This window comes from Bacillus cereus group sp. MG1, from assembly GCF_040460035.1.
In the GTDB taxonomy this organism is placed as follows: domain Bacteria; phylum Bacillota; class Bacilli; order Bacillales; family Bacillaceae_G; genus Bacillus_A; species Bacillus_A cereus.
The window spans coordinates 1-46,416 of record NZ_JARVGY010000008.1 but is presented as its reverse complement, the minus strand read 5'-3'; the positions used below and the strand labels follow the sequence as shown (position 1 = coordinate 46,416).

Genomic DNA, 46,416 nt, shown 5'->3' with positions numbered 1-46,416 from the left:
CTCCAATCTCTCTAATGCAGCAACACATTCATTGGCAGCTTCAGTTACTTCCTTCATTTGTTTTAACGCTTCTGTCGTATCGACATCAATGTTAATCTTTAATTTGTTATTAGCCATCTACAATTCCCTCCGCAGCTTTCTTTAACTTCTCTATCTTTTCTTGCGCATCTTTAGGAAGAACGCTCATTTTAGTGCTTAATTCCTTTTTTAAATGATCAATCGTGTTGACTACACCTTCAATTCTCATACATAAGTCGTTAATTACTTTTTGTTGATCTCGATTTACACTATCTAAATCATTAACTAATTTTTCTAATCGATCGATTCTTTCCGCAAGATATTGATTATCCATCCTTCATCCTCCTTTTTAAGTGTCTAATTTGTCTACTATAGCTGTATACATTCGTTATCCATCTAACATAGTTAAACGATCTTTAATGTGTAATTTTTATATAACAAAGAAAAGCACCCATTATGGATGCTATAGTTCACTCTTTAAATAAGGAATACTAATGATTTTATTGTTGCTTAATGGTATGGTGACTGTTCTTAATTCCTTAACAGCTGCTCCATCACTTAAAGTGCTATTTCTTAATTGTTTCTCTAACAATTCGTTGTTCGCTATAATTGTTATTTCTACATTTTCTTTATTACTCATATCCTCATCCTTTCTTTAAAAAAGAAACCGCCACTATTAAAATGACGGTTCTTTTACGGCTTATAAAAATATTAAAGGGGATGGGAGAAATTCACGTTCGAACATAAGGGGATATGTCTATGTGAATCGAATGCCAAGATCACTCTTAACATTCTCTCAGCCACTGCATTCCCGTATTCTTAGCTACGCACTTTACGTTCAGTGACTGAGAGAAGACTAAGAATAGTCCTCCCTCTGAATAGGTATAGTCAATACTTCGGCTGTCGCATAGCCTTCGTTGACCGATATCGAATTATAAAGGATTCATATCAAGACGTTTGTATTTCTTCCGACGTCTTTTTAAATAGGTGGTGTACTTGTTTTAATTTTTACTACATGAGAATCAACCCCTTTATTAAATGATTTGCAGCAATGAGACTCGCAATATCCCATCGCTTATTGTGTATTGAAAAAAACATCCCTATAGAATCTATATACGAGCAAACACTTGGTCACCCAAAACAGATACCATCGGAACAGGTCTCGGTAACCTTTCATATATAGGGGGCATTTGTACCACAAATTTCGACATTTTTCGCAACTAAAATCAAAACATGCAGAAGAGACTTTCATTTATTCTTTTTCCAATCTTCTTATCTGCTCTTTCTAAATGGTTTTGAATAGTAGTTTTTTTCACCCCTAAATAATTAGATATTTTTTCCATCGTTAAACCATGACCTCTAGACATTACATATATTTCCTTTTCTCTATCCGTTAAAGTTGATAATGCATCTTCTAACTGCATACGGTCCCATTCAGAGATAACACTTTCTTTTGCTGCTGTATCCCATTCATATACTGGCATTACAGTACTACGCACATATCTTTGCATTAATAATGGGTCACATGGTTTCTCACGTTCATATGCCGCCCTACGTTCAATTCCTCTTTTTTTCCCTGGCTGTTTAGCAGTACGCATCCATTCTAGAGCGTAATTAATATCACTGATCATTCCATTGATAATACTTATATCCTTTTCTGTTGCGCCTACCTTAGAATTTTCTAATTCTTTTCTTGTTTCTATATACTGCTGCATTAATTTTTTCATCAGCCAGGTTCCTCCTTTTATATAAAAAGAGGACGCTGAATTGTATACAGGAAAAATTGCTTTCCTACACACAAACGCCCTCTGAATGCGGACTATTACTTTCATTGTTTTTTTATTTATCATTTTAATACGGTAAGTGAAATTTTAATTTAATCCTCTTTTTTTTAGCTGCTCCGATACATTTTTACCATCTGCAATACCAAAGTATCTAGCAATAGCTGTATACGTCATTCCGTCTTCTCTCATAGCTGCAGCTTTCACACAAATTCTATCCCATTCTTCTTTCGTTTTCCTTTTTCGCTTTTGCACTTCTTCTTTGCCACCTAGAAATGCGCCTAGTTTTATTATTTCTTTCCCTATGGTGCAATTTGAACTACAATGATCCAATTGCTGATATCTATACTCACAATTTTTACAATACTTATCCTGCATATTTAGAACTTTGATACGCGCCTCTTTAGCATTCATATCTTCACCCTCTATTACTTTAACTAATACTTGGCCATTCTAACTTATCAACATAATATAGGTAATCTACTAACGCACGATTAGTTGGTGTTACTAAATATGCTCTCTCATCAAATACTTCTCTTTTTATTGATTTTGGACCACCATTTTCTGCTGCTTTCATATACTCTTTAATTAGCGCAAATGGAACTAAGAATATAGAATGTTCTTTACTAAACTCCAATAAAATGAAACAAATTGCTCCCATCTGCTCAGCTTGTAGTAACCATTTGTATTGGTGAGGCTTTATATTACTTAAATCAAAGCGTTTTTCTTTTATAGTAGCCTTGGCCTCAAATGCAATAAATCGACCTTTATATATCCCATCATAATCCACTGTAGATTTTTTCTCGTAATATCCTTCTTTAATTCTTCCATCCCTATATTTTTTCGTAACTACAACGGGTGTAGCTCGTTTTTCAATTAATGCAATTTCATTATTTCTATACATATCGTTTGACCAATTAATTAGATTTTCAAATGCAGGTCCATGTGCTCCGCTATATGCCATTTATATCAGTCTCACTTTCTATTAAAAGGATTATTTTATTAAGTTATGTTTTTTTAACTGAAACCAAGTCTCCATGCCTCTTACGTCTTTCTCATAAATTGGCATTACATATATCTCTTCGTTTATTAACAGTTGGAATTCTACACATTGTTTTTCTCTGTTCCATCCGTAAGATGCCATAGGAACCATTTTAGGCTCCGCTTTTTCTGTCATTTTCTCTTCCCCCCCTGAATAAAACTCAATATTCCGTCAATACTGTAGACAACCCATTAAGTTACTTTCTCCCAGTTCCCCCTTGGAGAACCAGCCGGGCAGTTAGCTTTTGCTAGCTGCTCTTTTAGTTATTTGTATCTTCGAATTTCGCTTTTAAACGTTCATAATCTCGTCTTTCTTGTTCTTCTTGTCTTTTCTTATATTCTTCTTGTTGTTTTTGATGCGCTAAGCGTATTTCATTCTCGTATTCTTCAATTTCTTCGTGAGAGATTATCCCTTTTTCATGCAATGTTTTTCTTAACCAATTATGCTTTAACACATATGCTCTTGCGTTGTATTTACCGTACATACTGATTTCACTGCTACCATCATCTTGGAATTGTTCAACTACTAATATTCCCTTATCTTTTGTAACGATCGTAATAGCCTTAGCAAATTGTGCCATGTGTGTAAAAGCTATTTCTTTCCCAACTAAATCCTCTTCTTTTTCCATAAAGTACATTTAACATTCCCCTTTTCTACAAAATGAAATTTTTGTTCAAATTACGAATACCATCTACTAAACTCAATATTGAATACTTCCAAGGCCCTACCCGCCAAATAAACAGGATTTTCAGCTCCACTTGTTATTCCTACAAGAACATCACGTAACAATTTATCTTGTTCTACATGTGCTTTTTCGCTATTGCACCATTCAGCTTCTGCTATGCTACGGATATAATCTAATCGTTCGTTTAGTTGCTTCTTTGTTCTAATTGGTTTTGCCATTGATTATCCTACCTTTCTGATAAAATGAAGTTTTTGTTTAGTTGTATAAATATCTACCTAGCCACATAAAATAACCAAAAATCAGGAGTTAAGTAATGAAAACATCACTCAAAATTCTTAAATGTTTTTTATTTATACTTTTAGTTGTATTCTCACTTTTTTTAGGGTACGTATGGTATTTTTAATGTCCAACCAAATAGCGTTTTTGTTGAATTTTTATTGAGTTTACATTGACCTTTTGTTGATTTTTTCTTCACATTTAAAAGAAACAAACATATGGATATTGTATGTAGTCTCTGCGCTCATAGAGATCTACCTTTCTTATTAAAGAGCATGCTTATATGTGTGCTCCTTTTCGCTTATTATGAAATATCGTTTGGGTTAAAACTCCAACTCGTATCGTTTCTTTAATGACAGGCTCCATAAATTCACATAAGGAATACAATATTAAAAATTTACTCATGAAAATCTGATTACAACTTTTGGGATTTTTCTGTTTCATGAGACATTCATCTACCTTATTGAGAGCACATATACAAGTGTGCTCTTTTTATTAATAAAACTAATTCAAATAACTATTTTGTATTGTCTGCTTTAATCTTTTGTTTAGTCCACTCTACAACTACTCTTCTAGATTGAAACCAGTGTACATTACACGTAGAACAAATATATTTAGTGCAAGTTTCAACATAATTAACCGTCTCTAACTTATTCCCACAATTTAAACAGTGTTGGGCCAATGTATTCATCTCCTTTTCTCTCAAATAACGCTTTTAATAAAAATTAGTTGAAACAACAACTGTCGGCTCTACAGATACTTTTATTAACTTTCTATAGTATCTTTCTCCATTGATTTCAATCGATGTTTTTCTTGCTCCCTTATATAGCGTGTCTAAACGCTTAAAATCACTTTCAGAAATTAACTTCCAAACAAACACATCATCCATCGATTCTTCAACATTTCTAGTATCATAACGCTCCCATTGCCAAAACATTTCCGATAGCCAATCATCTAAGTCAGAATGCGTTGTAAAAATGTACGCTTCATCACCGCAGTCGTCTTCTCTGAATACAAAATAGTACTCCGTTAATATGCTAGTGCCTTTTCCTTCTCTTTGAACGAACTCTTTAAAAGCTTCCCAATTACTTTTCAATCCGCCCCAATCTAAACTTCTCACCATTCTATTCCCCTCCGTTTTTGTACAAAATTCAAATTTTGTTTAGTTTGTTCTTGCTGTTTTATATTCAAAAAAACTGGAAGACTTTTTATGTTTATCGCAAGCGTATACATCTGTAGGAAGATGCTTCCTGCCTTGTGGATCTCTAGCGAATATAAAACCCTTGGTTGTTGCATCATTTTTACATCCAACATAATTGCATTTCTCCACTTTCATTCCCCTCCAAAATAGCTATTTTTTTGACTGTTCAAATGCTTGTTTCTCACAATCTATACACGCTACAATGTCACCAGACTTATCGAATTGATAAATAGACTTTTCTTCAATATCCTTATTTAAAAAGCAAATATCACAATTAAATTGCTTTTTCTTATCTACTAATTCGTCATTGATTTTCTTAGTTAGTTTTACAGTTCCAATTTCTTCATACGGTTCAACAGAATACCCTTTCTCTTGTAACACTTTCGCAATATCTTGCATATCCTTCCAAGCTGCTGTACCTTGTCCAAATTTAATAATAATTGTATTCATTTTTTATTCCCCTTTAATTTTTCTATTTATTTTTTCTAATAATCCTGTTATTAAGCCTATAATCCAGCCTAATAAAAATATGAACGTATATCCCACTACACCACCTACTTAATAACAAATATTTATATATAATTTACAATCTAATCCAACAAGAATTTTCTTTTAGTCTCCGCATACGTTCTTTTGTTGATAAAGCAGGTGTTGTTAACGCTTCTTCTATATTCCATTTCAATTTCTTAATCCGATCGTAAACTGTGCTATATCTTAAGCCATTTTCCTTTGCCTTTTGTATTTGTTCATCCGTCAATACACGATTACATTCATTCGCACGCTTCAAAGTTTCCTCTCGACTCAATGGAGGTTTAGTTATTGAATCTATTAAACTCCAACCTCTTTTTCTTCTTCCCTTAAATGTGGTTCTTCCTATATTATTTTTCAAAGCAATCTCTTTCACTTTAGACCATTCTGAAGCTTTTCGAGGTGATTCAGTCATTGCAAAATCTTTATCCCAACCCAAATTTCTAATCCTATGTTCTAATAATTTACGACTAACCCCATGCTTAGCTGCTACTTCATAATCTTCTGGAGTGACATAATATTCATATGACGATTTCATAAAACCCATCCTCCTCTTTACTCAATATCCACTTGCTTGACGTTCAAAGTTCTCCTTATTTTTATCTTTGTAGGCTTGTACAATATCTTCAAATTTGTACCCATACAAGTAACAAAGACGGAAGAAAATACCAAAAGCCTTATGCAAATGTGTTAGAGTTACGTTTAAATCTCTATATTGGCACCACGCACGTTTAGCGGTTAAAATATCCTGCATATACCATTCAAATAGCATATTGACGCTTAATATATTTTTCTTCATAATGTATTGTTCGCGGAACATTGCTGCTATTCTACGCTTTAATGTATGGCGATCTAATTCAATTACAATGTTCATGAGAAAATGAAACCCATCAACTAATTCAACCAACAGCCCTTCTTTAGGAGTCCCAAACCCTACACTCCACATTTTAAATGCTCTCGTTTCATTCCAAGCCTCGCCAATCTCCACTAATAATGCACGAAACAGCATGTCTAATTTGTCATTACCCTTATAACCAATGCGTCTATCAAGTTCTTTTTGCATTTCCATTAATTCACTAATATCAAATGTTTGGCTTGTTTCTTCTTTAGTAATGATATGCAAGTTAGTTGTATGTCTCATTGTGCATACACTCCTTTACGATAATCTTTAATAATGGCACCATTCTCATTAAAATATGCAATTTCCCAATACGGATTAAATCTAAACTTATGCGGATTTCCATCTAAAATAACGTACAAATCATTTTTGCAATTCCCGACAATCGTCCCTTGTCTTCCCTGTACTTCGACACGCATCCCGCGTTTAGCAAATGGTATTCTTCTGTAGTTACACATTTTTCGAAATGGTGCTTCTTGTCCAAAAAGTGTACTAATATCTACTACTCCCAGATACTTGCAACTAATGAACCTTTCAAATTGTTCGAATGGCATATCTATAAAGTGCTGCTTTTTAAATTGTTTATAATAGTGGTATTTTGCTTTCTCTTCACTTTCCTTAAACACAATATGGTCACATCTCCACTGCGGAAAAACCGTTGAAATATGATACTTGTATGTAGGAGTATCCATTAGTTTCCCTCCTGTCCAACAAAGGAGACTTTTGACCAATCCATTTCTGCTATTTTTTCTTGATTAATCATCTCCAAAGGTACTTCTAGCAAAAAGCGCGCCGTTTTGTTGCAATTCGTGCATTTCACATGAATAGTTTTTTCTTCTGCGCTTACCATGATTCCGCCAATCCCGTTATCCTCCGTTGTAATAATTGGCAATACAGATGTAACTGGACCTTCATTTTCAAATTCCTTTTCAACCAAACTAGCCAGTATATTCATTCCACATAAGCAAGTAATTTCAAATTTCATATTATTTATCCCCTTTAATTGTTTTATATTTGTAACTATTAGTAAGACCGTCAATTCTAGCTCGTCCAATTCCCACAATTGACGGTCTCTGAGCCTATAACACTTCAAATCTATTAATCGATTTATTATCCTTTGTTTCTCCAATTGCTTTGTTCACCTGCTGTTTACTTTTGAATCTTATCGAATACCCTAATTGCTATAGCTATAATAAGACTGAATATTACAAAAACAATTAATGTATCCTTATCCATAACGGATTAACCTGCCATATCTTCTGCGAAAAAGTAGATTTCTAGTTCTTTAGGATCTATTTGGAACCTTTCATCTGAATTATTGACCAGTACTGCTACAAGTCCCGTTTCAGAATCTTGATGTTGTACAGTTAAAACACGTTTATCGTTACTAACGAAGTCGCCAGGATGGAATTCGTTGTTTTTTCTACCTTTAGCAGCGAATACTCTGCGGCGTTCTTCCCAATACTGCTCATCTTCTGTTGCTTTTCGGCACTGATCAGCAAACTGCCATCCCTTATCTCCTACACTCATAACCGATTCGTTACCCCACGTTCCATATAATGCAATACCGCCATTCTGATCGATAAAAGCAATATCTTCTACTGCTGCAAACATTGTGTAGTCTTTGCCTTCAAACGCTACCCATTCCCCTTTTGCAATAAACGGTGCAATGATTTCCGTCATATTTATATTCACTAAAGTCACTTTCATATTTAATTCCTCCTTAATTTGTACTAAACCCAAAAATTAACGATGTATGCTCCGTTCATTTGAATTTCTTTTCTTGCATAAGTCGTTTTTCCATTTTTAAACTTGACTGGTTTATAGAACCCGTTTTTACTAACATCAGATGCTCTGTTAGCATGTTGATATTGATATATTTTAAATTCATTTGCATATACAACCGGATCATGTCCTGCTCCCCAACTGTCCCAACGACCTTCGACAAACTTAGCTGGATCATCACAAATTGCATAAATACTATCTTCTTCATTAATTACGAGGTATATATCATCCCAATCTTGCATTGTTTTCAATCCATTCTTAATAGCTCTCATTGCATCTAACGCACCAATAAAATCAGCTTCCATAGTAATTAACATCCTTTCGTTATTTAAGATATTTAGTTACATATTGCGGTCTAAATCCACTATCTAAATAGATTCTTAGCTGCTGTGGCTCTTGCGATTCCCTAGCCGCGCAGCAAATCCTCTCTGCGGAATCCCAATGAAAACTTTTGTCTTCACTTCTCTTATAACGCCATATAGCTTTGACATAATCCATGAACATGTCAAAGTGATTATCCTGTTTTGTAGAGCGAGGCAGTTCGTCCGCGCTCCAGACGTCGCATGGAATAATAGCCATGACATCTACAAAGCTCGCCAATCCTCGCCTTTGTTTTACATGCGCCTTCTTTATATCAAAAGGAGCACTTTGTACTATATCTGGTTGTTTTATAGAATCATTCAGTAACAGTGTCAGTTGTTCCGTCATGGTGCTCACCTTCTAACTGCATTTGCAGTGTTGCAGTGAATCCGCGTTCTAATATTGATCCGATAACTGCATTCATCCATAAATGAGTTCCGATCTTCCTTTGTAAAAGTGTTATAATCGTTAGTATTTCTTTTGTAGAGAGTGAGACAAATTCACCTGATTTTTCTTGGTTAAATTGCCCACCACGCTTTTCTATGTTTAAAGTAATGTTATTTTCTTTCACATATTGTTCTGCCTTAATTAGATCAAACTGACGAACCTTATCGCGTCCATATTTGGTAATTAACGCTTTTAACATGTCTACTAAAACATTGACATCTATCACTTTTAATTTGGTTTCCATCTCACCACGGCAAGATTTGCATAACGTTTTTTCGCATCCCTCAATGTGCATATTTGTTACATCGGATTCTGGTATTACATCACCGCAAATATCGCACCATTCACTATTGTCAAACAACGCACTGAACATAAATTTCAACTCCCAACCTTTAATTTTTTATCGTTTATATTTAATGCACTTATTGCATGGCCGCTAGTGCGTTTATGTGTACTAATGTGTTATAATTGCAAATGTAAATTCTTTCTTAACTACCCATCTCGCAAATGGGTATTTTTTATACACTTTTTTTGATTTCTTCTACTATCTTCGAACTTCCACTAACTTCTTCTAGATGCTTAGCAACTTTCAAAACTTCATTTCTTTCTTTATTTCTATTTTGTTGATCACTCTTCTGCTTTTGCATGTACAGGTCCATAAGTTCCGATTCAATCGCAACTGCTTCACTAGATTGTTTGTCGCATAGTGTTTTTAATTCTTGAGCAGCTGTAAACTCACCAGAATTCATTGCTCTTTCACATTGAGAAAGTAATAACTTACGATTCATCATATATTCTCGAAGCTTTCCCTCTAAAAGTTCAGCTCTTTGTACATGCTCAGGAAGCACTCTGTCTCTTATTCCCAATTACATTCACTTCCCGTTCTTGTTTACGGTCATCTTCATCGAGTTTTCGCTCGATGAAGCTACCGCCTTTGTATGCTGCTAATGCTAGTAATCCAAGTCCTAAACCAAAGATACACACGGCATTGGTACTCTCAACTAAGACAATGTCCATTACGCAATAATAAATACCTTTTTAGATTCAATTTCCTCTGCTAATTCAGCAGTTAAATACTCTTTAATGTTGTCAATTGCTTCTAGTTTCCATGCGCCACCGTCCGCTTCAAATAATGCACATTCTGGACCTTTACGCATTCGGAATATAAAATTACTTTCTGGTTGTTCAACTTCAACAAATGTTCTGTATGGCTTTAATAAAACCGGATTAGGTACTTTCACATTCCCTACAGTAGCAACGCCCATTTTTGCTACGACACTTTGAGAAACACCATCGTCACCAATTGTATTTACAGCCTCTTCCTTGACATTTCCAACAAGCTTGAGCATTAAATCACGATCTGAATTCGGTACAAATGCAGACTGTAAACTAATATTAAAATTCTCTACATCATGGTATCTTTCAAATGAAAAACGCGGTAATAATGCTTCTACTTGAATAAAATTACTACGATTATAGTCATTGTTAATTTGCGTGAAGCAAGAAACACTTGTTGGACTTTCAATATGAACCATTAATGGATGATCTCCATCAAACTGCGATTTAATATAGGCAACTAAACCAGAAAGATTATTTACAGTGATTGTTTTTGCTGTCGGTTTCTTAATAACATGCATAGGTTGTGTTGATAACTTTTGTCCATTAATCTCCTCAATACGTGTATTTCCCAATCCAACTACATATTCAATTGCTGCTTTAATCATTTTTCATTTCCCCTTTTCTTTTTTTAGTTAGTTGATTGTTGACGTAAATCTACAACTTTATCGCCTACATCATTTTTTATTACTTCTTCACCTGGATCATAAAAGGTTTGTCCAATTACTCCAGAAACAAGTTCTTGTCCTACTAAATTACCTTCATTGTCATAATCCATAACAATTTTAGATTCAACTTCTGTTGCAGGAACTAACGTTGTTTTAGCTTGTACCTTACAATTCAGTACATCTCGTTGCTGATCACCTGCTACTGCAATCGTAATATTAATTTTCCTTACCTTTTTAGGGTCGGTATTTGGGTCTGCAATGTTCTCCAAAACCTTCTTTAATTCAATATTTACTCTTTCAAATAAGGCCCCATCTGCAAAACTATTTAAGTCAATCATCTTTCTACCTCCTAAGCGGTTTTACTACCGTTAAATAACGGGCGCCATCCTTCTATAAAACTGAGAGCTTCCCCAAAATCCTTTTGAAGTATATTAGGATAAGCATTCACTTGGTAAGCATCTTTTAGGTTCTTCCATAAAGCGGAGTACACTTTTCTTGTTGTAGCGTACAATTCCTTATCTATCTTGTTTTCATTCCATAGATTATGTACTCGTTTATTTACAGCGTTTCTAATTACTTGCTGCTGTCCATAATCAAGCGTGATACGTTTATCTATATCACTTCTCATTTTCTCTACATCTTTTTTCAGACTATCGACTTCTCCATTTAACTCAATAGTCATTTTCATATTGGCCAGGATACTTTCTTTTGCGTTCATCGCTTTAGGTTTGCTGCGAATATATTCTTGCATCCTTTTAAACTCTTGAATAAACTTAATCTTCATTTGAACAGCTTCTCTTGTGTTGTAACTCATAACAACTAATGTAAAGGCTTCTTCTGTCATATCAATTTTCGGATAATAACGTCCTCTGCTCTCATAAGTTCGCTCCGCAAAATTGCTTAGTGAAAATTCGTAACCTGCATATTCCATTTGTTTTCTAATATCTCTTAGTACGTCAGCGTGATTTTTACAAAACACCTCAGCAATCGTTAAACTATTTGTTACTGCCTTTCCATTAACTTCAAATACTAACTCAGCATGTACTGGCGTTTCATTTACTGCTGCTAATTGATCCATTTTACTCTCCTCATCATTCGTTTTTTGAGACGTCTCATTTAGAGACCTGAAAGGCAAAAAAATATACTACTTCATCAATTCATCGATGGTTACTTCATACAGATTAGCTAACAAAGACAATCTATGTAAGTTAGGTTCACGTTTTCCTGTTTCTACTTGAGAATATGAATTCCTATTTGTGTAACCTATTGTTTCAGCTACTTCAATCTGTGTGAAACCTTTAGAAAGTCTAAGTTCTCTGATCTTTTCAGTGTTTAATTTCATTCGGTATCACCCTTTGTTCGTTTCGTTAAATTGAGTATATCACAAGAGGTCTCTTTTTGAGAACCCCAAAATTATAAAAAATAAAAGTTTTTAAAAGTGTTGTCATTTCGAGAACATATTTGTTAAATTTAAGATATAGGAAATGTATTTATATAATTATTTTTAGTGTTAGTAAATAAAAATTACTAATAAATATTAAGGGGAATATAAAGTATGGATTACAAATTAATTAGTAGACGTGTGAAAGATATAAGAACTGACATACTGCGAATTAGTCAAAGGGAATTTGCTGAAGCTTTAGGGATACAGAGTAGATCAGCTGTTTCGATGTGGGAAAATGAAGAGAGTACAAAATGCCCATCTAAAAAGATGAGCTTAGAAATTGCAAAACTTGCTAATGTATCTGTTTCTTATGTACTAGGCGAATCAGATGAGAAGAACCCTGACGTCGCTGCAAAAGACGAATGGGAAAGACTTATGATGCAAGTTAAAACAAAATCACCTGAGAAGCAAAAAGAACTTTTAGATCTTATTACTAACTTAGTTAAGATATCCGGCGATTGATAGCTTTAGTTGCTACCAACCGCTTTTTTTATTTCTGCTAGTATATCAAAAGATACTGAATCCCCTTTCTCAGCACTGTTCATTACTTCTTTTAGTACGTCCCCGAATTTATCTACTACAGTTTTATTCTCTAATTTCTCCATCCCTAAATCCTCCAATGTAATCTTTATAGTTTGTGAATCATTCACATACTTTCGAAGTTAGCTTTTCACAATAAACTTCGAACGCCCTCTAAAATCAAGAAATGCGATTACCCCTTTTGGATAATCGCAACTCTACATTTTATATTAAATTTTACCAGCCTCCGCCACCTGGTTCGGACATCATAGCAACTTTAGGCTCAGACATTGTATATTCTTTTTGATCTATCTTGTAATTAATATTAAAAGTAATCATACCCACAAAAGCTAATATTGGGAGAATCATTAAGTATTTCTTCAATCAATTCACCTCTTTCACATAAGATTATTATACCATTTTTTGAATATTAACCCAAGTATATTTTAGGGAGATTTGCGTAAAAAAGGCTCTTTTTTTCGATAAACATTCTATGTGAGATTTCGATTAATTCTCGGTCATTTCTTGCTAAACCTAAGAAGAGTGTCTGAAACTCATTAAGATAACCTTTTGTTTCTTTCATTTTCAGTAAAATAGACTCTGACGCTTGATAGTTACCTCTCTTAAATTCTAAATAAGCTTGATCATCATCATCCAAAATATCAGGCAATGTATCTAAGTCTCGGTAATGATGAATCTTCAAGAAAATGATTGTGCTTTTTATTCTTTTCTTCTTTCTTTCTATGTCTTTATCACCTTCAGAGAAATTTGTTTCCAGAATTAAAAGTGATTGTTCAAGGTGAAATTTCGCTCGTGAATAACTTTCAAATAAAAAAGACTCTCCGATATTATATAAAGAATTGGCTTTTTGAATTATAAAGGCAGGATTTTTGTCGCAAATTTCTAATAGATCATTACAAATAGCACGTGCCAAATCAACTTTATTTTGCATCATATAAGTTACAATTAAACCCTCTTTAATTCTTGCTAAGTAACTATCACGTTTGTAATTGTTAAATATTTTTTTAACTTTAGTTTCGACAGGAGTTATACGCTTGAATAACCTTTTATATTCTTTCATTTGGTATAAAGCTTGGCACATCAAAATACTAGTTAGGATTTTCATCTCATTTGTTGTAATTTCATTTTTACACGATTCAAGATCATCATAAAAATCTGCCGGTTCATATTTTTCATTAACTTTAAAATGTGTATATATAATATCATAAACCTTCGCGCACTCTTTGTTAGCGATTGTTGGAGAATTTTTTTCTGACTCTATAAGTTCTTTCAAAGAATCGAATTGTCTTTGAAATGCAGCATATTCAAAAGCTTCCCGTTTATTTTCCGGTTTTGCAAATGCTAAATAGTCGGATATCATCTGTTCTTCCATTGATACAAAAGATTTATCATACAGTTTCATAATGATCTTTACTAGATAAATAAAACTAATTTCTGTTTTTCCATTTAGTATGCTTGATAAGGTACTTTGAGCTATTCCTAAATACAAAGCTAACTCACAGTTAGTAATTTTAGATGCGAATAAATCATCATTGATTTTTTTTAATAAGTTCTTCATAGTTTGCTCTTTTGTTTTTACTATTGTACTTTCTTGCATCCCTTTTGCTCCTCCCATTGGAACAAAGACTTCGCTCGTTTTCTCAACTTTTTTAAAGGAAAAATAATACCACAGTAATGATTTAGTAATATCGGCATGTTATAATGTAAATGTTACTCGTGTAGTGACCGAAAAGAGACTTATGGCAGATGTTCCCCTCGTGAGTCGGGCGAACGGTGTAAGAGTGGGCCAAATCACTCTTACACACGCTGTGAGTCTTTTTTTCGTTCCGTTTTTTATTGTTATCATAATACCACAAATTTCCCAAAATTCTGTCGTATAATAGTCTGAAAACTATTGAGAAAATTGAAAAACCGCTTTGTATCAACGTTTTATGTATTACATGGAATAAAAAATGCAATTATGCATTTCATCGTTTTTTGAACCTGTATGAATATTTTACCACAAATACGAACTCTCGTTCCTTTTATTTCTACACAGACTCATAATGAATCTTCACATAACATAAAGGTCACATAATTAATCATACCATTCGAATATATACCATTATTACCACTCGTTCGCTTATAATTGTCGAAGATTATAAAGGGCGGTGAATAGTCATTGCTTAGCGAACGACTAGTATACTTTCGCAAGAAAAACAAATTAACACAAAATGATGTCGCTTACCGTTTGAATGTTGTCCGTTCAACATATACAAACTGGGAAGCAGGACGGTCTGAACCAGATGTATCAACTCTCATTAAACTTAGTGATATATACAATGTCAGCCTCGATAACCTAGTTGGCAGGACATATCGAATGCCTCCACAGTTCGAAGTCATTTTAGATCAAATATCCGATTTAGATACAGAACCTAAAAAGAAAGCGCTCAATCTTTTAGTCGAATATACTTACTTAATTAAAAAGTATTTCATGTAGCTATCACACCTTTCATTTTCGCTTGTAAGCAATTTTAAATTCAGAAATGATTAAGTCCATAGAGATAATGTAACGACAAAATTTACAGCCTTTTAAACTCTTATATTTAAAATCCGAAGCATTGACACCTTAGAGAACATTACGCTCTCTTTTTACATATAACCCAAAAATGTAACTATTTGGATTGTTGCATTTGAGTATATAGTACATTTGGATTTTAATATAGACTAGCGGTAAAATATTCTTGTAAAGTCAGAAATTAGTGAATTTTTGACTATTTCCATTGATTTTATGCGGTTATTCGGAAATATGCAATATTACATATCCATTAATTGTAATGTAAACCATGTTTTACTCGTATCAACCAACTCAAGGAAATGCTATAATCCGCTTTGACTAACTGCTACGAAAGCTCATGCCATTGCTAACGTTTGCAGTTTATCATCCACAACTAGGGCGACTCCCTAGATTGCGGTACCATTCCGCAGCCCTTAACAATTTGTTAGGGGCTTTTTTCATTTCTGTTCGACAAAATATGACAATATTATAATTAAATGTTTGCTATGATAAGCTCGGAAATCTTACATTTTACATAACTGGAGGTAATAACATGTATAAGAAACTTGGTACCTTAGCTTTAACAGGCACATTAGCTTTAAGCTTAGCTGCATGTAGCGAAACTGAGGAAACTGCAAAAAAAGTATCTAGCGACCAAAAAACTGAGCAAACAGATACTAAAAAAGAAGATAGCAAAGAGTTTAAAGTTGGTGAAACGATTCAACTAGGAGACTATAAATTAACAGTTTCTAATGTTGAAAAATCCCAAGGTGGCGAATTCGACAAACCTAAAGAAGGACAAGAGTTTATAATTGCTAACTTAACCATAGAGAATGGCGGAAAGAAAGAAATCAGTTACAACCCATTCGATTTTAACCTGCAAAATAGCGAAGGTAACATTGTAGACCAAGCGTTTACAATGGTTAATGAAGAGACTCAATTGAATTCTGGTAAATTAGCTCCAAACGGAAAAATCACTGGAACTATTGCTTTCGAAACAAAGAAAGATGACCCGAAGCTCCAATTAATCTTCAAACCCAATTTTTTATCTAAAAAAGAAGTGAGAATTAATCTACAATAATTAAATAGGAGTGTTTATTTTGAAACGAACAACTGAATTTGTATTAGGACTTATTGGTGGTATTTTTGGAGTATTAGGTGCTGTTTTAGCTTTAATGATAGGTGGAATGGGAGCAGCATTTGAAGCTGAAGGAGCTGATTCTATTATCGGGTTAGGTTGGGCTGCGGTAGGTCTATCTATTTTAGGAATTGTTGGATCTATAGTCGTGAGAAATAAAGCCAAAGCTGGCGGTATCATGATGACAATCGCAGCAATCGGAGGATTTATTTGTATCTTCGTATTCTATATCTTACCAGGTATTTTATTATTAATCGGTGGATTAATGGGAATCTTCCGTAAAGATAAGGCTTCTGCATCTGCATAAAATGAGCACTCGAAAGAGTGCTTTTATTATTTCTCAATGAATAATATAGATAAATATGGTAAAATAGGAATTGGGTAGTATTCTATTAACTCTCTCGTTATTAAAATTAAAGTGGTTATCAAGTCGAAGGAAGGCACCTTAGGGTGTCTTTTCTTTAGGGAATTTATAAATGCTTCATTACGATATAAAGACTCAAATCAATACCTTTAGGTGTGAAATAATAAATTCAACTTGTGGATATCCTTACTTATCCACAAAGAAGACCGTCATTTATTTGACGGTCTTCTCTTTTACTCTTCTTTTTTCAACAAAGTTCTGCTATCATAAAAAGAGTAGATATATAAATTGCAAATGTAAATTTTTCATATAAATTAAAAAAACAAATAGAAAAACCCCGACGAAATTTTCAAAGGTTGATGTAAGTTTGTCCGCCTACTAAACCGATGAAAATTGGAAACTGGAGATCGAGGTTTGTATGAACATATTTAAAGTTGTATCGCTACGTCTATGATAGCATATACTTTAAAAAATGTGAACTACAATCCTCTATTTTCCTATACCCATTTTTGGGCGGGGTGGAAATTGGAGGATTTTTTATTATGTCAAAAAGCAAACGTGACCGTCGTATTGATGGTGAAAAAGCAAGTAAAGATTTATATTTTCAATTGTTTCAGTACTTATTCTATGAACCAAAATATAGAAAGCTAGATAACAATGCTCGTGTCTTATATTCTATTTTACGTGATCGTTACAAACTATCTGTTCAAACTTCACAAAGTAAAGATACATACGTGGATAACGAAGGATATATTTATTGCATCGCTGATAACACTGAGCTAAGTTATATGCTTATGGTATCAGAGCCAATAGCTATCAAAGCTAAAAAGCAGCTTCATGATGTGGGCTTATTGGACGAAGAACCTGTAAAAGATGGCGCCAATCGTTTGTATGTATTAGAACCAGAATTAACAACTGATAATTGGATGTATAAAGCTGAAATAGAGGATCTACGAAAAAAGAAAAAGGCAAAAAAAGAGGAAGAAAGAAAAAAACGAAAAGAGAAAAAAGCATCTGAGAAAGCAAAAAAAGAGGAAGAAAAAACTCCACAACCAGTTGGTGACTTAAAAAACTTAAGTCACCAGGAAAATAGGGGTTCATCCGAAAACGGTGACTTAAGAAATTTAAGTCACGTGACTAAAGAATCTTTAGCGTATACAAAAGTATTTAATATACAGAACGATTTTAATTACTTTAGTAAGTATGTAGGTAAGAGTATCCCTAATCTCATTATTAATTTTTATAATCAATATTTCAAAACAACTAAGTACGCAAAAATTGAATTAACTAAAATGTGTGAAGAAGAAAATGCAGTATTAGTATTCGAATCAATTAAACGTGCTATTGATGGAGAAGCAGATAAACCTATTGCATACATAAAGAAAACTATCGCTAATTGGAATGCTGATAATTGCGAGACATTAGAAGATATTCAAAAATACGAAGAAAAACATCGTAATAAGAAAAATCAAAATAAAACTAAGGGCAGCTATACTCCTAAAAAGAAAACTGTACGTAAAGAAATGGTTCCAGAATGGGTTGGCGAGGAAGATACTGGATCATCAACTATGGAAGACAATGGACAAGCTTCTGAAGAAGAGCGTAAACGTTTAGAAGACGTATTAAAGAAATACAAAAAAGATTAATGTCATATAGGGGATGAATACGTATGCCGAGAAAGTTCAAATTTACTGAAGAAGAACAATTACGATTTGATCACTTTGTTACAACAGATGAATTTGCAGAAGTATTAGCTATCGCATGGAGATACGGTTCCAAACGAAATGACAGTTTCTCAATAAGAAGTCAAAGAAAATGGATTGTTGCTCGTTTTTCAGAGTTGGTTGAAAGAAGTTGGTCTATAAGATATTGCGAATATGGAGGCGATGAACCTTATTGGGAAGGAGCAGTATGTTTAAATCACCCTTTAGTGAACATGCTAGTTGAAATGGGATGGTCCCAAGTTACTAAAGAGGAGCGTTCTTTTCCGATAGGCGATTTTAATGAACTAGTGTTCGTAAAGACTTTTATTCTATTATTACACGATTTAGGAACAATTCGAGAAAAAAGAAAAGGTAGAATGATAGTCCGTCCACGATTACGAATTCATGGATCAGTTGATGTATTAAACAATATTGGTCGGGTCCTCAACAATGAATTAAATGTTGGATTTAAAAAATTGCAAAGTGATCAAAAGGTTCCAAGAGCAAAGACAGTTTATTTTCAATCTAAATTTGAAATACCCAAGATTTTAGAATTTGTTGGAGCTGTAGAATCCTTAGATAAATTTAATTCGCTTGATCTAGGATCTAGGGAATTAATGAGAGTGTGAAATTTCACACACCGTACTATTTTTATATCTTCTAAAACTCAGTATATAGGGGATTTTAAGGAATATTAGGGAGGACAAGCTTATGGCTTCCCTACCTTTCTACACGCATTTTATAAATTTAGCGAAGCCATTGCGAAGACTAACGACCTCGCAAAAAGTACAAACCAATGGTTAATCAATTGTATTTTGTTGTTTTTGGCATATTTTATTGAAACCTAGCGTAAATATCTGTTAGAATCAAAATACCAATGATTAATCAATGGTTATGAAAGGGGAATGTATATGTTATTAGGAAATCCATACGCGATTGACTTAGGAAATGGCTTTACAAAACGCGCTTCAAAGAAAAATAAATCACTAGAGGCAGATGTTATTACAGAATTATCTGTGTTGGCTCCTGTAGACGACTACTACAATGAAGCTAGTTTCACGAAAATTGAACTAACAAACACTGACTTCCCATACTACATAGGAGAAGAAGCTAGAAAATCCAAACTACCATTAATCCGTGCCCTTGGCGAGAATAAAGCGAAGCGCTATGAGGATCCAACATTTAAGAAGCAATTATTTGGATTCATTGCAAAAGACTTTAAAAAGAACGTTACAATTCCGTTACTTGTTACAGGTCTTCCAGTATCACACTTTGGTAATCAACGTGAATCGATTCAAAAAGTAGCTATGGAAGAAACAGCAGTAAAAGTAAATGGCCAGTTAATCACAATTAAAGTGAAACAATGCTTAGTTATTCCGCAACCCGTCGGCACTCAGTATTACTTAGTGAAGAAAGAAATTATTAATAAAGAAGATCGTATTCTTATTATCGATGGTGGGTTTGGCACATTTGATGTTACTGATATGTCTGGTAATGCTGTTATTGATCGTTTAGGAACTGAATTAGGCTGTGAGAAAGCATTTATGGCTATTGAACAAATCGTTCGCGATAACATTGGTGAAACACCTGATTTAAGCGTGTCGAACATGCACTATATTCTTGAGAATGGCTATAAGTACAACGGCTCTCTATACGATTTATACACTCATAAAGACGTAGCTGAGAAGGTTGATGAAGAGTTACAACGTCATTTTGATGCAGCATTACGTGAAGTTTCTCAAAAGTTCAACTTAGCTGTATACGATAAAATCGTCTGGACTGGTGGAATGGCTGCTCTTCATAAAAAGCGTATTGAGAAGAAAAAAGAGCAATTCCCAACATTTGCGGTTCTAGAAAACGGTCAAGAAGCTAACCTATTAGGATACTACTATTTAGGATGTGATGTCTTTGACAAACTTACAAAAGAAAAAGCTTCAAATTGAGCTAAATCCAAACAATGACAAGGTTCTGTATAACTTCGTAACTCGATTAGAGGAACAAGGTAAAGGACAAAAAGGGTATGTAAATAAACAAATTAAAAAGAGATTAGAAATGTACCAGGTACTTGCTGAAGTTGCAGGAGAAGAAGATCCACTTCAATTAGTTAAGAAGTTACTAATCAATATAAATACTCATGGCATACAGAATGATGCAGGAGTAGATGAAAAGCCTTCTGAAGAAGTCGTTGATAATGCTATGGATTTACTAGCTAATTTAGATAAAAGCTTTATGTAAGAAAAATTTTACTCCTTCCTCCCTCCTCTCAAAAACAGCAGGAACGATAGCATGTTGGAATTATGTCCCTGAGAATACAGAGGGGGGAGGAGGTTGAATTTGAAAGGGGAGAGCATCATGAGCAATGTTAACCCTATGTTTAGTTTTTCTAGAAAATCTACTACAATAACAAATCAACAACCTCGTAAAACTCGTTCTGACAAAAAGAAAGATGTAAAAATCCCCGTAAATGAAATACAAAGACAATTAATAAGATCTTCAGCGTTCCAACAAAATATAACTACTACACAATACATGTCTAAATTGATCACAGAACATCTCGGAATTGATTATATTAGTGAAATACATGCGTATGAATATAAGGACACCAAAAAGTACATTCACGCAAAATTGGAGCAAGGAGCGCACTCTAAGCTTGTCCAATTAGCGATTGAATGGGGAGTTTCGCAAAGAGCAGCTGCAACACGTATTTTATGCTTTGCATTACGCACCATGTAGGGAGTGAGCGCATGTATAGTAAATACGACGTTATGACGAAAGAAATACAGCTTATGAGTGCTAGTAATTGGTGGGAGCGAACGAAAATTGAATGGAAGTTAAAAGAGAAGTACCGTTTTGAAGTGAAGATGCTCAAAATTTACTTATTTCGAATGAATATTATTATCGAAGATATGGAAGAGGAAGATTACGAGTGTAATGCTAGTGATCTAGCTGAGATACTTGTTGAGGACTTTCTTGAACATATACGCTCTAAAAATAGTATGGAGCAGCTGTATCAAATCCTAGAGAGCAAGAAACATTATACGGATTTTAATTTGGAGTTTAATGAAAATGACGATCGATACGGTACAATTTCTGTAAAAATTGATAGACGGATATTAAGACGAATTGAAGTGTTTTTTTCGGATATGGCTCATAGTTTCCCTATGCACGGTTTTACAGCTGAAAAATTAATCAATATTCTGATGTGTGACTACATGCGGTTTTATGCTGAAGAACCAGGGAAGAAACTATCTTTGTTGAAGCGAAGATTTTCATAGTGTTTAAATTTCCTATTTTTGAGATGTTTAAAAAATGAAATCTTTGACCACTCTTGTACTAAGAATTTAAAACAGGAGTGATAAAATGGGATGGCTTATTTCTGGTAAAGGGAGAAAATCGAAGCTCTCCAATTTTCTGGAGAAAAACAAAATTACTCAACAGGAATTAGCGGAAAGAAGCGGGGTAAGTAAATCGACTATTAGTCGTGTATGCCAAGGAGATAAATTTTCGCCAACCATGAAAAATGCACAAAAGATTATAAAAGCATTGAAGAAATTAACTAACAAAGATGTACATTATGATGACTTTTGGATGTAGCTCCGTTAAAAACGGGGCTATTTATTATTAGAAGTAATTATTTTGTTTTTGGACATTTTTTTACTATAAAAAAATGTTAGGGTAAAAGTGTCAGTCCGTCCTAACAAATTTTTAAAAATTAAAACCCCTTAAATACAGGTTATAAATGAGCAAAAAAGTAAGAGTTTGGACCCCAACTTCAGCGTACATATTTTACTATCATAATTAATATAATTCATCTCTTTATTTTTGTTAGGATGGCCTAACAAAAGTCCCCTCAAAAAAAGGGGGAATGTTCGTTTTCCTACTGTATGTTATGATGGATTTGCGGTTCTTATTTGTTCAACAAGCCAAGTAGAATTACCTAAATCGCACACTTTCTGAATGTAGCACATCCTTACTACTCATAAGGTGTGCTCCGCCTTTGTATAAAGATAAATAGGAGGAGATAAACGATGCGTGATGTATATCCGGTCAAATATTATAGCAAAGAAGGATTTGTAGAACGAAAAATAGAGATTAACGAAGAAGATTTACAGAAAATCATTGAAGATTATTTAGATAGGCATGCAGACTTTGATTTTGATGAACTTGAGGTTGTAAATAACCGTCCTATGAATATTTGGTTATACGCAAAGTGTAGAAAGTATGTAGATGAAGAAAATCCTGAAGATGATCAAGCTGTACATGAAGCAGAATTGGAAATCACAGGAGATTATGACGGAAATGGTATATTTTAAAGGGGTACGGAAACGCTTCCTTTTTTGGGGGTCACTCACAAAGTATGAATATATTTAAGCATTGTATTGGGTCATTGCTATACATACCTCGTATTTTATAAGAAAAAGGATACGTTATTTGATTAACGTACCCTTTTTTATTTTTTTCTATATTTTTCTTGCTCATAGATACTGGCTGCCATTCCAGCTCGGAATAAAATAAATGCTCCATGAACTACTAATGGGACTACGCCACCATTTGTTTTAACTTACTTTACATACACATAGGCTTCACTTGCTGTTACATAGTATGTTTTATTTTTCAAACTTCACATATTCACCAGAAACCCATTGGTCGCCGCCAACATTATACCAACCGTCTCTATATCCCCAAGATTGATATCTTTCACTTTGGTACACATTTTTTACGACACCATAGTTAGTTCCTGGACCAGTACGAACACGTAATACATCAGCTGTAATAGTTACTACACCAATGCCATCATTTGAAGGTTTAGAAGGAGCTGGTGCATTTTCTCCTGTATAACGAATATATGATGAATCATTATATACCCACTGATCGCCACCCAAGTTTAGCCAACCATTTGACTCACCCCATACTTGGTAGCATTCTCCTTTACCTAACTTACGAATAACTGCATATCCAGTTCCAGGTCCTTTTCGTAAATTCACGTTATCGCCATTAATGTAAGCAACTTTTGTACCATCGTTTGAAGGTGGAATAGGAGTTGGCATTACTGGACTACCTCCACCGTTATATGCATTTTGGACTCTTTCAATAAAACTATTCCAACGTCCTTCTGCTAACATACGATGAGGACAATACTTTCCACTCCATGATTGATGTGTGCGAACTTTACTAATTGGAATATTGTACTGTTTCATGAGCCCAGCTACGACGATAGCTGCATTATCCTCCGCTTTATAATATCGATCTCCACCACTTAGAGAGTAACAGATTTCAACTCCAATAGATTTACGATTTCCGTTACCGCCACCATCACCGCAATGCCAAGCGTTACGCTCTAAAGGAATACCTTGTACAGCTTCTTTATCGTCTACCGCAATATGAAACGATACTTGGTTATCATTACGAATCATATAAGCCACTTCGTTATTTGCTGTAGCATCGTTATAAGTATTGTGGACAGTAATGAATTCTGGATTCATTGTATAAGGGCACTTAGTACCATATTTGCTTGCATCAACTAAATTTTTTCTGATTTCCATTATTAAACATCTCCTTTTAGTGTAAGTCATTTTTTTCTAATACATTTTTTTGTTGTAATCCTTTGTTGCTCAAATAGTTGTTCTTCCACGCCATATACAAAGTGAATGCTCCTGTAATTACAGCAACTAAATCATTTGTCATTTTGTCATCAATCGTTTGGTATCCCACAAGATTTAAGACACTATTAATCACAGCAATCACTAATACGACATAGCGACTAATTGAAGCTGCATCAAAGTTCCTCATACTCTCACCTCCTCCAAATAAAAAAAGTGACCGTATATACGATCACTTCCCTGCGAATTTAAAAAGAGCCATTATCCCACCGGTGATAATAGCCCCAACTACTGTAGTACCAATCCAAAACACTAACTTATCTAATCGATCAATTCTTAAATGAGCACTTTTCGCTGACTGCTGCGCTTCAATTGCAACATCCTTAACATTACCAAGTGTATCTAGTTTGGTTTCCACTCTGGTTAATCCAACTAATAATTCTTTAAAGTCATCATTTTTTTGTTCTGACATTTATTCAGCCTCCTTTTATGCTGCGAAATAACTTGGGTCCATTCCAAATATCTCTGCAATATCTTCTTCACTTCTATCCTTCAGATAAGATTCAGTCGTTGAAATATCAGAATGATTAGCGAGTGATTTTAATTTTTCAAGTGGAACACCTTGTACTTTTAAATTATCTAATCTGCTATGGCGGAAACAGTGAGGATTCATTTTAAATTCCTTCCCTTCCTTTTTGTTCAGCATCTTAGCAAATATATCGCACCAATAATTAAATACACTCTTGTTCAATCTCTTTCTCTCACCATTCTTATACACACGCACAAACAAATCTGGAATAGTATCCTTACCTCGCTGATTTATATATAAACGAATGCATTTCTGCACCCGGTGATTGTAATATAATCTAAACTTCTTACCCCGTTTTCCTCGTACCACATTTGTATAATATTGTTCTGTCAGCCCTTCTTTTTGAACCTGGTATACCTCATTCTTTCTAGCTGCACTGTAATAAGAAAGTGCTAAATACGTTGCTAACATATATCTTTCTTGTGCTATTAGCTCATCGATTAACCACTCAATTTGTTCTTCTGTTATAAAAGTGATTTCTCTAACTGGATTCTTAGGTAAACCACGTACCCGTGAACCTACATTAAATTCATAATCATAGTCATCATCATCCGCACAAAACTCTAACGCGGACCTTAATGCACTCATTAATCCGTTCACACGAGCATTAGACATCCTCATATCTTGAAAAATAATAGATAAATTTCGAATATCTTTACGCGTTAAATCAATAAGATTTTTATTTCCGAAGTGTTGATGTATTAGAAACAAAATAATTCGTAAATCCCAACCGTATTGCTTTAAAGTGCTTGCCGCTTTTCCTTGTGCTTTCTTTTCAATCAGAAAATCTTTGACTAGGTTTTTATTTCCTTGGCTAACATGCTTTTCGTAAATTGCTTGGTCTACTATTCGTTTCACACTAATCATCTCCTCAAAATAAAGAGAAGCGATATCGCCCCTCTTGATCTATGATTTGAATTTATTCAAAGCCGTACTTTGCGCAAAATAAAAAACAGCTTATGGCTGCTCTGGTTTCTCATTTATTAATTGTTGTACTAATACCTTTAATTCATCAATTTCAGCTTTCATTGAAACTTTCTCAAGTTTTTCTGCTTCAAGTTGTTCTTTAAGAGTGTCAACTTCCTGCTTCCACATACCGTGGTCAAATTGAAGATTTTTAACTTTAAAGTCAACTTCTTGTATTGCTTGAATAGAAATTGCAACCGAGCTATAAAGTGTTACAGCGTCTTTTTGTGGTGTGGTGAATACATCGTCAGAGTCCTCCGCAATCATACCGTAATTAATTGGTAGTGTAATAGATTCCCCTGACTCGAAGCGTTCAACATCTCTTATAAAGTGATACTGTTTGATGTTTACAGAGTTGATTTTATCTAAAGCAGAGAATGGAAGGTCTTCTATGTCCGTTTTAAGCGTACGAGAAGAATTAGGGATAAATTCTTGCGCCCACATACGTCCTGTAGCAGATATATTTTCTTTAGCTCGCAGTGTTCTTAATTCTATATCTTTCCATCCTTGGCCCATCATATCTTTAATCTGTAATCCGTTGTTATAACCTTGTACAAAACTTGATCTTATCATTGCATTACCCATGATTAAATCATGATCGGTGGCGCCGTTTATGAAATGTATTTTATAGTCACTGCCTTTTCTTTTGAAAGTAAACTGCCCCGCGTTATTTGTAAAAATATGCGGCTCAGTTGTAGTTACAGAGAAGTAACCATATCCTGGAGCCCATCCTTCAGATTCAAAAATAATATTATTCAAGTTTTGAAAACGAAATTGTCCATCTGAATATACGCTCAGATGTCCACCGTCATTATGCATTTGAATATAGTTTGACCAAATATTAGTTCCTTCTGCATTTTCTCCTTTAGAAATCCCAAATTTTGCATATGCTTTAGAAGGTTGATCGACTCCATTACTTCGCGGCATGACTTGATAAATATAAAATGATCCTGTACCAGCGTATTTTCTATTATCAGAACCAAGGACTAATGAAGGTTGAATACTTCCATCATTTGTTTCCATAAATCCTATATAACCACGTGGCTTATCTAAATCAAAAATCTTCATGTCTTGTTTATTTATTTCAACAAATCTGTTTCCACTCGTTTTAAGTGTTACTCCTTCTAAAACTTTTCCTTTGATATGATTTGCTGTAATAAAACCTACTAAGTTAATTCTGTTCGCATTCAAAGTAATGTTTTCTTTACTCATATTGAATGCTGCGATTACATCATTTTCTTTTACTGATATACTAACACCCTTTTCAGTTAACTGAAGACGGGTTTCCATATCTCTTACATAAGATGATGTGGCAAATTGCCCATTTGCTTGTTCTTTTGTATATACCTCTGTCTTTTTAGCCGAAGCATTGATACCCTGTTCATTGATAGTAAAGCGGTTATCAATCAAAGTCATTTTTTGATTAAATTGCTCAGTTGCAAGTTTGTTAGCTAATTCGCCCAATAAATCTTGATTATTTTTATTAACTGTTTGCTTCAACTCAGGTATCTTAAATCCAGCAACATAATCCTCTACTTGTTTAAGCTCCACTTTACCTTCAAGTGCTTTCGCAGTATTTTCCCAACCAGCTTTCGCCTCTTGTAATTGTCTTCCTTGTTCTGTCTGCGTATTTTGTATGAAAGAGACATTTTGTTTAATGGTAGTTGCATCTTTTTCTACAGTAGCAACACGCTTATCAAATCCGGCTTGGTTATCCTGCACCTTAGTTACAGTAGATTTTACACCATCCACACTTTGCTCTAATTCATATGTTGACTTGCTGAAGTCTGTTGGAACAGAACCCTTTTCTAGTTTAGCTTTCTTGAAACGAAACCTTTTCCCTTTAGATGCTTCATTTCTAGCAAAACGAATTCTAAATCCCCAACCAGTAGCACGAACATCGATTTTAAACGTCCATGACTCACGACGCCAGTCTTTAGCTGGCACAGGCTTTTGTACTGACTCACTCCACGATCCGTTGATGTATTGGAATAAAATAAAATCTAAAAGCACATCATTTTGAATGTCTAAAGATATTGTTATATCTTTCCCTTTTTCAAAGTCTCCTATCTTAGTATTATCTAGATGGAATTGATAAAAGGCGTCTGTATGATCTTGACATTCAATCGCTACGTATTCGCCAGGCTGAACAAATGATGTAACTTTATTCAACACCGCGCCACCAATCATCCCGATTGTTTGAGGTCTTTCGTTTGGGCCTGTATTGATTAGCCAGTTTTCAACGCCTACAGTACGAGCCTCAACCTGTTCTAACTTTGTCGAGATTTTCCCAGCTTCTGCTTTAATTTCAGTTGTAACTTTGATAAATTCGTTACTGTCTGCCTGGTCTTCAGGTGCAGGTCTCCACGGATAAACTTTTTTAGTTAACGATAGCATAGGTGAAGTTTGTTGGTATAAAGCGCCTTTAGGTATTGATTCAGCTTCGAATCTATATACAACATTTGGATCAGCGGCATCAGATCCGACTGGAATTGTTACCGAAACTCTTTTCCATTCTCCATTAACTGTTGTTTTACCAGCACTGTTAGGAAAGAATACTTGTGTAGATTCCCCACCTATCATTCTAGCTGTTACAGAAAATGTTACAGTATCACCAATTTTTATTTTCCCTCGCTTGATTAATTCACTGGGTTTAACGGCTATACCTTGCCATTCTGTATCAGTTTGCGCGATAGCATTCCCATTGTACGTGTCCTTAATAACAGATAGGCGAGCACCTTTTAAAGATAATTCTTCGTTAGTTGTTAACGTCTTAGTTCCTCTTACAAGGTTGATAACATCATCATCAAGGTTATTTACATTCTTTTCGATTCGTTCGATGGTTTGCTTTGTTCCATTTGCATCTTCTTCAACTTTATTTAACTTTTGAATTGTTTGTGATGACGTTTTGTTGATTTGTTCAATGGAACTGGAAATACCGTTAATGTTTTGTTCTGTTTTTACTACACGATCTGTAATACCGTTTTGATCTTTTTTAATATCGGATACAGTACTTTGTAGCCCTTCAACGCCTTTTGTAGTCTCAACGATTGTTTTGTTCATATCTTCTTGAGTACCTTGTATACGTGTGATTGTTTCTTTAGTTGCCTCGTCACTTTCTTCAAGCGCCTTAGTTACCTGACTGACTCTTTCTTGTTCTCCTTTAACAGCATTGAAGTCTTTTTGTAGATTGTCTGCTTTCGTTTCAGCTTCTTTAACTCTAGCATCTAGCTTTTCCGCACTAGCATTAATATCTTTTGTCACCTGTTCCAACGTTTCTTTCTTAACTGAATCAACATCAGGTACGACCGATTCCCAAGCTGCGCCTGTCCATATTTTCAAAATACCAGGCTTTCCATTGCTAATATCACGCCAAAGTGTCTTATAAGGTCTAAGCCCTGTTGTCGGTGGATTCTTTGCTTCAATGATGTCTACCGTGTTATTTTTAAGATTCTCTTGTACTTTTTCAGCCAATGTTTTCGCTGCTTCGGATTCTTTCTTAGCATCACTAGCTGTTTCATTTGCATCTTTCACTAATTTATCTAACTGATCCAGTATTTCTTGTTTCTCACCGAATTTACTAAGGATTCGATTGTAAATCTTTTTTAATTCCTCGTTCGGATCAGTAAGTTCACGATAATCACCAAACACATATTTATCCTGTGTAGGATCCGTAAAAGATTCATCACCAGCAATTACACGTGCTTCTAGGTATAACTTAGGAGTGAAGCCTGTATCTTTGATTCGGATTGTATCACCCTCGTTAATTAGTTCATGTGCTAGTCCGAAAATACGTCCAATCGATTGTGCTTCTACTACATAAGAAACGGAAGTATTGACTCGTTTCCTTAATTCTGTTTTCATGAGAGTCATAAGCCGCTCTGGTGTCATATTTTGATCTTCTGTTTCTGGAGTGTAGAAACCAAATTTATGTTTACCATGCGCATTCCATCGCTGAAATGCGTCATTATCGACGATGTAAGGTAGTCCTTTATTTATGCTCTCCACCGTGATAAGTTTGTCACCTTCACCTCGTACAAATCCGACAAGTGCTGTGCAAATATCTCTAGAATGTTCAATTCTTCTAACCTCAACTAAATCTTTTCCTAGAGTTACTTCCTTGCCAGTTTCTCGCCCTCGCTTCTTTATCATATCTACGTACCAGCCGGTAATCTTGGAACCCATTACTTCGACGCGATATTGGATTTCTAACTCAAACAAAGAAGCAATTTTCTTTAAAAAAGTGAGAGGATCAATAAATTCGTCGATAGTCATAGTGTGGAATGAAGAATAATCCGTTATTCCACGTTGCCATTTTGAATCGGCAAGAGCGATATCAATAAACGTATTAACTGTTTCGCTCTCTATACGTTGAGGTTTAATAATCCCATCTTTCGCTATTTGAACCCAAGCACCAGACGAGTGTACAGTTAAAGATCTATCATTTGAATCTTTTTCTACTTCATTGTTAATAACATACGGAACAATGCGACCATCTCGTACTTCCTTTAAAACCAAGTTCTGCTGTTGTAATGTAATTGCATGTGGAGTGCCGTCAAAAGTTGTAAAATCAAATATATCAATGTTATTTTTGATTTCCCAATGACGGTTATCAGCCCAGTAATCTTTTGGTTGAATAGCTGATATAATTTGATCTGTTTTAAAATCAACAACATGAAGTAATCCACTTGGTGTTCTCATCTAAAACGCTCCCTATATGTAACCTTTGCTGTTCCAATATCAGATGGCATAATTTCGATTATATTAGCACCTTTATTAATAACAGGAAAATTACTGAAAAACTCTTTTATGTTAATCGCGTTTTTCCCTTCAATACTGACGTGAGTGTTCTCTGTATCGATCACTACTTTATCACCAACATCGAATATATAAGGTGGTGTATTTTGATTATTTAAATTTACTTTCCAAAATTTCAAATCAGAAACTGTCATCGCTTCTACTGGTGGTACATCTTGCCACTGCATGATACTAATCTGGATTTGAGCTGCTTTTTCCATATGCTTATTGTCTTTATCAGTCCATCTCGCAAAGCGTTCTGAACCATCTTTTTCTGTTCCAGGAAGAAATTTTGAAATATAAGCCTCCCATACATTTCCGGTCCTAGCAATCCACAACCTACCATAATACTGATTCCATGTATTTGGATAATCACCACTCTCATAAATTAAACCTGTTTTTCCTGGTTTGTTATCGTATCCAATAACCATCGTTCCAAAATTTTGTTCGGCTTGCCAATAGAGATCGTTCATGGCAATTTTTGAAAGAACTTTACTGTTTTCATCGAGTATCGCTATCTCAACTCGTCCCATTTCATTGATTTTCTTGCTCTTACAAGTAACGTAAGCTTGCATGATAAAATCTTCTACTGGGCCACCAGGGATACTTTTTTTAACAGCTGCACCGTGCCATCCTTTTCCCGTTCCAAAATCAGAACAATAAAATTGATATTTATCTGATTTCATTTCACCAACCGGTTCCCCATCTTCCATTGAGCTGACTTTACTCCATCCGACCGTAGTGGCCATTTCATCCCATATAAGCCTTTGATTCCTTTCTACAGGCTTTTCCACAGTTTTTAGCGGCATCCCAATACGAAAATAATCTCGATCACTTAAAGATACCCCACCAAACCATACATCTAAAAAAGTGTTCGGTTTCGTAATTTCAATCTCAATTATAGGATTAGAATGAACAGTACCTTTATTTTGAACATTTGCTATTAACCCACGTCCATCCATTTCAAATTCTACCGTTTTAGTAGGTCCTAACTTATATGGCATTTCACAAACAAAAGTAAGGACTCCTTCTCCTAAATTCACTAATTGCTGTGGGTCAAACGATTCATCAATAAGGGCCAAATACGTGCGATCTTTTTCATCATCAAAGATCAGTTCTTGAGGTTGATCTGTAATAAGCCAATTAGCTATTTCTTCCTTTAACTTTTCAGCCTCTTCCATAGATTCATAAAATAATGCAACCGGTATAATTATTTTTCTCATTTTTGTTTGTGTTCTTATCAAACGCCCACCTGGATAGTGAGGGACTTCAAGGAATGTACGTTCCAAAGGAGCCCATGCAGGGCGTTTTTTACCCTGCAATGGGATTACATTTGAATTTCTTTTCCCGTTAAAACTAAAGAAACTGATTCCAGTCATATCATCACCTACCTAAAATACTTTCAATCTTTCTTTCTCGCTTTCTTGAAACTTACTAACATCTGAGTAGATTTCCTTTGCTATTTCTCTGCCGTTTAAATTAACTTGCAAAATAGTTGGACCTTGTGATGCATATTGTTGTGCTCCAGCTTGTTGAGTTAATGGTAGAGACCCCATTATTCCGTTAGCAATCGCGTCGAATGTTTGTTTGCGAAGCGGTAAAACTGTTTCATCATATCCTCTTGCATCACCAACACCAATCAATGTCGGATTACCCGGTTTAATTAAAGCGCCATTCGCTGCCCATTTGACGTCGAAAGATGGCAAACCTTCATCAGCCCAACGCGCTGGGTTTAATGATCCGTTTATATTAATCTTCGGAACAGGAATATGAACACCACTAAACATGTTCTTAACGCCTGTTTTGATTTTATCAATCCACTCCATAACACCTTCCCAAGCATTTTTAAATGGGGTTGCGATTGCATCTTTCACTTTTCCGAATACTTCTTTTATCACTGTAAGGGTGTCTCCTGAGCTTTTAAAAATACCCTCGAACATGTCAGAGAATACCTTCTTTACACCATCCCAAGCTTCTCCAAACAGCCCTTTCATTTTGCTGCCTATTTTGCCAATGATGCCAAGTACCTTTCCAACACCCCATATTTGAATGAAATTCCAAATGAATTCCCATGCTCCTGATAAAATCTGTTTAATGGCATCCCATACGCCGGTCCAATCACCAGTCAGCAAGGAAGAAAATAGTTTAATTGTCCCTAAGATGATATCTAAGGCCCCATTTATAACGCCTTTTATGTTTCCCCATACATCTTCAATAATGAATAGAACAACAGGCATTACAAATTCAATAATGCCTTTTATAAGATCAAATGCATTTTTTACAGCTTGGACAATCTGATCCCCGTTTTCTTTCCAAAACGCCGCAATCTTTGCTATAATCCCGTTCACAAATGACATCACATCTGTTAATAAAGGCATTAAGTAAGGAGCTATTGTATTGAATACACCTTTAATAAAATCCCAAGTAGCCCCGATTATTCCCATAATTACAGGAGCAGCAGCTGAGATTAGAGATTGTACATTTTCTATAAAACTACTTAATTGGGCATGTACATCCTGAACGAACATGATAATATCCACTTTTTGTTCTGGAGAAAACCCTAACTTATCCAATAAATTACTAGCAGCTCCCCAATCACCAGATACGAGAGCTTTCATAGTTTCTACACCATATTGCACTGCCGCTGTAGTTTCTTGTATAAACTGAATTGCATTAGCTGAAAACCCTAGTTTAGTAAGGATGTCATAACCTTCAACTAGCGCATTCCTATCCCCAGTTGCAGCAATCCAGAATTGCTCGATAGCAGCGCCAACTTGTTGGATGATTCCAATTGCATCACGAAGTGGTTCGAATACTTTATTCATCGCTTCTTGACGTTGGCGAGTTTGCTCAATACCCTGTTGAAGTTTCTGGTATTCAACTTCAGATTGGTCGAGGATTTTATTGGCTTCTTCTTGAGTCATGGTCCCTTCCTCGACCTTCATTTTTAACTCTTCTTTTTTCTGAGCTAACATACCATCGGCATTCATCATATCTTCAGCGTGCTTCTTAGATAAAGCAAGTTTTTCATTATACTCTTCTTGCGTTATCTTCCCTTTTTTGAGATTCATATCAAGAATGGCTTTAGATTGAGCTAACTGCTGATCAGTTTGTTGCATTAGCTTAGCTGCTTCAACAGCTCTACCAGATGGATCAAGCCAGTCAGTAAGAGATTTAACAGCACTATTTGTTCCGTTTGTCATTGCAACAAGTGCTGGTTCAACATGCGAGAAAACAACAAGTCCTAAATTTTCTAATTGTGATTTAACGCCATCAACTGCACCTGATAAGTTATTTGCCATTGTTTCAGCCATAACCTTTGCAGAGCCTTCAGCAGTTTCGAGGGTATTTACCATATCATCAAAGGCAGGTTTACCACCTTTAATAACTTGAATCCATCCTGCATACGCTTCTTCACCGAAGATTGCTTTTGCAGCAGCGATTTGTTGAGCGTCAGTTAACTTCCCGAACCCATCGTGTAATTGACCGATAATTTCATTCATTGGTTTTAAATTACCTTGTGAATCCTTTACAGTTACATTTAATGCTGATAATGATTTAGCTGCTTCTTTCGGCGGGGCAGCTAAACGAGATAATCCGGCACGTAATGCAGTACCAGCCATAGAAGCTTTGATACCGTTATTTGCAAATATTTGAGCAATTGCTGCCGTTTGTTCGATGTTTAAACCGAATGTAGCAGCTACAGGAGCTGCGTATTTCATGGTCTCGCCGAGTTGTTCAACATTTAAGTTGGCAGTCGCTTGGGCTAACGCGAATACATCGGCCGCTCTTCCTGCTTCAGAAGCCTTCATTCCGAATGGTGTCATTGTATCTGTTACGATATCAGAAGCCTTTGCAAGGTCTAATGCACCAGCAGTTGCTAAATCAAGTAGTGGTTTACTAGCTGCAATCATTTGGTTAGAATCCCAACCTGCGAGAGCCATATATTCATAGGCCTCGGCTACGTTGGTAGCAGACCATCTGGTATCAGCACCAAGTTTACGAGCGTTAGCCCCAAGCTCAGCCATTTGTAGTCCGTTCGAACGCGAAAGAGCTTCTACCTTTGACATTTGTTTTGTGTACTCAGAACCAACATGAACTACACCAGCAACTGCGGCACCGACACCGACAGCGATGCCGACTAATCCGCCCATAGCTATAGCAGCTCCACCAACAGAAGAACCTAAACCAGCTGCCGCAGCACCAACTTGACCAAATCCACGACCTAAGATACCTGTGGTCCTTTGCCCGCTTCTTTCTGCATTAGCCAATCCTCTTTGTAACTGATCATCCTTTAAGAAAATTGACCCAAACATCTTAAATAATTCCATTTATTCACCCGCCTTTCCGCGGATTTTTGCAACACGAGCAAACACTTCTTCTTTTGTGAGTTTCTGTTTCGGTGTTTGTTCGATTGAATCGTTGTATTGTTTTACCTGTTCTTGCGTTGGATTTTCGCGCTTATGTTTAAATTGAGGGAATGTTTCATTACAGTACGGTTGTAAGGCGCACCATTCTTCCCATAACATGCGGTCCATCTCTTTTTTCTTTGCGGTGAGATACAAATTAATAACTATTTCTGCATCCAAACTCTTTATGTACTCCATATTTGGATAGCGAGAAGCTAACGTATCGATGAAGTCTATTTCATCAAGTTCACCGCATTGGAAAAAAGCTTAACCAATCCAACTTCTGAATCTTTAATTGCAGTAAACAACTTAACTAACTCTTCTAAATTTAAAGTTCGTATTGTTTCCCAATCTGGAGATGTTTTTTTATCATTTTCATCTTCATGAACTAAAAGTCCAGCTACAAATTCAAAGAATTCTTGTTCCGCTTCTTCTAATCCGAAAATAAACTTCATGATAATGTCGTACCCAAAAGTCTCTTGTGCAGCTAATACATCAGCTTGTGTTGCGCCTTCTTTATTTCGTACGCCCGTCATTAAATCTTTAAGTAAGTTAATATCAACCTTAAATTTCGATTTCTTCAAAATACGAACTACAGAAAATAAATCTCCGCCATGAATTTGTCTCACTTTGTATTCTTTTTCTTGAATTGCAATAGTCACATTTATTCCTCCTTAAAATAAAAAGAGCAGGGATTTTCCCTACTCTTTAACCTGCTGGTATTAATTCTGTCTGTTGCTGTTAAAATACGTTTTTTCCATGGTACTTTTCGAATGTTTTCTGGATCACGATGTCCTGTGAATGTCACTTCTGGAACAACTTCACTTTCGTTTTCAAATCCTAGCTCTAATGAACCGTCAGATAATGCGTTATATACGATAATTTCAACGATATCTCCACCTAAAGTTTCGCCAACCCATGCTACGTTTTTAAGATAGCTATCTTTTGTTAGACGTTCTGTAGCTTCAATCACGTCGTACTTAATTGTTTTCCCGTCTTTTGTAACAGTCTCTTCTGATACTTTTAAACCCGCAATAAAATTTTTGATTTTTTCTTTATCCAAAAATTCAAGTGTCTTAAAACTAATTTGAGTTTTTGATTTTGTAATACGTTTCATCCCCATAGTGTCACCTGGAGAACCATCATATTCAATCTCTTTAAACTCTGGTTCGTATTTAAATGAGCCACCGCCTTGTGTAGCGCCTACAGGAAGTTCGTCTTTTTCTCCATAATTAAAGAAAAATGCACCCCAATCTCCGAATAGGACATTCTCTGGTTTTGGTTGTGGAGCTGCCATATAATCAACCCTTTCTATTGTTTAAAATAAGTTCGTAAAATGAATCGCACTTCTTTGCGTCTAATATTCGGGTCTGGATCAGGTACTTTCTGACTTGAAAGATAAGAAATAGCAGCACCAAATTCAGCGCTGCTTAATCTTTTTCTATGAAGATTGTTTTCTAGTTTCATAATCAGTTCATCTATTTTACTAAGATGAGCAGAAGTACCGTAAATATCAATTGTAAGCATGATATTCTTCCGTCCCCATGGTTCTTTATCATCGTTAACTGTATACACCAGATAAGGCATTTCAGCCGTTGTTTTCGCGATTTCATAGTACGTGTCTTTATGAATCTTTTTCAATTCACTGTGTAATGTATTTATAAAGTCATTCATGGTATCTACCTCATTAATGACGAATAGGTTCGTGTTGCAGCTTGCGTAATCATCGGTTTATTATTCTCCGCTGCAGGTCTAAGGAATGGTTGAGCATGTTGCCCTTGCGTTTTAACCATTTTCCCCGTTTTTGGGTCACGGTACATCCATGGAGTTTTCCTCCCGTCACCATCAACCGCATAGACTCCTGTGCCCTTCTCGACGTATATGCCATAGTCAGCGGATGTACCAATAACAACCTTTTCTAGTTCCGCTTTAGAACTAATACTGCTTCTTAAATTTCCAGTATCTACAGCAGCTAATAGTTTGGCTTTAGAACTAACAAATTGACCAACAGCAGTATGAGCCGCTTTCTTTGCAGCTAAATGCCTTGCCATAACAGCAGCTCTATTTGATTGGAATTTCATGCTCATATGGCAACATCTCCAATTCTATTTGAAAAAATCTACCTGCATTCATTGGATCACCGGGATAAGTAACGCTGTATACTTTATTATCAATAACTAATCTATCTTGAATAGTTACGTCAAATGGAAAACAGTAAAAGAAATGTGTACTTTCCTCTTCTACTTTCTTATTACGTGCATCCTTTGTCCCTTGAATGGCATCTAGTACACCTTTTACAGTGTTTATTACTCTCCATTCTTCTGTAGGATATGGTCCATCATCAGAACCATCATTACGAAGTACTGAAGCATCTTTACCAAACTTACGAATCATCGATTGAATCATAAGACACGTAGCCTCACTTTCAGCCCTTTCGTAATACTAGCAGGATAATCTCCAATATCATCATAAGTAACAGAGTAGTTACCTAATGATTCACTTTTCTTCCCTTCTCTCTCCTGTTCCTTATACTGATGAATCACCATTTTGGAAATAATACCAGGATAAGCAGGAGGAAACTCAGGTATTTTTCTATTCGTATACTCAGCAACCACAAGCATTGTATCTTCAATATCCACTAATAGATTTTCAGGTTTTTCATTAGGCAGCTTTATTTGTACACGCTTTAAAATTTCTATTTTCATATCCATCTAATCACCTACTTGTGTAAATGAAAAAGATGAAAGGCTTATTAAGCCCCTCATCCTGCTGGTGGTGCAGTTGGTGTAGTTGGTACGATTGTAGCCGTAAGCACTGCTAGTGATTCTTGACGAAGAATATCTCCACCATAAACCATAAGGCCACGAATACCATCAGCAAATGCACCTTGTAGACGCATTGCTTCTGTTTCATCTAATTGTTTACCATACCCAATAGCGGATTTATGAAGTCCAAGAATTTTATATTTACCACCAGATCCATGAACTTCTTCAGACACAACGATTTGTGAACCGTTGATAATTTGACCTTCAACAATACCATTTTCTAACACGACAGGTTGTTTAGTAAAACGGTCATCCTTAGATAACAATCCAAGAACTTGAGAGTTAATAATTGTGAAGCGTTCAGTTTTAGGTACTTTTTTAATGTTTAAAATTGTATTTAAGTCAACGATATAGTCGTAAGCGTTTTTTTGGTGTTAATTCAATTGGAGATTTATCGCTACCGATTAAGTGTTCCTTAAGAGCTTCTGCATACTTACCTAAAATAAAGGTATCAACTGTTTTCCTGAAGTACCGCGCCAGCTTCTTGTGTATGCGGATCGATTAAATTACCTGCTGCTTGTACTGCATCTACATCATCTACTTTGAACGCAAAGTACTTTTTCTGATCCATATTAAGTTCTACTTTAGAAGGATTCGTGTCATCCCATTCTACTTTTCCTTCATAATCTTTTACATTTACTGCCCCGACGCGGTTGAAGATAATTTTGTTACCTTCGATTTTTGTTGGTTTTGTTGTGATTAAATCAGCGATAGAACGCTTGTGGAAGTTCGCCATTAAACGCGCTTCCCAAATTGTTGGAATAAAAGTTGCTACTGACATATATTAATTCCTCCTCATTATTTCCATGTTTTCATATCTTTTTGGATTTGATCCCAGTTTTCGTTAATTTCAGACTGGTTCATTGTTGCTACTTGTTGACGAGTAAACACAGCGCCACTACCAGAACCGGCATAGACTTCGCGCCCTGCTGCTTTAAACTTCTCTGCTACTTTAGCTTCTAATGAAGTATTGAATAACTCATTAAGCTTCGCCACACGACTTTTTGTGTCATCTGCATCAGCACCGATAACAAAGTCCACAAATTTGAGGTCTAATCCTACTTCTGATAACGCCTCAGTTGCAGCCCACTGCATTTCTTTTTGGTGTAATACCTTTTCTCGTTCATCATTTTGCTCTTGGAGTTGTTTCATTTCGTATTCCGCTTTTTCTTGAGCGGTCATAGAAGCAGGGTGTTTGGTCATCTGGTGGCGTATCATCCTGCAGGTGGTGTTGGATCAGAAAAGAATTGCAGATTTGATAAACGTAATGGTAATTTCGTTACTTCCTTTTCTTTAAAAAAACTGTAACTGCTTATGTTTTTTGTAAAATATTCATCATTTTTCCTCCTTTGAGTTCCTATGAATACGCCCTATTAAGTTCATAATCTATAAGCCCTCAAGTGTTTTTATTTGTATTATTCAACAATCATCCAATCTTCAGCTAAAATATCAGATACACTTGGAACCCACATCGCATGAGTGCCATCAGCACAACGTAATTGCAAGTAAGGTTCGTACCTTAAATAAATCACCTTCATTTAATCCCCAAGCTTCTGCCGTTTGTTTATTACAAGGAATTCCATCAGGATATCCTTTTTTGATAAAACAGCAAACATATTCTTACCGTTTCCAACCTTTTACGTGACAACCTTATTGCCACTTTTCATTAATTCGAGTGCTTTTTCCAAAATTCATTATTTCTAGACCGTCCTTCCATTCTTCATAACTAACTGCTGTAATAACTTCATTCCTACCTGTTTGTCGGGTTTTCTAGCCCTTTCTCTCAATAAATGGACTAACATCCGCTACTTTCCGTAATGAAAAGTAACAGCGGCAGCGTACAACCTCTTTAGCAGGTAAATTACTATCGTGTGGATATTCACAACTATAACCACCAACTTTAAATAATCCTTTAAAAACGGTACTTTTTGATGGTCTGCTGCTTGGGTGAGTAGGGACGTGTACGTTTATCTAATGTAGAAATCCAAATCTTCTCCATTGATACACCTTCGTCAAAAAGCTTGCGAGGCACTGTCATAAGTACCTAAGTTTTTGTACTCTAGCACTTTCTGTCCATGCAACCATTTGTGCTTTCTTCGCATCCCCATCAAGAATAGGCTTAATACGATTAGCCATTACCGCATTACCCTTCACCTTTTCTAAGGGCCGATGGATAGTTCTTTTACGTATTCGGCTAATTATCTGTGGCTCGATGAGTACTTAACCTTTTGATTGAGTGTCCATTTTATCGATAGGCATTTGTAACCGCTCGCTTAATGACGTTCGGGTCAATCAGCCCATATGAAAAGGGATACACCAACCTCTTTTTCGATAAGATAACTCGTATAATAAAAAGACTCCCCCATATTGAGTGGAGAGTGTTTCATTGAGAGTTTTCTTTTTCTCATAAGTTATTTCATTAATAACTTGCTGTAGTTCACTTTGCAGGTTCTTGTATCGATTAAATCGACGCATTTTCCTGCATACTTAACTGCTCATTTTATCGCATATTTTAGCATAATAAAAAGCCAGTATTCCTCTGACTTCTTCCAAAGCATCTTTATACAGGTAGAGAATCGCCTTTTCCAGCTCGTCCTCTATCTTTTGGAGGTGTTTTCTGCTTCTTGTCCCATTCCATCGTTTTCACCGCCTTTATGTACAGTGGTCTAAATCGATAGAATCAACCCTCTTCTTCCTTCATCTTTTGTAAATTCTGCCTTTGGATCAGGAATAACAGATAACATAGATAATCGTGTTTCTTCGCTTATTAAACCCTGTAATTTAGACTGAACATCAGCTTCATCAGATAAGTTTGCTGGAAGGTTACGTGTAAATTGGAACGTCATGCAAAGGTAATCTAATTCTTCTTTATTTGAGCGTAAATTCCAAGCGTCGAATAGTAACTTAAATTTGTTGTCGCAATGACTTAGTGAATTTCATTTCTAATGTACCGGATTTTTTGTTTCTAACGATAGCAACTTATAACGAATAGCAACACCAGTAAGGTTACCACCAAACGATTCATCAGAAAGGTTCACATGCTTCGTGAATCGGCATATATTCTTTTCTAACCTGTCTAGATGATGTTCTAAAAATGTTGTCATTAAGGTCCTTAGTTAAAAAAATTAGCCTCGCCATTCTCGCCTACAATCCAGAGCTCCAGTTTGTTTTTAATTTCTCAATGGTATCATCATCTATATCCACACCCTTTGAAAATCATATAAGCCAAACGGAACTGCTCAATCTCACTATTTACATCAGAGAGCCCCTATCATATCCCTCAGATAAGAGAAATAGCTTTTATCGACATCCCCTGCAATTCTTCATTGTTAGGAAATCCGATAAGTGGGTACAACCTTTGTATAAATTAGTAATTCGATTTGTTTTCTTTCAACTTATCTAAATCTTCACCAGTGTACTCAATGATTTGCGTATCATTGTAAAATTCCACTTTGTATCCGTCCTTTGAAATCATCACCATCGATTACTTTGATTGGATAGCAGCGGATAGCGTATTTAGGCTCTGCAATGCTTGAATTAGTAAGAAATATTGCTTCATAAGGTTTGATATTCATAACCTTTTCAATTCCTTCTTTGTCATGGTAAAGCAGTCTCGCTCCATAACCGCAAATAGAAGCAAACTTTCCTGTTTCCGCGTCAGCATCTTCGGTATGATTCGATTTTAAAAAGTCTTGGATACGCTTCAATACTTCCTCGTCTTCATGATCTAGACTGTATGAAATAGGCAATCCGAACATATATCCTATTTTTGTATCAATAATTTCAGAAAAGAAATCATTGTTTAGCTTGTTGTTAACCTTGTCCTTATTCCCATCACCTTTAAACTCACGTGTGAATATAGGTACGCCTTTCTCACTTGCTTTGTAACGCTCATACCTATTTATCATGCGTTGTTTTAGTGGTTCAAACTCATCAATAATCTTTTTGAGTAGCTTAGGTGTGGGTTCACCATTTTCTTCATCCAGTAACGGAATGTAGTGTTCAAACATCGTCTCACCTCCTTAATAGATTGACTTAACAGCTTTCGCTTTGTTATTAGTTACCACGACTGTATTTACAAAATAACGATCACCATCCATCTGGTGGTCATTTTCTTTATTCGGTTTATCTTCACCACGAGCTGTAGCTTTTTCATCCCAAGTATAAGAAGCGTATTCACGAAATGTTTCTTTACAGCAGTCGTTGTATTTTATTTTCTCTTCATTCAGTAGTCTCGCTACATTACGTATACCATCTATAACTTCATTCTTAGCTTTAATAACCTTTGAAACGATTCTTCTTTAATAAAGCGATAAATGAAGCCGCTGAAGGGTCAACTATAATCCCACGAATAGAAATTTCTCCGACAAATTCTTTTAGATCATCCAGATACTCATCATCAGTTTTTTGTTGCGAGTTCTTACGACCGTCATAATGATATTCTTTTGTTTAGTACCATATACCATCACATAAGCCCCATAATCCATATGTCATAGGGTTTTGTGTACCATAGTCACAAGATACATAATACTTCTCGTATTCTCTTTCTTTTGTTTTTACAACATGTTTTTCTTTATTAAACATGTCATATACAATGCCTTCTGCAAGCACCCACAGTCCTAAAATGAATCGTTGGAAGAAAACTCCGCTATACATGCGATAGTATCTTTGCTTCACTTTTTCAGATAAAGAAAGATTATCGTCCATTGTAAAATGAATATGTAGCAGGTTCTTGTCTTCCTTATTATCTATCCATTCGAGTTTGAACCAATGATACGGACCGGCAGGGTTACAGTTAAACCAATACTTTGAGCCTTCGATAGAACATCGTCCTGTTGCCTGGTTTACAAAGCTCTGTGGCATAAGAGCAACTTCATCAAAAAACATACCAGCTAATGTAATACCTTGGATAAGTTCTTGTGATGATTCGTCCTTACCACCGAATATATAGAAATGATTTGTGTGGCCATCTTTGCTAATAGTAAGCATATTATCTGATAGATGGTCCTTCACTTTATATTTACGCGATTTCAACATTTTCTTTAATGGAGTAATTACGTTACGTCGCAGGGATCCAATTGTTTTACCTGCCATACCTAAATTCTCTCCATTAAATGTTTCTGTTCCCCACATAACATAAGAAAGAGCCATCGATACAGTTTTGCCAGCACGAATAGAACCATCGCATATAATGCCGTCATGCTCCTTCACAGGTGAATCTTTTCTCCACCAAGTAAGTACTTGTAATTGTTTCTTAGAGAATGGTCTGAATTTAAAAGGAGCAGGTTTAAGTTTCATCTTCCCACACCTCTGCTGTTTTACCTTCTAATGCATCGATAAATCCATCATCTTCATACTCTTCACCTTCATCACCTTTAATGCGAGAAGTATCTGCTTTAATTTTATCAATTTGAGCTTTTTGCACTTCCATCTGTATTTTGTGGCGTTCTTCTTCGATTTTCCGTTTGAAATTGTCAGGTACCAAATCAAAGTACTGTGATAGTTTGTCCAGTGCTTTCATCTTGTCAGCAAGTTTTACTGACACACCATCTTTTCCAAGCTTTACTTCGGTTATTATAGAACCATCAACCATATCAGCCTCATGCAAGTCTACATAATTGATAATACGAGTTATTTCATTACCCGCTTCATCCTTCATAGGGCCGAACATCCCCATTACAGGAACTTCCTTCTGCCCAAAGGTCACATAGTTAGTAATGTCAGCAAAAGCAATCTTAATGTACTCTTTTAGTACATCCATCGCTTCTACAAATACATTCTCGACTAACTCACCTTTAAGTTCTTTTATATAAGAGGCAACGCGTTCACGTCTTAATAATCGGCTAGCTTGTACATGAGCACCATCTTTGGAGTAACCAGCCTTTAACGCAGCTTGTGTACCATTGAAGTATTTCACATAATACAAACAAAAGAGCCGTTCCTTTTCGGTCAGCTCTTCATCCTCTAAAATCTCTTTTAATTTTTCTTTCGTTTTGGGATTTTTAACATTGGTAACGCTCCTTTTTGCAATAGTAACGTTACCATTCATTTGCTCATCCCATTTATCTTGTGATTTCCACTTTCTGATTTGCGAAGGTTTGAGATTTAACTCTGCTGCAATATCAACTAATGGCTTCTCACCTTTACTTGCTTTATATATTTCGAATGCTTTATCTCTATCTGGGCTACGTTGTCTAGCCATAACCACCACCTCGCGGTAATCCCTAATTTATTTTACGAAAGATTCAAATTACTCTTTTATAAATATGTCCAAGTTGCTATAATAGAGTTAACATTGTCATCTGGAAAAGTAATTCGTCCCCAATACGAGTTACTTTTCCTTTTTTTATGGCTACTTTTCTAAGAATTCATCCAACGTTTTACCAAGCAAACTAATCATCGCTTCTCTCTTTTGCTTTGGTGTTGTATTATCTTGCATTTCATTAAAGATAGGAAGTACACTTTCTAATTTCTTTTTATCGATGCGTTCATTTACAACGTCCTGTCCTAACATTGAAATAAATGTACCAATTACAACAGCTTGTTCTTGTTTATCTAGTTTCATTTATCTCACTCCCTTTAATTACGCCACATTTGATTGAATCAGCTGTATGTTCGACAATAGATTCCGCTACAACTCTTCCATCTAATGAAACTCCAACTTTACAATCCATAGGAATAGATTTACTATCGTTACTCTTCTTAATTATTTCAGATTGTTTATTTATTAATTGAACATGAGTTATATCCGCTTTCGTTGCTAATTCCTCTTCGAACATAGTTACTTTTCTTGTTAATCCTTCAATCGTTCGTTGTAATCCAGTAACTTGTATTCTTAATTCAACAATTTCAGTTTTCATTTGGTAGTTTTGATTATCCATCCTTCATCCTCCTCCAAAATAAAAAATAGCACTTATTCCAGCGCTAACATTTCTTTCTCGTGCATTTCTTCTAATAATAGCCACAGCATAAAGTAACCTTGTGCACCAGCGACTTTTCTAATGAATTGATATTGTTCTTCCGGTTTACTAACTAATGATCTAGAAACCTTATAAATATTTTCTTTTACTGTCTTCCAATCAATCGCACCTAATTCCTTATGCATATCTGTACACCATATTCTCGATAAGATAAAACGCATACCTAGAACAGCATTAGAAGCATTGATTTTAGAATTGTTAGCATTCACATGTCTTTTGACATCATCGGAGATTTCATCAAAATCAAGTTTGAATGTTTCGCATATAGGACTAAGATACTTAAAACTTATTTCATTAATATCCTGTTCCATTACCATCACTCCCTCCAAAATAAAAAGCAGTATTTAATCGTTTACATCAGAAACAAATTCTTGCGATACATCTTCTGCTTCACAATAGACATCTAGGTCGGTCCAATAATTTTCATCATAACGATATTCTTGTAAGTGATCTGTAGGCCATCCTATTTTTTTATGCCTAGCAAGAACTTCATCATAATCTTTATTTCTAGCGTCTTCTCTAAATCTTCTGGAAGCTAGCTCTTCTGCTCTCTCGTGGTTTTCCGCAATGACATACACATGTATTTGGCTATATCCTGTATATCCATTCGTCACATAATAAAGATTCATTTTCTTTCTTTTCTTCATATATCGCTTCTTTTTCATAAAAACCACTCCAAAAAGAATCTTATTTTGAAAAATCCATAACGAAAACTAATTTATGCAGGGAAATGAATAGACCTAACAGTTTTAGTTTACATAATAGTTATTATATGACAGTCATTAACATGGGAAATACGCATGGTTGAGCGATTCTTGTTTTATACCGTTATACAGTTTTTATACATCGTTGATTTAACAGCATTCTTATTAATCGTTAACCCTAATTTCTTGCATAAACTTCACTATGTTAACTATCTGTATTTTAATTTAAAATTACCCAGTCATTTGCTAACATATCCGTTTGGGATGCGAGCCAGCCAACAACAATTGTATTTTGTGCAGTCTTCATTGCAATGGTATCAACAAATGAAGGTTCTACCCCTACATACTCGCCGTATCCATATCCTAATCCCTTAGACAATTTATTACCTTCAATAAGATACAAAAACATATTTTTACCGTTCCATCCTTCACGAGCTACGTTTTTCCCTTGCACTAGTGCCACTATCGCTTGTCCAAAACTCATTATTCAACAACCTCCCAATCTTCTGCTAACATATCAGCTTGGTACGCTTGAGCGGGTACAACCCCACCATTATCCTTTAATACAGCGAATATCATATCGTGAGTTTGAAATTCCCTTACATATCCAGCGTTCAGTTCTTCTTTTACCTCTGGATTCTTGGAGAGAAACCAATATCCACCCCAAATAGACCTTTTTACTTTTTTACCTTGTTTCAACGCTTCTAGAGCTTGACCGAAATTCATTATTATTTCCTCCTCTATTTCCGTTCATTGTGTCCATTTGTTTTCTAAAATGCAACACGTTTGCGCTTATCTTTCCTTAACAACAAACAAGACGCCCCCAGATCACGGAAGCGCCTACGATAATTGCTATTGGTTTAATTAAAACTGTCGCACTCTAATACTCTCATTTTCTTGAATTTTAGAAACGGATTCGGCAATCGTCCCCCCATTTAAGGTGACAGGAACACTCATCATTCCAGCACTCACTATTCCTCCCCGCGCTAAACCTGAAAATTTATTAGTCAATTTCT

At 35.4% G+C, this 46,416-nt stretch carries 62 protein-coding genes and 4 pseudogenes; 12 read left to right on the top strand and 54 right to left on the bottom strand.

Features of this window, described 5'->3' with window-relative positions:
- Positions 1 to 109: 109 nt before the first annotated feature.
- The 24 genes from QCI79_RS34605 to QCI79_RS34490 form a co-directional block, all read right to left on the bottom strand.
- Positions 110 to 352 (bottom strand): hypothetical protein, encoded by a 243-nt coding sequence (locus QCI79_RS34605; protein WP_016049869.1) that lies wholly within the window; start codon positions 350 to 352, stop codon positions 110 to 112.
- Positions 353 to 481: 129 nt separating this feature from the next.
- On the bottom strand, positions 482 to 658 hold the full coding sequence (locus QCI79_RS34600) for a hypothetical protein (protein WP_016049868.1): 177 nt from the start codon (positions 656 to 658) through the stop codon (positions 482 to 484).
- A 586-nt stretch (positions 659 to 1,244) separates the two neighbouring features.
- Entirely contained in the window at positions 1,245 to 1,745 is a 501-nt protein-coding gene (locus tag QCI79_RS34595) for a sigma-70 family RNA polymerase sigma factor (RefSeq protein ID WP_016090447.1), read from the bottom strand.
- Positions 1,746 to 1,889: 144 nt separating this feature from the next.
- Positions 1,890 to 2,213 carry a hypothetical protein gene (locus QCI79_RS34590; protein ID WP_016090448.1) on the bottom strand — a complete coding sequence of 108 codons (324 nt, stop codon included), beginning with the start codon at positions 2,211 to 2,213 and terminating at the stop codon, positions 1,890 to 1,892.
- 19 nt (positions 2,214 to 2,232) lie between these two features.
- Positions 2,233 to 2,763 (bottom strand): Holliday junction resolvase RecU, encoded by a 531-nt coding sequence (locus QCI79_RS34585; protein WP_016049864.1) that lies wholly within the window; start codon positions 2,761 to 2,763, stop codon positions 2,233 to 2,235.
- 30 nt (positions 2,764 to 2,793) lie between these two features.
- Complete coding sequence (locus QCI79_RS34580) at positions 2,794 to 2,976, bottom strand: hypothetical protein (protein ID WP_016090449.1); 183 nt, start codon at positions 2,974 to 2,976, stop codon at positions 2,794 to 2,796.
- 124 nt (positions 2,977 to 3,100) lie between these two features.
- Complete coding sequence (locus QCI79_RS34575; RefSeq protein ID WP_016090481.1) at positions 3,101 to 3,478, bottom strand: hypothetical protein; 378 nt, start codon at positions 3,476 to 3,478, stop codon at positions 3,101 to 3,103.
- Between the two features lie 41 nt (positions 3,479 to 3,519).
- Positions 3,520 to 3,744, bottom strand: a complete 225-nt coding sequence (locus QCI79_RS34570; RefSeq protein ID WP_016090480.1) for a hypothetical protein — start codon at positions 3,742 to 3,744, stop codon at positions 3,520 to 3,522.
- A gap of 773 nt (positions 3,745 to 4,517) precedes the next feature.
- The gene (locus QCI79_RS34565) at positions 4,518 to 4,925 is read right to left on the bottom strand and encodes a hypothetical protein (protein ID WP_016090376.1); all 408 of its coding nucleotides are present in this window, start codon (positions 4,923 to 4,925) and stop codon (positions 4,518 to 4,520) included.
- A 228-nt stretch (positions 4,926 to 5,153) separates the two neighbouring features.
- The gene (locus tag QCI79_RS34560; protein WP_016090378.1) at positions 5,154 to 5,453 is read right to left on the bottom strand and encodes a DUF8088 domain-containing protein; all 300 of its coding nucleotides are present in this window, start codon (positions 5,451 to 5,453) and stop codon (positions 5,154 to 5,156) included.
- 133 nt (positions 5,454 to 5,586) lie between these two features.
- Positions 5,587 to 6,069: a hypothetical protein gene (locus QCI79_RS34555; protein WP_016090379.1), complete on the bottom strand. Its 483-nt coding sequence runs from the start codon at positions 6,067 to 6,069 to the stop codon at positions 5,587 to 5,589.
- 21 nt (positions 6,070 to 6,090) lie between these two features.
- On the bottom strand, positions 6,091 to 6,672 hold the full coding sequence (locus QCI79_RS34550) for a dUTP diphosphatase (protein WP_016090380.1): 582 nt from the start codon (positions 6,670 to 6,672) through the stop codon (positions 6,091 to 6,093).
- Positions 6,669 to 7,121, bottom strand: a complete 453-nt coding sequence (locus tag QCI79_RS34545; protein WP_016090381.1) for a hypothetical protein — start codon at positions 7,119 to 7,121, stop codon at positions 6,669 to 6,671. Before QCI79_RS34545 ends, QCI79_RS34550 begins: the two co-directional genes overlap by 4 nt.
- Positions 7,121 to 7,558 (bottom strand): hypothetical protein, encoded by a 438-nt coding sequence (locus tag QCI79_RS34540; protein ID WP_016090382.1) that lies wholly within the window; start codon positions 7,556 to 7,558, stop codon positions 7,121 to 7,123. The genes QCI79_RS34545 and QCI79_RS34540 overlap by 1 nt, the downstream gene beginning before the upstream one ends.
- A gap of 113 nt (positions 7,559 to 7,671) precedes the next feature.
- The gene (locus QCI79_RS34535; protein WP_016090383.1) at positions 7,672 to 8,139 is read right to left on the bottom strand and encodes a hypothetical protein; all 468 of its coding nucleotides are present in this window, start codon (positions 8,137 to 8,139) and stop codon (positions 7,672 to 7,674) included.
- Between the two features lie 23 nt (positions 8,140 to 8,162).
- Positions 8,163 to 8,519: a hypothetical protein gene (locus tag QCI79_RS34530; protein ID WP_016090384.1), complete on the bottom strand. Its 357-nt coding sequence runs from the start codon at positions 8,517 to 8,519 to the stop codon at positions 8,163 to 8,165.
- A gap of 19 nt (positions 8,520 to 8,538) precedes the next feature.
- Positions 8,539 to 8,922 carry a hypothetical protein gene (locus tag QCI79_RS34525; protein WP_016090385.1) on the bottom strand — a complete coding sequence of 128 codons (384 nt, stop codon included), beginning with the start codon at positions 8,920 to 8,922 and terminating at the stop codon, positions 8,539 to 8,541.
- Positions 8,891 to 9,394, bottom strand: coding sequence for a hypothetical protein (locus QCI79_RS34520; RefSeq protein ID WP_016090386.1), 504 nt, complete (start codon positions 9,392 to 9,394; stop codon positions 8,891 to 8,893). Before QCI79_RS34520 ends, QCI79_RS34525 begins: the two co-directional genes overlap by 32 nt.
- Before the next feature lie 145 nt (positions 9,395 to 9,539).
- Complete coding sequence (locus QCI79_RS34515) at positions 9,540 to 9,887, bottom strand: hypothetical protein (RefSeq protein ID WP_031303570.1); 348 nt, start codon at positions 9,885 to 9,887, stop codon at positions 9,540 to 9,542.
- Entirely contained in the window at positions 9,859 to 10,005 is a 147-nt protein-coding gene (locus QCI79_RS34510; protein ID WP_228225077.1) for a hypothetical protein, read from the bottom strand. Before QCI79_RS34510 ends, QCI79_RS34515 begins: the two co-directional genes overlap by 29 nt.
- Positions 10,006 to 10,037: 32 nt before the next feature.
- Complete coding sequence (locus QCI79_RS34505) at positions 10,038 to 10,745, bottom strand: hypothetical protein (RefSeq protein ID WP_016090389.1); 708 nt, start codon at positions 10,743 to 10,745, stop codon at positions 10,038 to 10,040.
- A 23-nt stretch (positions 10,746 to 10,768) separates the two neighbouring features.
- A complete protein-coding gene (locus QCI79_RS34500) occupies positions 10,769 to 11,143 on the bottom strand; it encodes a hypothetical protein (protein WP_016090390.1) in 375 nt (124 codons plus the stop codon).
- An 11-nt stretch (positions 11,144 to 11,154) separates the two neighbouring features.
- Positions 11,155 to 11,883 (bottom strand): Rha family transcriptional regulator, encoded by a 729-nt coding sequence (locus QCI79_RS34495; RefSeq protein ID WP_016090391.1) that lies wholly within the window; start codon positions 11,881 to 11,883, stop codon positions 11,155 to 11,157.
- A 66-nt stretch (positions 11,884 to 11,949) separates the two neighbouring features.
- On the bottom strand, positions 11,950 to 12,147 hold the full coding sequence (locus QCI79_RS34490) for a helix-turn-helix domain-containing protein (RefSeq protein WP_016090392.1): 198 nt from the start codon (positions 12,145 to 12,147) through the stop codon (positions 11,950 to 11,952).
- Positions 12,148 to 12,360: 213 nt separating this feature from the next.
- Between QCI79_RS34490 and QCI79_RS34485 the strand changes: the two genes are divergently transcribed.
- Entirely contained in the window at positions 12,361 to 12,711 is a 351-nt protein-coding gene (locus QCI79_RS34485) for a helix-turn-helix domain-containing protein (RefSeq protein WP_016090393.1), read from the top strand.
- A 5-nt stretch (positions 12,712 to 12,716) separates the two neighbouring features.
- On the opposite strand, the gene QCI79_RS34480 is transcribed toward QCI79_RS34485, so the two are convergent.
- From QCI79_RS34480 to QCI79_RS34470, 3 genes are all read right to left on the bottom strand, one after another.
- Positions 12,717 to 12,854 (bottom strand): hypothetical protein, encoded by a 138-nt coding sequence (locus QCI79_RS34480; RefSeq protein WP_016090394.1) that lies wholly within the window; start codon positions 12,852 to 12,854, stop codon positions 12,717 to 12,719.
- Between the two features lie 151 nt (positions 12,855 to 13,005).
- The gene (locus tag QCI79_RS34475) at positions 13,006 to 13,152 is read right to left on the bottom strand and encodes a hypothetical protein (RefSeq protein WP_016090395.1); all 147 of its coding nucleotides are present in this window, start codon (positions 13,150 to 13,152) and stop codon (positions 13,006 to 13,008) included.
- Positions 13,153 to 13,198: 46 nt separating this feature from the next.
- Entirely contained in the window at positions 13,199 to 14,386 is a 1,188-nt protein-coding gene (locus QCI79_RS34470; protein WP_016090396.1) for an AimR family lysis-lysogeny pheromone receptor, read from the bottom strand.
- Between the two features lie 564 nt (positions 14,387 to 14,950).
- Here QCI79_RS34470 and QCI79_RS34465 point away from each other — a divergent pair.
- From QCI79_RS34465 to QCI79_RS34415, 11 genes are all read left to right on the top strand, one after another.
- Positions 14,951 to 15,268, top strand: coding sequence for a helix-turn-helix domain-containing protein (locus QCI79_RS34465; RefSeq protein ID WP_016090397.1), 318 nt, complete (start codon positions 14,951 to 14,953; stop codon positions 15,266 to 15,268).
- 610 nt (positions 15,269 to 15,878) lie between these two features.
- Complete coding sequence (locus QCI79_RS34460; RefSeq protein WP_016090398.1) at positions 15,879 to 16,406, top strand: DUF4352 domain-containing protein; 528 nt, start codon at positions 15,879 to 15,881, stop codon at positions 16,404 to 16,406.
- A gap of 19 nt (positions 16,407 to 16,425) precedes the next feature.
- Positions 16,426 to 16,770: a DUF4064 domain-containing protein gene (locus QCI79_RS34455; RefSeq protein WP_016090399.1), complete on the top strand. Its 345-nt coding sequence runs from the start codon at positions 16,426 to 16,428 to the stop codon at positions 16,768 to 16,770.
- A gap of 599 nt (positions 16,771 to 17,369) precedes the next feature.
- Positions 17,370 to 18,473, top strand: coding sequence for a replication initiator protein A (locus tag QCI79_RS34450; protein WP_016090400.1), 1,104 nt, complete (start codon positions 17,370 to 17,372; stop codon positions 18,471 to 18,473).
- Positions 18,474 to 18,496: 23 nt separating this feature from the next.
- Complete coding sequence (locus QCI79_RS34445; protein ID WP_016090401.1) at positions 18,497 to 19,159, top strand: hypothetical protein; 663 nt, start codon at positions 18,497 to 18,499, stop codon at positions 19,157 to 19,159.
- Positions 19,160 to 19,441: 282 nt separating this feature from the next.
- Positions 19,442 to 20,473: a ParM/StbA family protein gene (locus QCI79_RS34440; protein ID WP_016090402.1), complete on the top strand. Its 1,032-nt coding sequence runs from the start codon at positions 19,442 to 19,444 to the stop codon at positions 20,471 to 20,473.
- Positions 20,433 to 20,765, top strand: a complete 333-nt coding sequence (locus QCI79_RS34435; protein ID WP_016090403.1) for a hypothetical protein — start codon at positions 20,433 to 20,435, stop codon at positions 20,763 to 20,765. Before QCI79_RS34440 ends, QCI79_RS34435 begins: the two co-directional genes overlap by 41 nt.
- A 117-nt stretch (positions 20,766 to 20,882) precedes the next feature.
- Positions 20,883 to 21,263 (top strand): hypothetical protein, encoded by a 381-nt coding sequence (locus QCI79_RS34430; protein ID WP_031303572.1) that lies wholly within the window; start codon positions 20,883 to 20,885, stop codon positions 21,261 to 21,263.
- 11 nt (positions 21,264 to 21,274) lie between these two features.
- Positions 21,275 to 21,805 carry a hypothetical protein gene (locus tag QCI79_RS34425; RefSeq protein WP_016090405.1) on the top strand — a complete coding sequence of 177 codons (531 nt, stop codon included), beginning with the start codon at positions 21,275 to 21,277 and terminating at the stop codon, positions 21,803 to 21,805.
- Between the two features lie 85 nt (positions 21,806 to 21,890).
- A complete protein-coding gene (locus tag QCI79_RS34420) occupies positions 21,891 to 22,124 on the top strand; it encodes a helix-turn-helix transcriptional regulator (RefSeq protein WP_000539769.1) in 234 nt (77 codons plus the stop codon).
- A 434-nt stretch (positions 22,125 to 22,558) separates the two neighbouring features.
- Complete coding sequence (locus QCI79_RS34415; protein ID WP_016090406.1) at positions 22,559 to 22,843, top strand: hypothetical protein; 285 nt, start codon at positions 22,559 to 22,561, stop codon at positions 22,841 to 22,843.
- Between the two features lie 294 nt (positions 22,844 to 23,137).
- Here the strand turns inward: QCI79_RS34415 and QCI79_RS34410 are convergent, their stop codons facing one another.
- From QCI79_RS34410 to QCI79_RS34275, 27 genes and pseudogenes are all read right to left on the bottom strand, one after another.
- Complete coding sequence (locus QCI79_RS34410; RefSeq protein WP_016090407.1) at positions 23,138 to 24,073, bottom strand: N-acetylmuramoyl-L-alanine amidase; 936 nt, start codon at positions 24,071 to 24,073, stop codon at positions 23,138 to 23,140.
- A 16-nt stretch (positions 24,074 to 24,089) separates the two neighbouring features.
- On the bottom strand, positions 24,090 to 24,320 hold the full coding sequence (locus QCI79_RS34405) for a phage holin (RefSeq protein ID WP_016090408.1): 231 nt from the start codon (positions 24,318 to 24,320) through the stop codon (positions 24,090 to 24,092).
- 42 nt (positions 24,321 to 24,362) lie between these two features.
- Positions 24,363 to 24,602 carry a hemolysin XhlA family protein gene (locus QCI79_RS34400; RefSeq protein ID WP_016090409.1) on the bottom strand — a complete coding sequence of 80 codons (240 nt, stop codon included), beginning with the start codon at positions 24,600 to 24,602 and terminating at the stop codon, positions 24,363 to 24,365.
- Between the two features lie 15 nt (positions 24,603 to 24,617).
- The gene (locus QCI79_RS34395; protein WP_016090410.1) at positions 24,618 to 25,577 is read right to left on the bottom strand and encodes a tyrosine-type recombinase/integrase; all 960 of its coding nucleotides are present in this window, start codon (positions 25,575 to 25,577) and stop codon (positions 24,618 to 24,620) included.
- Between the two features lie 99 nt (positions 25,578 to 25,676).
- A complete protein-coding gene (locus QCI79_RS34390) occupies positions 25,677 to 30,386 on the bottom strand; it encodes a phage tail spike protein (RefSeq protein WP_016049862.1) in 4,710 nt (1,569 codons plus the stop codon).
- A complete protein-coding gene (locus QCI79_RS34385) occupies positions 30,383 to 31,852 on the bottom strand; it encodes a distal tail protein Dit (RefSeq protein ID WP_031303574.1) in 1,470 nt (489 codons plus the stop codon). Before QCI79_RS34385 ends, QCI79_RS34390 begins: the two co-directional genes overlap by 4 nt.
- A gap of 21 nt (positions 31,853 to 31,873) precedes the next feature.
- Entirely contained in the window at positions 31,874 to 34,813 is a 2,940-nt protein-coding gene (locus QCI79_RS34380; RefSeq protein WP_016049860.1) for a phage tail tape measure protein, read from the bottom strand.
- Positions 34,814 to 35,071, bottom strand: coding sequence for a hypothetical protein (locus QCI79_RS34375; protein WP_016090412.1), 258 nt, complete (start codon positions 35,069 to 35,071; stop codon positions 34,814 to 34,816).
- 53 nt (positions 35,072 to 35,124) lie between these two features.
- The gene (locus QCI79_RS34370) at positions 35,125 to 35,553 is read right to left on the bottom strand and encodes a hypothetical protein (protein WP_016049858.1); all 429 of its coding nucleotides are present in this window, start codon (positions 35,551 to 35,553) and stop codon (positions 35,125 to 35,127) included.
- Between the two features lie 2 nt (positions 35,554 to 35,555).
- Complete coding sequence (locus QCI79_RS34365) at positions 35,556 to 36,188, bottom strand: hypothetical protein (RefSeq protein ID WP_353842280.1); 633 nt, start codon at positions 36,186 to 36,188, stop codon at positions 35,556 to 35,558.
- A 14-nt stretch (positions 36,189 to 36,202) separates the two neighbouring features.
- Positions 36,203 to 36,565 (bottom strand): hypothetical protein, encoded by a 363-nt coding sequence (locus QCI79_RS34360; RefSeq protein WP_016049856.1) that lies wholly within the window; start codon positions 36,563 to 36,565, stop codon positions 36,203 to 36,205.
- Between the two features lie 5 nt (positions 36,566 to 36,570).
- Positions 36,571 to 36,978, bottom strand: a complete 408-nt coding sequence (locus tag QCI79_RS34355) for an HK97-gp10 family putative phage morphogenesis protein (protein WP_016049855.1) — start codon at positions 36,976 to 36,978, stop codon at positions 36,571 to 36,573.
- Positions 36,953 to 37,297 (bottom strand): head-tail adaptor protein, encoded by a 345-nt coding sequence (locus QCI79_RS34350; RefSeq protein WP_016049854.1) that lies wholly within the window; start codon positions 37,295 to 37,297, stop codon positions 36,953 to 36,955. The genes QCI79_RS34355 and QCI79_RS34350 overlap by 26 nt, the downstream gene beginning before the upstream one ends.
- Positions 37,294 to 37,602 (bottom strand): head-tail connector protein, encoded by a 309-nt coding sequence (locus QCI79_RS34345; RefSeq protein ID WP_016049853.1) that lies wholly within the window; start codon positions 37,600 to 37,602, stop codon positions 37,294 to 37,296. Before QCI79_RS34345 ends, QCI79_RS34350 begins: the two co-directional genes overlap by 4 nt.
- 50 nt (positions 37,603 to 37,652) lie before the next feature.
- Positions 37,653 to 38,497 (bottom strand): annotated as a pseudogene (locus tag QCI79_RS34340) (hypothetical protein).
- Positions 38,498 to 38,514: 17 nt separating this feature from the next.
- Complete coding sequence (locus QCI79_RS34335) at positions 38,515 to 38,919, bottom strand: DUF4355 domain-containing protein (RefSeq protein ID WP_353842279.1); 405 nt, start codon at positions 38,917 to 38,919, stop codon at positions 38,515 to 38,517.
- 212 nt (positions 38,920 to 39,131) lie between these two features.
- Positions 39,132 to 39,411, bottom strand: a pseudogene (locus QCI79_RS35120) (DUF2829 domain-containing protein).
- A 971-nt stretch (positions 39,412 to 40,382) separates the two neighbouring features.
- Positions 40,383 to 40,820 (bottom strand): annotated as a pseudogene (locus tag QCI79_RS34320) (phage portal protein).
- Positions 40,821 to 41,150: 330 nt separating this feature from the next.
- A complete protein-coding gene (locus QCI79_RS34315; protein WP_353842277.1) occupies positions 41,151 to 41,726 on the bottom strand; it encodes a phage portal protein in 576 nt (191 codons plus the stop codon).
- 12 nt (positions 41,727 to 41,738) lie between these two features.
- Positions 41,739 to 43,014, bottom strand: a pseudogene (locus QCI79_RS34310) (PBSX family phage terminase large subunit).
- On the bottom strand, positions 43,004 to 43,918 hold the full coding sequence (locus QCI79_RS34305; protein ID WP_016049846.1) for a terminase small subunit: 915 nt from the start codon (positions 43,916 to 43,918) through the stop codon (positions 43,004 to 43,006). The pseudogene QCI79_RS34310 and the gene QCI79_RS34305 overlap by 11 nt, the downstream one beginning before the upstream one ends.
- A gap of 150 nt (positions 43,919 to 44,068) precedes the next feature.
- Positions 44,069 to 44,281: a hypothetical protein gene (locus tag QCI79_RS34300; RefSeq protein WP_000762692.1), complete on the bottom strand. Its 213-nt coding sequence runs from the start codon at positions 44,279 to 44,281 to the stop codon at positions 44,069 to 44,071.
- Positions 44,268 to 44,597 carry a hypothetical protein gene (locus tag QCI79_RS34295; protein ID WP_016049845.1) on the bottom strand — a complete coding sequence of 110 codons (330 nt, stop codon included), beginning with the start codon at positions 44,595 to 44,597 and terminating at the stop codon, positions 44,268 to 44,270. Before QCI79_RS34295 ends, QCI79_RS34300 begins: the two co-directional genes overlap by 14 nt.
- Before the next feature lie 32 nt (positions 44,598 to 44,629).
- Positions 44,630 to 45,007 carry a hypothetical protein gene (locus tag QCI79_RS34290; RefSeq protein WP_228220185.1) on the bottom strand — a complete coding sequence of 126 codons (378 nt, stop codon included), beginning with the start codon at positions 45,005 to 45,007 and terminating at the stop codon, positions 44,630 to 44,632.
- Between the two features lie 33 nt (positions 45,008 to 45,040).
- A complete protein-coding gene (locus QCI79_RS34285; RefSeq protein ID WP_016049873.1) occupies positions 45,041 to 45,361 on the bottom strand; it encodes a hypothetical protein in 321 nt (106 codons plus the stop codon).
- A 259-nt stretch (positions 45,362 to 45,620) separates the two neighbouring features.
- Entirely contained in the window at positions 45,621 to 45,884 is a 264-nt protein-coding gene (locus QCI79_RS34280) for a DUF2829 domain-containing protein (RefSeq protein ID WP_016049872.1), read from the bottom strand.
- Positions 45,884 to 46,126, bottom strand: coding sequence for a DUF2829 domain-containing protein (locus QCI79_RS34275; protein ID WP_016049871.1), 243 nt, complete (start codon positions 46,124 to 46,126; stop codon positions 45,884 to 45,886). The genes QCI79_RS34280 and QCI79_RS34275 overlap by 1 nt, the downstream gene beginning before the upstream one ends.
- Between the last annotated feature and the right edge of the window lie 290 nt (positions 46,127 to 46,416).

Bases quoted from the DNA above. Each gene is read 5' to 3' on its own strand.
- QCI79_RS34605 (WP_016049869.1), bottom strand. From the start codon at position 352: ATGGATAATCAATATCTTGCGGAAAGAATCGATCGATTAGAAAAATTA.
- QCI79_RS34600 (WP_016049868.1), bottom strand. From the start codon at position 658: ATGAGTAATAAAGAAAATGTAGAAATAACAATTATAGCGAACAACGAA.
- QCI79_RS34595 (WP_016090447.1), bottom strand. From the start codon at position 1,745: ATGAAAAAATTAATGCAGCAGTATATAGAAACAAGAAAAGAATTAGAA.
- QCI79_RS34590 (WP_016090448.1), bottom strand. From the start codon at position 2,213: ATGAATGCTAAAGAGGCGCGTATCAAAGTTCTAAATATGCAGGATAAG.
- QCI79_RS34585 (WP_016049864.1), bottom strand. From the start codon at position 2,763: ATGGCATATAGCGGAGCACATGGACCTGCATTTGAAAATCTAATTAAT.
- QCI79_RS34580 (WP_016090449.1), bottom strand. From the start codon at position 2,976: ATGACAGAAAAAGCGGAGCCTAAAATGGTTCCTATGGCATCTTACGGA.
- QCI79_RS34575 (WP_016090481.1), bottom strand. From the start codon at position 3,478: ATGTACTTTATGGAAAAAGAAGAGGATTTAGTTGGGAAAGAAATAGCT.
- QCI79_RS34570 (WP_016090480.1), bottom strand. From the start codon at position 3,744: ATGGCAAAACCAATTAGAACAAAGAAGCAACTAAACGAACGATTAGAT.
- QCI79_RS34565 (WP_016090376.1), bottom strand. From the start codon at position 4,925: ATGGTGAGAAGTTTAGATTGGGGCGGATTGAAAAGTAATTGGGAAGCT.
- QCI79_RS34560 (WP_016090378.1), bottom strand. From the start codon at position 5,453: ATGAATACAATTATTATTAAATTTGGACAAGGTACAGCAGCTTGGAAG.
- QCI79_RS34555 (WP_016090379.1), bottom strand. From the start codon at position 6,069: ATGAAATCGTCATATGAATATTATGTCACTCCAGAAGATTATGAAGTA.
- QCI79_RS34550 (WP_016090380.1), bottom strand. From the start codon at position 6,672: ATGAGACATACAACTAACTTGCATATCATTACTAAAGAAGAAACAAGC.
- QCI79_RS34545 (WP_016090381.1), bottom strand. From the start codon at position 7,121: ATGGATACTCCTACATACAAGTATCATATTTCAACGGTTTTTCCGCAG.
- QCI79_RS34535 (WP_016090383.1), bottom strand. From the start codon at position 8,139: ATGAAAGTGACTTTAGTGAATATAAATATGACGGAAATCATTGCACCG.
- QCI79_RS34530 (WP_016090384.1), bottom strand. From the start codon at position 8,519: ATGGAAGCTGATTTTATTGGTGCGTTAGATGCAATGAGAGCTATTAAG.
- QCI79_RS34525 (WP_016090385.1), bottom strand. From the start codon at position 8,922: ATGACGGAACAACTGACACTGTTACTGAATGATTCTATAAAACAACCA.
- QCI79_RS34520 (WP_016090386.1), bottom strand. From the start codon at position 9,394: ATGTTCAGTGCGTTGTTTGACAATAGTGAATGGTGCGATATTTGCGGT.
- QCI79_RS34505 (WP_016090389.1), bottom strand. From the start codon at position 10,745: ATGATTAAAGCAGCAATTGAATATGTAGTTGGATTGGGAAATACACGT.
- QCI79_RS34500 (WP_016090390.1), bottom strand. From the start codon at position 11,143: ATGATTGACTTAAATAGTTTTGCAGATGGGGCCTTATTTGAAAGAGTA.
- QCI79_RS34495 (WP_016090391.1), bottom strand. From the start codon at position 11,883: ATGGATCAATTAGCAGCAGTAAATGAAACGCCAGTACATGCTGAGTTA.
- QCI79_RS34490 (WP_016090392.1), bottom strand. From the start codon at position 12,147: ATGAAATTAAACACTGAAAAGATCAGAGAACTTAGACTTTCTAAAGGT.
- QCI79_RS34485 (WP_016090393.1), top strand. From the start codon at position 12,361: ATGGATTACAAATTAATTAGTAGACGTGTGAAAGATATAAGAACTGAC.
- QCI79_RS34480 (WP_016090394.1), bottom strand. From the start codon at position 12,854: ATGGAGAAATTAGAGAATAAAACTGTAGTAGATAAATTCGGGGACGTA.
- QCI79_RS34470 (WP_016090396.1), bottom strand. From the start codon at position 14,386: ATGCAAGAAAGTACAATAGTAAAAACAAAAGAGCAAACTATGAAGAAC.
- QCI79_RS34460 (WP_016090398.1), top strand. From the start codon at position 15,879: ATGTATAAGAAACTTGGTACCTTAGCTTTAACAGGCACATTAGCTTTA.
- QCI79_RS34450 (WP_016090400.1), top strand. From the start codon at position 17,370: ATGTCAAAAAGCAAACGTGACCGTCGTATTGATGGTGAAAAAGCAAGT.
- QCI79_RS34445 (WP_016090401.1), top strand. From the start codon at position 18,497: ATGCCGAGAAAGTTCAAATTTACTGAAGAAGAACAATTACGATTTGAT.
- QCI79_RS34440 (WP_016090402.1), top strand. From the start codon at position 19,442: ATGTTATTAGGAAATCCATACGCGATTGACTTAGGAAATGGCTTTACA.
- QCI79_RS34435 (WP_016090403.1), top strand. From the start codon at position 20,433: ATGTCTTTGACAAACTTACAAAAGAAAAAGCTTCAAATTGAGCTAAAT.
- QCI79_RS34430 (WP_031303572.1), top strand. From the start codon at position 20,883: ATGAGCAATGTTAACCCTATGTTTAGTTTTTCTAGAAAATCTACTACA.
- QCI79_RS34425 (WP_016090405.1), top strand. From the start codon at position 21,275: ATGTATAGTAAATACGACGTTATGACGAAAGAAATACAGCTTATGAGT.
- QCI79_RS34420 (WP_000539769.1), top strand. From the start codon at position 21,891: ATGGGATGGCTTATTTCTGGTAAAGGGAGAAAATCGAAGCTCTCCAAT.
- QCI79_RS34415 (WP_016090406.1), top strand. From the start codon at position 22,559: ATGCGTGATGTATATCCGGTCAAATATTATAGCAAAGAAGGATTTGTA.
- QCI79_RS34410 (WP_016090407.1), bottom strand. From the start codon at position 24,073: ATGGAAATCAGAAAAAATTTAGTTGATGCAAGCAAATATGGTACTAAG.
- QCI79_RS34405 (WP_016090408.1), bottom strand. From the start codon at position 24,320: ATGAGGAACTTTGATGCAGCTTCAATTAGTCGCTATGTCGTATTAGTG.
- QCI79_RS34400 (WP_016090409.1), bottom strand. From the start codon at position 24,602: ATGTCAGAACAAAAAAATGATGACTTTAAAGAATTATTAGTTGGATTA.
- QCI79_RS34390 (WP_016049862.1), bottom strand. From the start codon at position 30,386: ATGAGAACACCAAGTGGATTACTTCATGTTGTTGATTTTAAAACAGAT.
- QCI79_RS34380 (WP_016049860.1), bottom strand. From the start codon at position 34,813: ATGGAATTATTTAAGATGTTTGGGTCAATTTTCTTAAAGGATGATCAG.
- QCI79_RS34365 (WP_353842280.1), bottom strand. From the start codon at position 36,188: ATGGCAGCTCCACAACCAAAACCAGAGAATGTCCTATTCGGAGATTGG.
- QCI79_RS34360 (WP_016049856.1), bottom strand. From the start codon at position 36,565: ATGAATGACTTTATAAATACATTACACAGTGAATTGAAAAAGATTCAT.
- QCI79_RS34355 (WP_016049855.1), bottom strand. From the start codon at position 36,978: ATGAGCATGAAATTCCAATCAAATAGAGCTGCTGTTATGGCAAGGCAT.
- QCI79_RS34350 (WP_016049854.1), bottom strand. From the start codon at position 37,297: ATGATTCAATCGATGATTCGTAAGTTTGGTAAAGATGCTTCAGTACTT.
- QCI79_RS34345 (WP_016049853.1), bottom strand. From the start codon at position 37,602: ATGGATATGAAAATAGAAATTTTAAAGCGTGTACAAATAAAGCTGCCT.
- QCI79_RS34335 (WP_353842279.1), bottom strand. From the start codon at position 38,919: ATGACCAAACACCCTGCTTCTATGACCGCTCAAGAAAAAGCGGAATAC.
- QCI79_RS34315 (WP_353842277.1), bottom strand. From the start codon at position 41,726: ATGTTTGAACACTACATTCCGTTACTGGATGAAGAAAATGGTGAACCC.
- QCI79_RS34305 (WP_016049846.1), bottom strand. From the start codon at position 43,918: ATGGCTAGACAACGTAGCCCAGATAGAGATAAAGCATTCGAAATATAT.
- QCI79_RS34300 (WP_000762692.1), bottom strand. From the start codon at position 44,281: ATGAAACTAGATAAACAAGAACAAGCTGTTGTAATTGGTACATTTATT.
- QCI79_RS34295 (WP_016049845.1), bottom strand. From the start codon at position 44,597: ATGGATAATCAAAACTACCAAATGAAAACTGAAATTGTTGAATTAAGA.
- QCI79_RS34290 (WP_228220185.1), bottom strand. From the start codon at position 45,007: ATGGAACAGGATATTAATGAAATAAGTTTTAAGTATCTTAGTCCTATA.
- QCI79_RS34285 (WP_016049873.1), bottom strand. From the start codon at position 45,361: ATGAAAAAGAAGCGATATATGAAGAAAAGAAAGAAAATGAATCTTTAT.
- QCI79_RS34280 (WP_016049872.1), bottom strand. From the start codon at position 45,884: ATGAGTTTTGGACAAGCGATAGTGGCACTAGTGCAAGGGAAAAACGTA.
- QCI79_RS34275 (WP_016049871.1), bottom strand. From the start codon at position 46,126: ATGAATTTCGGTCAAGCTCTAGAAGCGTTGAAACAAGGTAAAAAAGTA.